General features: G+C 42.8%; 44 protein-coding genes, 1 pseudogene and 2 riboswitches. Of the genes and pseudogenes, 11 read left to right on the top strand and 34 right to left on the bottom strand.

The features are described from left to right. Together KPL72_RS18900 and KPL72_RS18905 are read right to left on the bottom strand one after the other, a co-directional pair. Window positions 1–257: pseudogene (locus KPL72_RS18900) on the bottom strand (3'-5' exonuclease); the annotation flags it as partial. A gap of 28 nt (window positions 258–285) precedes the next feature. Further along, complete coding sequence (locus KPL72_RS18905; RefSeq protein ID WP_219704057.1) at window positions 286–705, bottom strand: Rpn family recombination-promoting nuclease/putative transposase; 420 nt, start codon at window positions 703–705, stop codon at window positions 286–288. Between the two features lie 111 nt (window positions 706–816). Here KPL72_RS18905 and KPL72_RS18910 point away from each other — a divergent pair, with 111 nt between their 5' ends. Next, window positions 817–1221: an NUDIX hydrolase gene (locus tag KPL72_RS18910; RefSeq protein ID WP_219704058.1), complete on the top strand. Its 405-nt coding sequence runs from the start codon at window positions 817–819 to the stop codon at window positions 1219–1221. Window positions 1222–1274: 53 nt separating this feature from the next. Here the strand turns inward: KPL72_RS18910 and KPL72_RS18915 are convergent, their stop codons facing one another. Further along, window positions 1275–2471 (bottom strand): MFS transporter, encoded by a 1197-nt coding sequence (locus tag KPL72_RS18915; protein ID WP_219704059.1) that lies wholly within the window; start codon window positions 2469–2471, stop codon window positions 1275–1277. Window positions 2472–2585: 114 nt separating this feature from the next. Here KPL72_RS18915 and KPL72_RS18920 point away from each other — a divergent pair, with 114 nt between their 5' ends. After that, window positions 2586–3467, top strand: a complete 882-nt coding sequence (locus KPL72_RS18920; RefSeq protein ID WP_219704060.1) for a LysR family transcriptional regulator — start codon at window positions 2586–2588, stop codon at window positions 3465–3467. Between the two features lie 62 nt (window positions 3468–3529). Here KPL72_RS18920 and KPL72_RS18925 read toward each other — a convergent pair whose 3' ends face one another. Further along, window positions 3530–4201: an energy-coupling factor ABC transporter permease gene (locus tag KPL72_RS18925; protein ID WP_219704061.1), complete on the bottom strand. Its 672-nt coding sequence runs from the start codon at window positions 4199–4201 to the stop codon at window positions 3530–3532. A gap of 82 nt (window positions 4202–4283) precedes the next feature. After that, window positions 4284–4513: riboswitch (cobalamin riboswitch) on the bottom strand. A 150-nt stretch (window positions 4514–4663) separates the two neighbouring features. Continuing rightward, the gene (locus KPL72_RS18930) at window positions 4664–5731 is read right to left on the bottom strand and encodes an FUSC family protein (protein WP_219704062.1); all 1068 of its coding nucleotides are present in this window, start codon (window positions 5729–5731) and stop codon (window positions 4664–4666) included. Window positions 5732–6030: 299 nt separating this feature from the next. Here KPL72_RS18930 and KPL72_RS18935 point away from each other — a divergent pair, with 299 nt between their 5' ends. Continuing rightward, window positions 6031–7749, top strand: a complete 1719-nt coding sequence (locus KPL72_RS18935; RefSeq protein ID WP_219704063.1) for an OFA family MFS transporter — start codon at window positions 6031–6033, stop codon at window positions 7747–7749. A gap of 252 nt (window positions 7750–8001) precedes the next feature. Next, window positions 8002–10053 (top strand): methyl-accepting chemotaxis protein, encoded by a 2052-nt coding sequence (locus tag KPL72_RS18940; RefSeq protein ID WP_219704064.1) that lies wholly within the window; start codon window positions 8002–8004, stop codon window positions 10051–10053. A gap of 83 nt (window positions 10054–10136) precedes the next feature. Here the strand turns inward: KPL72_RS18940 and yegD are convergent, their stop codons facing one another. Then, entirely contained in the window at window positions 10137–11501 is a 1365-nt protein-coding gene (gene yegD / locus KPL72_RS18945; RefSeq protein WP_212918175.1) for a molecular chaperone, read from the bottom strand. Between the two features lie 194 nt (window positions 11502–11695). Between yegD and KPL72_RS18950 the strand changes: the two genes are divergently transcribed. Continuing rightward, window positions 11696–13606 carry a methyl-accepting chemotaxis protein gene (locus KPL72_RS18950; protein WP_219704065.1) on the top strand — a complete coding sequence of 637 codons (1911 nt, stop codon included), beginning with the start codon at window positions 11696–11698 and terminating at the stop codon, window positions 13604–13606. Between the two features lie 84 nt (window positions 13607–13690). On the opposite strand, the gene KPL72_RS18955 is transcribed toward KPL72_RS18950, so the two are convergent. Next, window positions 13691–14272 carry an NnrU family protein gene (locus KPL72_RS18955; protein WP_212918173.1) on the bottom strand — a complete coding sequence of 194 codons (582 nt, stop codon included), beginning with the start codon at window positions 14270–14272 and terminating at the stop codon, window positions 13691–13693. Between the two features lie 374 nt (window positions 14273–14646). On the opposite strand from KPL72_RS18955, the gene nspC reads away from it, so the two are divergent. The 3 genes from nspC to KPL72_RS18970 all read left to right on the top strand — a co-directional run bounded on the left by nspC (window position 14647) and on the right by KPL72_RS18970 (window position 18528). After that, entirely contained in the window at window positions 14647–15744 is a 1098-nt protein-coding gene (nspC, locus tag KPL72_RS18960) for a carboxynorspermidine decarboxylase (RefSeq protein WP_219704066.1), read from the top strand. 36 nt (window positions 15745–15780) lie between these two features. Beyond that, window positions 15781–17019 carry a saccharopine dehydrogenase family protein gene (locus KPL72_RS18965; RefSeq protein WP_212918171.1) on the top strand — a complete coding sequence of 413 codons (1239 nt, stop codon included), beginning with the start codon at window positions 15781–15783 and terminating at the stop codon, window positions 17017–17019. A gap of 204 nt (window positions 17020–17223) precedes the next feature. After that, window positions 17224–18528: a hypothetical protein gene (locus tag KPL72_RS18970; protein WP_219704067.1), complete on the top strand. Its 1305-nt coding sequence runs from the start codon at window positions 17224–17226 to the stop codon at window positions 18526–18528. Window positions 18529–18595: 67 nt separating this feature from the next. Here KPL72_RS18970 and KPL72_RS18975 read toward each other — a convergent pair whose 3' ends face one another. The 6 genes from KPL72_RS18975 to KPL72_RS21305 form a co-directional block, all read right to left on the bottom strand. Further along, window positions 18596–19858 carry a sirohydrochlorin chelatase gene (locus KPL72_RS18975; RefSeq protein ID WP_219704068.1) on the bottom strand — a complete coding sequence of 421 codons (1263 nt, stop codon included), beginning with the start codon at window positions 19856–19858 and terminating at the stop codon, window positions 18596–18598. An 83-nt stretch (window positions 19859–19941) separates the two neighbouring features. Next, window positions 19942–23817, bottom strand: a complete 3876-nt coding sequence (gene cobN / locus KPL72_RS18980) for a cobaltochelatase subunit CobN (protein WP_219704069.1) — start codon at window positions 23815–23817, stop codon at window positions 19942–19944. A 173-nt stretch (window positions 23818–23990) separates the two neighbouring features. Beyond that, complete coding sequence (gene cobW, locus KPL72_RS18985) at window positions 23991–25073, bottom strand: cobalamin biosynthesis protein CobW (RefSeq protein WP_212918167.1); 1083 nt, start codon at window positions 25071–25073, stop codon at window positions 23991–23993. Between the two features lie 38 nt (window positions 25074–25111). Further along, a complete protein-coding gene (cobM, locus tag KPL72_RS18990) occupies window positions 25112–25885 on the bottom strand; it encodes a precorrin-4 C(11)-methyltransferase (protein WP_219704070.1) in 774 nt (257 codons plus the stop codon). A gap of 26 nt (window positions 25886–25911) precedes the next feature. Then, on the bottom strand, window positions 25912–26688 hold the full coding sequence (gene cobJ, locus KPL72_RS18995; protein WP_219704071.1) for a precorrin-3B C(17)-methyltransferase: 777 nt from the start codon (window positions 26686–26688) through the stop codon (window positions 25912–25914). A 112-nt stretch (window positions 26689–26800) separates the two neighbouring features. Next, window positions 26801–27166, bottom strand: coding sequence for an MliC family protein (locus tag KPL72_RS21305; RefSeq protein WP_212918164.1), 366 nt, complete (start codon window positions 27164–27166; stop codon window positions 26801–26803). Between the two features lie 277 nt (window positions 27167–27443). Next, window positions 27444–27605: riboswitch (FMN riboswitch) on the top strand. Window positions 27606–27726: 121 nt separating this feature from the next. On the opposite strand from KPL72_RS21305, the gene KPL72_RS19005 reads away from it, so the two are divergent. Next, the gene (locus KPL72_RS19005; protein WP_212918163.1) at window positions 27727–28218 is read left to right on the top strand and encodes a 6,7-dimethyl-8-ribityllumazine synthase; all 492 of its coding nucleotides are present in this window, start codon (window positions 27727–27729) and stop codon (window positions 28216–28218) included. Window positions 28219–28310: 92 nt separating this feature from the next. Here the strand turns inward: KPL72_RS19005 and KPL72_RS19010 are convergent, their stop codons facing one another. From KPL72_RS19010 to KPL72_RS19025, 4 genes are all read right to left on the bottom strand, one after another. After that, the gene (locus tag KPL72_RS19010; RefSeq protein WP_212918162.1) at window positions 28311–29552 is read right to left on the bottom strand and encodes a leucine-rich repeat-containing protein kinase family protein; all 1242 of its coding nucleotides are present in this window, start codon (window positions 29550–29552) and stop codon (window positions 28311–28313) included. A gap of 42 nt (window positions 29553–29594) precedes the next feature. Next, a complete protein-coding gene (locus tag KPL72_RS19015) occupies window positions 29595–30128 on the bottom strand; it encodes a DinB family protein (RefSeq protein WP_212918161.1) in 534 nt (177 codons plus the stop codon). 25 nt (window positions 30129–30153) lie between these two features. Then, entirely contained in the window at window positions 30154–30513 is a 360-nt protein-coding gene (locus KPL72_RS19020) for a DUF1304 domain-containing protein (RefSeq protein ID WP_212918160.1), read from the bottom strand. A gap of 133 nt (window positions 30514–30646) precedes the next feature. Then, window positions 30647–30823: a DUF2496 domain-containing protein gene (locus KPL72_RS19025; protein WP_212918159.1), complete on the bottom strand. Its 177-nt coding sequence runs from the start codon at window positions 30821–30823 to the stop codon at window positions 30647–30649. Between the two features lie 172 nt (window positions 30824–30995). Here KPL72_RS19025 and tmpT point away from each other — a divergent pair, with 172 nt between their 5' ends. Further along, window positions 30996–31634 (top strand): thiopurine S-methyltransferase, encoded by a 639-nt coding sequence (tmpT, locus tag KPL72_RS19030; RefSeq protein ID WP_212918158.1) that lies wholly within the window; start codon window positions 30996–30998, stop codon window positions 31632–31634. A 149-nt stretch (window positions 31635–31783) separates the two neighbouring features. Beyond that, the gene (locus KPL72_RS19035; protein ID WP_219704072.1) at window positions 31784–34024 is read left to right on the top strand and encodes a YgiQ family radical SAM protein; all 2241 of its coding nucleotides are present in this window, start codon (window positions 31784–31786) and stop codon (window positions 34022–34024) included. A 90-nt stretch (window positions 34025–34114) separates the two neighbouring features. Here the strand turns inward: KPL72_RS19035 and KPL72_RS19040 are convergent, their stop codons facing one another. The 17 genes from KPL72_RS19040 to KPL72_RS19120 form a co-directional block, all read right to left on the bottom strand. Continuing rightward, the gene (locus KPL72_RS19040; protein WP_212918154.1) at window positions 34115–34732 is read right to left on the bottom strand and encodes a hypothetical protein; all 618 of its coding nucleotides are present in this window, start codon (window positions 34730–34732) and stop codon (window positions 34115–34117) included. A gap of 141 nt (window positions 34733–34873) precedes the next feature. Continuing rightward, complete coding sequence (locus KPL72_RS19045; protein ID WP_212918153.1) at window positions 34874–35923, bottom strand: succinylglutamate desuccinylase/aspartoacylase family protein; 1050 nt, start codon at window positions 35921–35923, stop codon at window positions 34874–34876. Continuing rightward, entirely contained in the window at window positions 35923–36828 is a 906-nt protein-coding gene (rimK, locus tag KPL72_RS19050) for a 30S ribosomal protein S6--L-glutamate ligase (RefSeq protein ID WP_212918152.1), read from the bottom strand. The genes KPL72_RS19045 and rimK overlap by 1 nt, the downstream gene beginning before the upstream one ends. A gap of 209 nt (window positions 36829–37037) precedes the next feature. Continuing rightward, complete coding sequence (der, locus tag KPL72_RS19055) at window positions 37038–38375, bottom strand: ribosome biogenesis GTPase Der (RefSeq protein ID WP_212918151.1); 1338 nt, start codon at window positions 38373–38375, stop codon at window positions 37038–37040. Between the two features lie 92 nt (window positions 38376–38467). Beyond that, the gene (bamB, locus tag KPL72_RS19060; protein ID WP_212918150.1) at window positions 38468–39601 is read right to left on the bottom strand and encodes an outer membrane protein assembly factor BamB; all 1134 of its coding nucleotides are present in this window, start codon (window positions 39599–39601) and stop codon (window positions 38468–38470) included. Window positions 39602–39603: 2 nt separating this feature from the next. Next, on the bottom strand, window positions 39604–40245 hold the full coding sequence (locus KPL72_RS19065) for a YfgM family protein (RefSeq protein WP_212918149.1): 642 nt from the start codon (window positions 40243–40245) through the stop codon (window positions 39604–39606). 62 nt (window positions 40246–40307) lie between these two features. Beyond that, window positions 40308–41582, bottom strand: a complete 1275-nt coding sequence (gene hisS / locus KPL72_RS19070; protein ID WP_219704073.1) for a histidine--tRNA ligase — start codon at window positions 41580–41582, stop codon at window positions 40308–40310. Between the two features lie 9 nt (window positions 41583–41591). Beyond that, complete coding sequence (gene ispG, locus KPL72_RS19075) at window positions 41592–42704, bottom strand: flavodoxin-dependent (E)-4-hydroxy-3-methylbut-2-enyl-diphosphate synthase (protein WP_212918147.1); 1113 nt, start codon at window positions 42702–42704, stop codon at window positions 41592–41594. An 8-nt stretch (window positions 42705–42712) separates the two neighbouring features. After that, window positions 42713–43723: a RodZ domain-containing protein gene (locus KPL72_RS19080; protein ID WP_249422347.1), complete on the bottom strand. Its 1011-nt coding sequence runs from the start codon at window positions 43721–43723 to the stop codon at window positions 42713–42715. Window position 43724: 1 nt separating this feature from the next. Then, entirely contained in the window at window positions 43725–44372 is a 648-nt protein-coding gene (locus tag KPL72_RS19085; RefSeq protein WP_249422348.1) for a hypothetical protein, read from the bottom strand. 113 nt (window positions 44373–44485) lie between these two features. Beyond that, window positions 44486–45601 (bottom strand): dual-specificity RNA methyltransferase RlmN, encoded by a 1116-nt coding sequence (gene rlmN / locus KPL72_RS19090; protein ID WP_212918144.1) that lies wholly within the window; start codon window positions 45599–45601, stop codon window positions 44486–44488. A gap of 145 nt (window positions 45602–45746) precedes the next feature. Then, entirely contained in the window at window positions 45747–46154 is a 408-nt protein-coding gene (ndk, locus tag KPL72_RS19095) for a nucleoside-diphosphate kinase (protein ID WP_114411601.1), read from the bottom strand. A gap of 156 nt (window positions 46155–46310) precedes the next feature. Next, window positions 46311–47465: an IscS subfamily cysteine desulfurase gene (locus KPL72_RS19100; RefSeq protein WP_219704076.1), complete on the bottom strand. Its 1155-nt coding sequence runs from the start codon at window positions 47463–47465 to the stop codon at window positions 46311–46313. A 52-nt stretch (window positions 47466–47517) separates the two neighbouring features. After that, a complete protein-coding gene (locus KPL72_RS19105; RefSeq protein WP_212918142.1) occupies window positions 47518–47943 on the bottom strand; it encodes a SufE family protein in 426 nt (141 codons plus the stop codon). Between the two features lie 117 nt (window positions 47944–48060). Beyond that, window positions 48061–48591 (bottom strand): putative Fe-S cluster assembly protein SufT, encoded by a 531-nt coding sequence (sufT, locus tag KPL72_RS19110; RefSeq protein ID WP_212918141.1) that lies wholly within the window; start codon window positions 48589–48591, stop codon window positions 48061–48063. 4 nt (window positions 48592–48595) lie between these two features. Further along, on the bottom strand, window positions 48596–48946 hold the full coding sequence (locus KPL72_RS19115) for a HesB/IscA family protein (protein ID WP_219704077.1): 351 nt from the start codon (window positions 48944–48946) through the stop codon (window positions 48596–48598). A 9-nt stretch (window positions 48947–48955) separates the two neighbouring features. Continuing rightward, window positions 48956–50152, bottom strand: a complete 1197-nt coding sequence (locus tag KPL72_RS19120) for an aminotransferase class V-fold PLP-dependent enzyme (RefSeq protein WP_346729533.1) — start codon at window positions 50150–50152, stop codon at window positions 48956–48958. Window position 50153: the final 1 nt, after the last annotated feature.

Below are 50153 nucleotides of genomic sequence, written 5' to 3' on the forward strand. Positions count from 1 at the left end.
ACAGCCGAAGGAAATCGAGTTGGGAATAGGAACGCTTTTGACTCTGTCGCCAGTTGGATGAGTGATGGGCCTGGGCTAACTTGGCCTTTCTGGAAAATCGGTTTGCTCTCGGTATCGAATCCGATAGAAGCCTCGTTTTCTAGCTCTTTTATGGCTTGTGCGGCATCAAGCTCGTTTTCAACGATGTAGATGTCGGAAAGACCAAGGCCAATATACAAAGGTAATTCGCTGATCTGTTCCTTAGTAGGACGTTCCATTCTTTGTCTCTTTTTTTCTCTTGTTTCTTTAAGCTTTTTTTAGATCAAATAGCACGTCATGAATTTCCGCTTTTAGCTCTTTATCGATGATTTTATTGCTGTGGATTTTAGCTTGTTCAAGATATTCGATGGCACTAGCGTTATCGCCAAGCTCTATTTTCAATTGAGCAGCTGCGAAGCCGATGGAAGATAGATAGTCTTTTGAGTTAATAGCAGCGGCTTTTTCTAAGGCTTTATCGTAGATAGCAATCGCTTGTTCTAAATCGTCGGTAAAGTCGCCAAGGGTTTCCCATTGAACTGGGTGATCTTTGTCTGTGTCGTCGTTGTCGTCACAGATGGCTTTCAATTCTGCATAATAAGCATCAAAGCCCGCTTGGTCTTTTTTGTTAGCGCAGGTCATGAGTTCTTTGGCTAAAAAAAGCACTTCTTTGTATATTTTAGTGTTCATATTTCACTCTGTTTTAAGCATTCGATTATGTAATAACGAGTATGGTAATTTTAATAGATGATTTATGACAGCTTTTCGCTGGGTTCTTAACAAATAATAGGAGTTATCTAAATGCAAGTTCATGAATGTGTCTCTTTTATATTGCTAAAAGACGATCAGGTGTTGTTAGAGAAACGCGCTAAAGACAAAGAATATGATCCAAGTCTGATTGCGATTCCTGGTGGTCATATGGAGCTAGGAGAAACACAAGAACAAGCCTTGTTACGAGAGCTAAAAGAAGAGCTAGATATCGTCCCGACGTCTTATGTCCACTTGTGTTCTCTGTATCATCCAACAGGTGAGCTTCAACTCATTCACTATTACGTCGTCAATAGTTGGGAAGGTAAGATATTGTCTCTAGAGGCAGACGAAGTGACTTGGTATTTTCTTGATTCTAATCCTCTAGAAGTTGAGGCTGATAAAGTGGCATTGGCTGAGTATCGTAGGCTTAAAAATGCAGGCGTTGACTTAGGTTAACAACGCCCTTTGTTGAGCTTATGTATAGCTCAAAAATTAGATCAACGACGCAATCAATAGCTCTGCACTTGCAGGGCTTTTTGCCCTCGAATCAAGCTCACTTCAGCCAAAACAACGATCCCCAATACCAACCAAGATCCCATGATGACGCCGCTCCAACCATCCGCTTGCCAGAAAGGGTCAAGATAAAACCCACCAAGACTGGCGCCTAGATAGTAAAATACCAAATACAAGGAAGAGGCACTGGCTTTGGCATGTTTGGCATTACGACTCACAAAGCTACTGGTAGTAGAATGACATAAGAAGAAGCCAAAGCTGTTTATCAATAAACCCGCGATAATCGACAATAAAGAGTCGCCCAATGTAACTAACGAGCCAAACATGAAGATGCAGGTACCTAATACCATAATGTTGGGTTGGCTCCAGCGTTTGGCAAGCTTGCCTGAAATCGCCGAACCCAAGGTGCCAGACAAGTAAGTTAAGAAAAGCAAACCAACGTATTTAGCCGTTAAGCTGTAAGGCGCGGCCTCCAAGACGAAAGTCACATAACTGTATTGATTGATAAAAATGAAGAAGCTAAAACCACCGATGAAATAACTGGTTAATAAGCGACGATTCTGCAGATGGCTTTTCATGTTCATCAGGATATGACCAACACGCAGTGGTTTTGCTTCAAAGTGCTGTGATTTTGGCAGTAGAAAGAAAAAGGCTAATAAACAAATTAAACTAATCACACTCATGACGCCAAAAGTTGCCGAGCGTCCTAGCCATTCACCAACAAAACCACCAATCAGACGGCCACCAATGCCACCTAACGTGTTACCACTGATGTACAAGCCAACCGCAACCATCAAGGCTTCTGGTGTATATTCGTCGCCCAAGTAAGCAACGGCAATAGCAGGCAACCCAGCTAGAAAGAAACCTTGCAGGGCACGCAATGCCAATAATGATTCGTAACTTTGTACTAGGGATAAACAGAAAGTAGTCAAAGTAATACCAACCATGGTCATCACCATAATCCCTTTGCGACCTAAGGCATCTGAAATTGGACCGTAGAAAAGCAAGGATATGCCCAACGTCAGAGTTGTAATAGTAAAGCTACCGCTGGCTTGTAATGGACTAATGGAAAATTCGTTGGCAATCATTGGTAGCAAAGGCTGCGTCACGTACACATTGGCAAAAATCATAAAAGAGCCAATGACTAGAGCCAAGGTTCCTCGCCAAAATACCGAACTACCTACTTCTATCACAGCAAAACTCCACAGACATCAAAAACAAATCAAACAAATATTATTGCGATACTATACGCCTCACCATTTTATCAATAAAATATATTCATTTTATCAAATCCATAAGAGTTATTGATGGACATTAAACCGCTACGTTATTTCATTGCGATTGCAAAAACAGAAAGCTTTACCAAAGCCGCTCAGCAGCTTGGCGTTGCGCAGCCAGCTGTCAGTATGGCAATCAAAAAATTAGAGACTGATTTAGGTTTAACCTTAATTCATCGAGCAGATAGAAATGTAGGGCTAACCGACGAAGGTAAAAAGCTGCTAACTCATGCTGAAAAAATCATCCAAGCCACCGACGATGCCCTGTTAGAGATGAGTGAGCTAAAAGGATTGAGCCAAGGCGAAGTGCGCGTTGGTATTCCGAGCATGCTCGGCTCTTATTACTTCCCGCCTATTCTGATGGCATTTCGCCATAAGTATCCAAGTATTGCCTTAAAAGTCATTGAGGGAGGAACTTGGCAGTTACAAAAGATGCTCGAAAATGGCGAATTAGATCTTAGTGTCATCGTCGCTGAAACACTTCCTGATAGTTTAGAAACTCAAGCGCTGATTCGAGAAGAAATGCTGGTAACCATTGCAACCGACCATCCTTTCAGCCAACTAGACAGAATCTCACCAGAAGCCTTTTTTGATGAAGAACTGGTGATGTTTAAAGAAGGCTACTTTCACCGCCGTATTGTGGACAAGCTGGCTAAAGCCTGTAAAAAAACGCCTAAAATTGGTTTTGAGACCAACTTGATTCCACTAATAAAATCCATTACCCAGCAAGGCTTTGGCATATCTACCCTACTCGCCATGGTTATCGAAGAAGACGATGACCTAATTACTCGCTCTTTTGATCCACCAATCTGGCTAGACCTAGGTATTGCTTGGCGCAAAGACAGTTACCTTTCAAAAGCCAATCGCGCTTTTTTAGAGTTTGTCAGTGAGCATGGACAATATAAACGCTGAACCAATAAAAATGCCTGCCCTACACAACAACAGGACAGGCACTTGGCATCATTAAAAGGTGTTTAGTGGAATAAGCGTGCTTCAAACAAAGAAGAGTTCTTGAAGCGATGCAAGCTTTTCGCACCGGCCAATACGGCAAGATCAAGTACTGGTTCTAACAATACAACGCTCATATACGCCATACCAAACGTTGCCACAGAGACTAAGTTTTCAGCGCCGAAACCTTGGCCATAAAACGCCCAAAAAGCCACCCAAGCAACAATGCCACCTTGGTAAGTTAAGGACAGTTGCAACGCTTGCTTGTAGCTAATATCAACGTAAGCGGTATTGACCGCGATCGTACGACGGGCAACCGCAGACATGGCAAACAGAGGCAACAACAAGGTCGTCACGTTCATGCCATATTGAGGCAGATCAAACTGAGCAAAGAAAACGCCTTGTGTTAACAAACCTAATATCAAACCAATAGAAGCAGCCGCAGGGCCAAAGATTAGAAAGAGTGTTGAGCCTAATATAAGATGAACTTCAGATACACCAACTGCGTGATGAGGCAAGAGTTCAAAAAAGGCAAAGACAAACAGAGTGGTTAACACACTACGACTGACTAAAGACAGCAGACCGTCTTTTTTTATCATATCGATAGAGGCTTTCGCAGAAAAGCCAAACGCTACCAACGCCGTAGCGTAACTTAAAACAATTTTTGCGCCGTCAACGACGCCTGGTTCAATATGCACTATGTGCCTCCAAAATATGCTTCATACTCACCCGTATGATTCAAATTAACGGATTTTTGCATGGCAATATTTGCCGATAGCAAAACCCTAATCAATGAAGGCCGGTCTCCGGACTGATAAGTGTTTGGCAGATCTGTATTTATTAAAGCCCCTCGTCCCTTCCCATTCAAAAAAATTTCTATCTATGAACAGTGGAAGCGAGAAAAATACACCACTTATTTACCGTTGCGGGGGCAGTACAGGGATTACTTAACAAAAAGCTCACCTGTTTCCCGTTTCACCCATAAGGGCACCTTCACAAGAACTGGTATTCATGATCTTAATGCAAGATTAATAACCGATTACCAGAGATTCGAAGCGTACGGTTTAACTTAAATTTTAGCAACTAAAGTAATGGAAATACTGAACGCTTAACGAACACCCTTCATACAAAGAAGAAAGGCATTCATAATTTGGAAAATTTTAAGAAGGTTTACGCCCAGATAAAGAGCTACGAGCATTCATACGCGACTCAATATTCTTCAGCAAGGAAGTTCTATGAAAGATAGTACCGCCAATAATCCCAATCGCACTACCAATAGAAATATCGATCAAACGATGTTCTAGTAAAACCACAGTCGTCATATTGACACTCGTAATTTCAGCCATAATAACCGTTAACGGTGTAATAAAAATCACAGCTGCACCATAGTTCTTTATGATCAGCAACTCCACGACAAATTGAAAGAAGATCATACTTAACGCTAAAACCCAATAATTTGGATGTAAAGAAAACAAGCACCAAGCGACTCCCATACCAATTGCCGTACCCACAATACGATGAACATTTCGGTGCCAGATCATACGATAAGTCGCACCTTGTAAAACAGCTGCACAAGAAATTGGTACCCAAAGTGCATTAGGTAATTCAAGTAAAACAGCAACGAGATAAGAGAGAGAGATAAAGAAAGCCACCAAAGCAGCCTCTAAAATAATCGCATTAACCTGAGTATCTGTTTCTACTTTTGTTATCGGCAGATCATTTGCACCAGTCATCAGACTATAAATAAACGCCAAACCACAAGATAACATTCCCCCTAAAGCGACCATACCGATATTTGATGACCACTTACTTAAATCAAAAGGTAAATAAATCGCCAAAGCAGAAACAAGAATAAAGAAAAAGCTACCGGGAGGAGATAGACAATAATATCGGGTAATAACAATCGCGCCGAAGGACAGTAGCCCAAGAGCAAAAACAGCAACGTAAGGGTTGAAACTAGAAAGAGAGCCTATTGTAAAACACACCATGAAACCAAAAGAGCACATGGCGAGAGTCACCATTCGATGTGCTGTACGAGTTTTAGGCAAATATAAAATAACCATTGCTCCTAAACTAGACAAGGTCGCTACTGCAAATTGATTTGTCGCGGCGCCAATCAAGGCAGGAATACCAACACAAACAGCAGCAAGTACTGCAAGGTGCCAAGGACGCTTAACGTCACTCCACGAAAAAAGCCCCTTTAATTGGGTTAATAAAACATTCAACAAGCATACACCCCACAAAATTGTTTAGTGGGTAAACATTATAACATCATTATCACGCTTCAATTCTGAAAAACTTCAAACATAAATTTCACAGTTCTGGTAAAACCAACATCCATATAGTTTAGATGAGAAAAACTAAACAATTATTTGAGTAAAACTGTTTAGAAAGATAAAAAATCATCTTATTGGTCAATGTTTTATAAATAGCTATATATTTATTCCATAAAAAAATTTTATAATCTTTTTTGTAAGTTTTTGTTCGTACCGCCTACTAAATAATGATTTCTGCAAGGACACAGATTATGAACCTGATCCGCACTCTCCTATCCTTTTTAATGAAGGATAAAATAATTGCCTCACCCAATTTTAACCGTTGGCTGGTACCACCAGCCTCAATAGCCATTCACCTATGTATTGGTTCTGTTTATGCTTGGAGTATTTTTAACCCAGCATTAACGAAAGAGTTTGGTGTTGTAACCAGCGCTGCACAAGACTGGAGTCTTAGCAGTGTTGTATGGATATTCTCTGTTGCTATTGTTTTTCTGGGTCTATCTGCTGCAATCGCAGGTAAATGGCTAGAAGAAGTTGGCCCTCGTTGTGTTGGTGTAACAGCAGCATTCCTTTGGGGCGGCGGCTTTATTATCGGCAGCGTGGGTATTTCAACTCATCAGTTGTGGTTGGTCTATCTAGGGTATGGCGTTTTAGGTGGCTGTGGTTTAGGGCTTGGTTACGTGTCCCCAGTTTCTACACTACTTCGCTGGTTCCCAGATAAGCGCGGTATGGCCACAGGTATGGCGATTATGGGATTCGGTGGCGGCGCAATGATTGGCGCACCGCTAAAAACCTTTTTATTAGAAAAATTCGCAGTAGCTCCAACGTATCTTGGACCTGAATCTGCGGTTAGTCTCATTACCGAAGGCGGTAGACGCTTTGCAGAAATGGCAAGTGGCAAAATAGAAGTGGTTGTTGCCAGCGCTTCTGAAGCGGCAAAACTACCTGTTCCAGGTGATGCCGGTGTTTACGTGGTTGGGACAGGCAATACCGGTGCTGCTAGTGTTTTCTTAACGCTTGGTATTGTGTATTTCATTATCATGATGATTGCTTCGTTTGCTTATCGCGTTCCGCCTAAAGATTGGAAACCTGAAGGTTGGACTCCACCAGCAAAAGATGTGGCCAACACTATGATCAGCCGTAATCATGTCCATATTGATCAAGCCCTAAAGACGCCTCAGTTTTGGCTGTTGTGGATTGTATTGTGCTTTAACGTGACTGCTGGTATCGGTGTAATCGGCATTGCTAAAACAATGATGACGGAAATCTTCGGATCAACCCTTCCGACTATCGCCACAGCAAGTTTTGCTGGCACTTATGTTTTGATGATTTCTGTTTTTAATATGTGTGGTCGATTCTTCTGGGCATCAACATCAGACTTCATTGGACGCAAAAACACCTACCACTGCTTTTTCGTACTCGGCACAATTCTGTACCTATCTATCCCTTACGCGGCGTCAGCTGTAAGTGCAGATCCATCCGTTACTTGGCTGGTTATGTTCTACGCAGCAACCATGATTATTTTCACTATGTACGGCGGTGGCTTTGCTACGATTCCAGCTTACTTAGCGGATATTTTTGGTACGCTACATGTTGGTGGTATACACGGTCGATTACTTACTGCATGGGCAACCGCTGGTGTACTAGGACCTTTTGTTATTACTTACTTAAGAAACCTATCGGTGGAAAACGCGATTAACGATTTAGTCAGTAAAATTGACCCTGCCGCATTTGAACAAAAATTCAATGCGTCCGTTTCTCAGCTAAATGAGCTAATCGCCGCAAAATCAGTGACCGTAGCTAAACTGATGGAAATTGCCCCTGCTGGCACAGTCGATCCAACATCGAGTCTTTATAATACAACAATGTATGTAATGGCAGGTTTGTTAATTGTCGGCTTCTTTGCCAATTTAATGGTGCGACCAGTTAATGAAAAACACCATGTGGAAAAAACACACCCTAACCTATAGTCGTTAACATAAACATACAATCGATCACAAAAATACCAAGCCAACAAGACAAATTCTGCCTTGTTGGCTTTTGCATAAAGTGTTTTGATGAAATAAAAAGCAATCAAGCTTCTCTTTAGGATTACTAAAAAGTTTACAAATTCATTCACAGCCATTATTTAGCAACAAAAATAAAGATCACTATAATAATAAAAGCTTTATCCAATGCGGTACTAATCTGATTAAAAGCATACTTCAAAAAGGAATTACTTCATGATTCAGCGAATAAAATCCATGCCCATTACGCGCCAATTGGCCGTTGTTGTATTTACGGTTTCAATTCTTTGTTTTAGCGCGCTAAGCTGGTTAGCTTCGAATAAATCCTATGATGGATTTATGACAAGTATCGATCACGAACTACAAACCAGCGCTAGTCAAGGAGACATGCTGCTTGATTTTTATTATGAAAGTCTAGAAAGCAGTACCAATAGACTAGCCGATATATTCTTCACACTGTTCCCTAATGGAATCACCGTAAGCGATTCAGAAACAGTGAAAATTGGCGAATATGACAGTCCTTTAGCCACTAACTCAGGCGAAACAATTAACCTGAATTTTAGTAAACCGGATCAATTTACCAGTATGACAGGTGGTACGGCGACAGTTTTCATTCGCTATGGCGATGATTTTCTTCGAGTTAGTACATCACTAAAAAAAGCCGATGGTGAACGCGCGTATGGAACATTATTAGGCAAAGGGCATCCTGGCTACCAAAAACTAATCAATGGTGAAACTTACTCAGGCCCTGCCGCATTATTTGGCCGTAACTACATGACTAAATACGTACCTTTTAAAGATGCAAAAGGGAAAGTGGTTGGCATTCTGTATATTGGTTTTGATTACACTGAAGGGTTAAAAAGCTTAGAAAAAGAAATTAATGGCCTATCCTATGGCAAAACAGGCAAAGCCACAGTTATTAACTTAAAAGAAGGCAAAGATTTCGGTCGAGTCGTTATTGATTCTCAAAATAAAGGTAAGTTATTCACTGAGCTTGGCTTAGCCAACGCAGAAAAACACTTACAACTAATGAAAAGCCAAGATACAGGCACATTCTTCACAGAACAAACCGTGAATGGCGTTACGCAAAAAAACATCATGGCATTTAGTCGAGCAGATCGTTGGAATTGGGCAATTCTAACTGGCGGACCAGTAAACGAGTTTACTCTTGTGGCTGACTCTGTTCGTAACAGCCTAATCATTATCTCCCTGATTTGTGCCGTTATTCTTGTGGTTCTCATCGCCTTTATTACTCAACGCATTCTTTCTCCTTTGAAACGTGTTGGCCAAGACCTACAAGAACTAGGTAATGGTAATCTTTCTACTCACCTTTTTGAAAATGGGCAAAACAATCAAACCCACAGCCGCAATGAAATCGCGACGCTTTTCGAACATGGTCGAAATACCATTAAGCAACTACGCTCCATGCAAATGGAAATAAGAAGCAGCATGGAGCTATTGGCTAGTTCAAGCAATAAAGTACAAGAAACCGCGACCTTAGCCTCTCAGGGCATGGCAAAACAACAAGTAGAAACAGACTTGGTAGCAACAGCTATGAACCAAATGGTGATTGCCGTTGAAAATGTGTCTCAAAATGTTACAGAAACAACCAATGAAACTCAAAAAGCGGATGAAGAAACCAGAGCTGGCACACAAGTAGTAAATGGTGTCGCAAACGATATGCAAAGCCTAGCAAGTGTCATTGGTCATGCTTCGTCAGTTATGCAGGAAGTTGAAAAAGAGAGCGTTAGTATTGGCTCAGTTTTAGATGTTATTCGTAGCATTGCAGAACAAACCAACTTACTAGCTCTCAATGCTGCCATTGAAGCAGCTCGAGCTGGTGAACAGGGCCGAGGCTTTGCCGTGGTTGCTGATGAAGTGAGAACACTAGCGACACGCACACAAACGGCTACCGCTGAAATTGAAGGCATGATTAGCCAGCTGCAAAAACTGTCTAAAACAGCGTCAATGGAAGTCATTAATGGACGCGATCAAGCAGCAGGGAATGCAGAAAAAGCACTGGAAGCAAGTAAAGGGCTGATGAAAGTAACCGAATCTGTTAGCTCAATAAACGCTATGTCTATCAATATTGCTAGCTCAATTACAGAACAATCTGCCGTTGCAGTCAGTGTGAATGAAAACATTGCCAACATACGCAATGTTTCGAACGAAACGGCTAACGGCGTTGAAGAAATGATGGCAACCACAAAAACACTTTCAGAAGTGTTAAACAAGTTGAAGTCATCAATAAATCGATTCACGTTATAAGCTCTAGAATGACTGAATTTGCCTAAAAAAAGCGAGTAGACAATGCCTACTCGCTTTTTTTATTTCTTCAAACTCGTATATTCTTATCTAAAAATACGTTCAGACCAGACGGTTAATCCTGCGGCAACGCTGCCAAAATGATCACCATCCAACACTGGAATATCGCCAATGCGTTTTTGAATAGCTTGACGAATCACTGGAGACTTGGCGGAGCCACCTGTCATATAAATCAAATCTGGCTTCTCGCCAGCCTGCTCTATCGCGGCCGTCATTAGATTTAACATTTTTTCTAGCGGAGAAGAGATAGATTTAGCCAACTCATCACGGGTAATCGTGGCTGCTAATTCGGCCTCAATATAATCCAGTGCAGCAAGATAACTCTGCGTATCTGATAGGGCAATTTTAGCTTCCTCCGCACTGCGAACAATATGATAGTTGTGTTTTTCTTCCCGCATGCGCAAGAAACGCTCAATCAATTTAGGCTGCGCAGCATCTAAACGCAGCTGCGCTATCTGGTTCTTGGTTTCCATACTATTGAAGGTCGCAATAGCTGATACATCGTTTGTCGTAATCGCGTTCCAATACATTTGTGTCGGCATTGGCAAACCTGTTTTTAACAATGAGTCCATGCCAAAAAGAGGCATTAAATGCTTACCCGCAATCTGTATGTCTAAATCATTACCGCCAATTCGTTCACCGGTATGAGCTAAAAAATCACCGCGACGGTCTTCTTTTTTCAGATAGTCAGGGCCCATACGAACCATAGCGCAATCTGTAGTACCACCACCGATATCCACAACCAATACGGTTTTATTCTCTGCCAGTTTCACTTCAAAATCTAAACCAGCCGCAATAGGTTCATAAAGAAATTCGATTTCTTTAAAACCAGCTCGCTTGCCTGCTGTCGTTAGGATCTCAAGAGCTTGACGGTTACTTACATCCGCATCAAGACCTTGAAAGTTAACTGGACGACCAATAACGGTGTGAGTAATGTCAGCACCCAAGCTTTTTTCTGCGCGCTGTTTGATATTCTGCATCATTACAGTCACAACATCTTCGAAAAAATGAATATGCTCTGAACGAAGTCCAGCACCACCTAAAAATGACTTAGGCGATTTTACAAAGTAGCCTTCTTCAGGCCATTGGAAATATTCATTGAATGCAGCGCGTCCAAAAAATAACGTTTGATCTTCATCAGCAATGTCTTCTTCATAACGCGCACGCTTAGCACGTGTTAATGCATTTTGTCGTAGTTCAGCAAACGCTTGTCTTGAATGAATATCTTGCAGGCCCCTTCCGACCGCTTCGGTAATTAAGTCTCGATCTAAGGCATACAATGTAGAAGGTAAAAAAGCATGTTCTCCTTCTAAAGCGACCAAACGCACAGCCGAATCTTGCACAATACCTAATGCACAATTCGATGTTCCGTAATCAAATCCACAAATCATCTAATATTTACCTGTTATCGCTAATAGAAAAGGGCCGCGGACGATAACAGAAAGATTCAAAAGTATCAAAACTATCGGGACACAACTTAAACATAGAAAGCTTACGCTTAATAACAGAAAATTGCAGGCCTGCAACATACTAAAAATACAATCTAAGCAATAATCCGCATTACGTAATACTCAGGAGATAAAGGATGCACCTTTCATTACAGGCTAAAATAACTTTTCAGTCCATTATTGTGGCTATAATTGTCGCTCTTGGCGTCGGTGGTGTATCTTTTTACGCTTTTAAATCCGACAGTGATACTCGCATAAAATCAGAAGCTAGCTCCCAAGCTAATGCCATTTCCACTTACATTAACAGCTGGTCTGATGATCGCATCGGTACTATGCAGGCCGTTAAACAAAAAATAGAAGCGTCCTTACGAGAAAACCCTGAGATAAACGAAAAAGATATTCTTAATATATTGCAACAAGCACAAACAAGCTTGCAGTTTGGCTTGACCTTTTTAGGCTTAGAAAATGGCGCAATGTATCGCCACGACCCATCGTTAAATAGCGCTGACTATGACCCTCGTAAGCGAAGCTGGTACATAGATGCAAAAGCAAAAAACAGCGCCTACGTTACAGCCCCTTACATCTCAGCTTCAACCAAACAACTTTCAATGACCTTTGTTGAACCTATTATGTTGAATGGCAAGTTTGTCGGCGCCATCGGTGGTCTAGTATTTTTAGACAGTGTTTTAGATAGCATTTTGGCCATGAAAGTAGCAGGAGACGGTTATAGCGTATTGTTTGATGGCGACGGAAAAATCATCGCACATCCAAATACCGATAAAATTTTAAAAGATGCCACCGATTTATCGCCAGTATTAACGGATGACTTTTTCAAAAGTGTTCGTAATGAGGCTAAGTTTACCGAGCTTAAAGTAGACGGCAAAAACACTGAAATGTACGCCAGCAACATAAAAGGCAACCCTTGGGTTTTAGGGTTAATGATGGATAAAAGCGTTTTAAACGCACCTCTTGTGAACTTAGGCACCAATATCCTTATTGCGGTGTTTGTTTTGCTTTCCATCGCAATATTAGTGGTTATTCAAGTAACCAAATTCTTGCTTAAAGATTTACGTCGCGTGTCTGATAGTATGGCGCAAATTGCACAAGGTGACGGAGATCTGACGCAACGATTAACCGCCAGTTCTAAAGATGAAATCGCAGTCTTGGTCGATAACTTTAATACCTTCGTCGCATTATTACATGGCACTGTGTCACACCTTAAAAAAATTGGATATGACTTAGCAGGTCAAGCCAGTGCGGCCCATGCATCTTCTAGGAACAGCTCTTTGAAACTAGAAGAACAGCAACACAATATTTCGATGGTAGCGACAGCGATTCACCAAATGGCACAAGCGACTCAAGAAATCGCCAGCAACGCGACAAATACCGCAATCAATGCCGATGAAACGGTAGCTGCAAGCAATGTTGGCCAATCGCAAGTACTAAAAAGCCAAGAGAGCATTCGAACACTCGCTGCCGATATCCAAGACGTTGCCACTGTTATTAACGATCTCAGTAAAAATGCGGATGGCATCAACACCATTTTAACAACAATTTCTGGAATAGCAGAGCAAACGAACTTACTCGCCTTAAACGCAGCTATTGAAGCCGCACGAGCAGGTGAGCAAGGACGAGGCTTTGCAGTGGTTGCGGATGAAGTACGGGTACTGTCACAGCGTACTTATAGCTCGATTGAAGAAATCCAAAAAATGATTGAGTCTTTGCAAAAAATAACGAAAGACGCAGTAGGTAAAATTCAACTCAGCCATACCAGAGCGAACAACAGCGTTGAAGATGTCAACCAAGCAAAAGAGAGCCTAGACAAGATTCAAATGTCAGTCACAACGATCAATGATCGTGCGGCACAAATTGCAACAGCAACAGAAGAGCAAACTAGTGTAACCGCAGAAGTAAATCAAAATACAGCTGACATACAGCAAGGCTCGACCGAATTGGTTACTCTCGCAGCAGAAAGTGCAGCTCGTGCTGAAGAACTTAAATCATTGGCTGATGACCTAACCAAAAACATCAATCACTTCAGAACATAACAAACTGATGCCAATAAAAAGGCTCTATCTGGTTTACCTGATAGAGCCTTTTTTGCTCTTGTATCTTTATCCTTTAGCGAGGCATTAAACCAGTGGTGATACACCAATAATTGCTTGGTGTAGGTAAAAAGCGATGGCAAACCAAGAAACCATAGCGAAAGTGAAGGCAGCTAAATCAAACTGAACACCAGATTCTTGATCACGTACCACACCTGCTTTGCGGTCACGACGACGATAAACGGCAAAACTCACAATAGACCAAACCAAGAAACTGCCAAAGATCATTACATCGGCCAAGGTTCCGTTGCTAATCAAATGAGCAAATGCCCAAATTTTTACAGCGATTAACATGGGATAACCCACTTTCTTTTTCATTGTCGTATTCGGTACTAAAGCAGAACCAACGAAGAAAAGCGCAACCAATACCAGTAAGCCAGCTAAATGTCGCGTCCACACAGGAGGAAACCACAACCACACTGGCTCAAGGCGAACTTGCATGTAGCCCAGCACAATAAAAGCGGCGGCAATTAACGTTACCATGCCAAAACGCATTTTCCAGCGCATCTCGCCATGACTTGCCATACTTTTCTCTCGCCATTGTGGCGCGACCAAACGAATGGAATGCAAAACAAAGAAAATGACTAAACCTACAACTAAAATCAACATACTAAGATGTTCCTCATACACTTTAAAAATCTTTCAACTATCACTGGGAAATGACTGTAACCCACTCTTAATAATGGCCAAGCTAAACAGTACCAACCAATCTAAAAAATTAGGTTTAATTTATAGCGCAGGATTATAGAGGGAAATAAGCAAGAGGCCTATTATTCATTACAAACTACTAACAAATCACGAATTGCTCTTAAATTGCTCTTCGTTTATCTCGTAAACTCAACTGCCAGAAGATGGACATCAAGCAAATCCTGATTAAAGTCGTCAAAATGTCATAAAAAGCCCTGTAAAATACCTTTATTAAGCTAGAAAAAGCCCCCTCCTTTGCACTAGAATACACCGTTTTGACTAACGGGCAGGTTGCCATGATCAAGACACCTTATTATCTTATCGACAAAGCAGCTCTATTAAAGAATTTAGAGAAAATCGCTTACGTGCGCCAACAGTCCGGAGCCAAGTCATTACTTGCGCTTAAATGCTTTGCAACTTGGTCTGTATTCGACCTGATGCAAGACTATATGGATGGCACTACATCCTCTTCCTTATACGAAGTAAAACTGGGAAAAACCAAGTTTCAAGGCGAAACTCACGCTTATAGCGTAGCCTATTCTGATGATGAAATTGCTGAAGTCCTAGACCACTCAGACAAAATCATTTTCAACTCCATTGGTCAATTCAATCGCTTTAAAGAAGCTAGTAAGGACAAAACCCGTGGTTTACGTGTAAACCCACAAGTCAGCACCTCTGAATTTTTGATTGCCGATCCAGCAAGACCTTTTAGCCGTCTTGGTGAATGGGATCCTGAAAAAATCGCAACCGTAATTAACGATATATCTGGCTTTATGTTCCACAATAACTGTGAGAACAATAGCTTTGAACGCTTCGACGAGATGCTAAACCTTATCGAAGAGCGCTTTGGTCATTTGATTCAACAAGTAAAATGGGTCAGCCTTGGTGGCGGCATCCACTTTACTGGTGAAGGTTACCCAATTGATAAATTTTGCCAACGCCTAAAAGAGTTTGCCGAAAAGTATGACATTCAGGTCTATCTAGAGCCAGGTGAAGCCAGTATTACAAAAAGCACCACACTAGAAGTCACCGTATTAGATACGCTATTTAATGGCAAAAATTTGGCTGTTGTCGATAGCTCTATTGAAGCTCACATGCTTGATCTACTGATCTACCGTGAGAACGCTAAAATGGCACCTTGCGATGGCGAACATGAATACATGATTTGTGGAAAGTCCTGTTTAGCAGGCGATATTTTCGGCGAATTTAAATTTGATAAAGCACTAAAAGTGGGTGACCGACTGTCTTTTCAAGACGCAGCTGGTTACACCATGGTGAAAAAGAACTGGTTTAACGGTGTTAAAATGCCGTCTATTGCCATACGCCAATTGGATGGCAGCATCGAACTTGTAAGGGAATTTGATTACAACGATTTTGAGCAGAATCTGTCTTAATTCTGCTTCAGTTAATATTTTGGAGTAAGCACTACCATGAAAAAAAATGTACTCATTATTGGTGGCGGAGGCGTGGCACGTGTTGTGGCACATAAATGCGCCCAACACAATGACACACTGGGCAATATCGCAATTGCTTCGCGCAGCGTTTCGAAATGCGACGATATTGTATCCAGTGTCCTCGACAAAGGCAGCATGAAGGTAGAGGGCCGCATTCAAGCATTCGCCCTAGACGCTCTTGACGTGCCAGCAACGATTAAATTGATTCAGGAAACCGAATCACAAATCGTCATTAACGTCGGTTCTGCCTTCGTTAATATGTCTGTACTTGAAGCTTGCATGGAAACTGGTGCTGCGTACTTAGACACTGCAATACATGAAGATCCAAGCAAAATTTGTGAAACACCACCTTGGTACGCCAACTACGAGTGGAAACGTCGCGATGCCTGTAAAGAAAAAGGCATCACCGCTATCCTAGGTGTGGGCTTTGACCCAGGTGTTGTGAACGCGTATGCAGCGCTTGCTTATAACGACTATTTAGACTCCGTTGACTCTATCGATATTATCGACGTGAACGCTGGTAGCCATGGCAAATACTTCGCCACTAACTTTGATCCTGAGATCAACTTCCGTGAATTCACCGGACGCGTTTACTCTTGGCAAGACAGTGCATGGCAAGAAAACAAAATGTTTGAAGTAAGTCGTACAGACGACCTTCCAGTGGTTGGTTCTCAAACGACTTATATGACAGGTCATGATGAAGTGCATTCACTGTCTCAGAATCTAAACGTGCCAAACGTACGTTTTTGGATGGGCTTTGGTGAGCATTACATTAATGTCTTCACTGTTCTTAAAAACCTAGGCTTACTATCTGAGCAACCAGTTAAAACAGCTGAAGGCCTAGAAGTTGTTCCTCTTAAAGTAGTAAAAGCAGTTCTTCCTGATCCATCCTCTCTTGCACCTGCTTATACAGGTAAGACTTGCATCGGTGATGTGGTCAAAGGCAAAAAAGATGGCAAAGACAAAGAAGTCTTCATCTACAACGTAGCTGACCATAAAGAAGCTTATAACGAAGTAGGTAGCCAAGGTATTTCTTATACAGCTGGTGTTCCACCTGTTGCTGCCGCCATCCTAGTTGCCAATGGCACTTGGGATGCGAAAGAAATGCGCAACGTAGAGCAACTTGACCCAAAACCTTTCCTAGGTTTGTTGAACGAGATGGGCTTGCCTACTCGCATTAAAGACGAAGACGGCGACCGCCCTTTTACGCTTTAATAGCTAATCAAGATTAGCGCTTAATCCCCCCAAAATAACCCCGTATTGACGGGGTTATTTTTTATCTAAGAAAGCCCATTCAATAAAAGCCCCCTGATTAAAATAAATACCAGCCCTCAAGACTTACACAATTAGAATAAAATCCTTACAATATCTTAACGTTTTTCGCTCCCCCTTTTTAGAATCTAGCCAAGGAACATCGTTATGAAAAAGGAACTAAAATTTGCAGTACTCACTGCTGTTATTACACTCACTCTTGCTGGTTGCGCATCCAATCCAGACTCTACCTCAAGCCTTGCTGCAGATATAAAACAAGCAGAAACCATTACTCAAATAAACAACCTCAAGCAAACTATTGATGCTGCCAACAAAAAAGTGACGCAAGGCATAGAAGAAGAACTAGATTGGTTCGCTACAAAAGAAGTCACCGATGCAAACGAAGCCTTAGCTGAAGCAAAAGAGTACTACGCAAAATTTGAATTCGACCCTTCAGAAGCAAATAGCAGTACAGGTTTTTTTAGCTCGACAACCAACATTACTGCCGCAGAAGAAGGTATCAGTAAATTCAATGAACATATGACAAAAGCCACTAATATCAAAGCTGCAGCGCTATCAGCGTTAGCAGAAGCATTTGACTATCGTGAACAGCTAAAAAAAATTGATGCTCAAAAATACTTCCCAAGCACAGTTAAAGAGCTAGAAGGTGATCTTAAAAAACTGGTAGATCAAGTTTCAAACGAGAGAGTTGAAGCAGCAATAAGTGCACAACCTGCCTTGCTAGCCAAGCAACGCGCTCTCGAAGTAAAAACAGTAACGGCCATCTATCTTACCGGCGCTAAGAAAGACCTAGATAGGCTTGTTAAAGCAGGCACAGCGCAACACGCACCAAAGTCCTTATCTCAAGCCTCTGCTTCACTAACAGCTGTCACCGCATTTATTGTCGCTGAGCCAAGATCCATCGACAAAATCAAAATGCAAGCGGAAGAAGCAATGTTTTTAATTAACAGAGCAGAACAAATAGCGCTAACAGTTAAAAATCTTAAAGCACTACAACAAAAAGATTACGAAGATTATGCCATCAGCTATGAAAAAATCCTGCTCGAAATAAGTAATGCGCTTAATGCAGAAGATCGTCGTGATTTAGCCTTCGAAGAACAAGGAAAAGCATTGATAGCCTTTATCGAAGCAAATCTGAAGGATCAAGAAGCATCTGTTCAAGCGCAGCAAAAACTACGCAAAGAACTGAAAAATCAAACATCTTATACCGAACTATTGGAAGAGAAAATTAGTACTCTTAACGCTAATTTAGCCAATGCCAAAAAATCGTTAGCGGACCTATTATCTGAAAAAGAAGCGACAGAGAAAGCGGCGATAGAAAAGGCTGCTAAAGCAAAACAAACGATAGCAGAGCAAGAAAAATTAAAAGTAGAAGAAGCGAAAGTAGAGGCAAAAGCTCCAGCTGAAATTAAAACAGAAACAGAACAAGCAGAAAGTACAACAGCTCAATAACGTGCTTTATAAAACATAAAAAAACCAGAACATGAGCTCTGGTTTTTTTTGATCTCAATAATATCTACTATCGATGAGCAAAAGCCGTCTTAGTACAATCCCCTTCGATTTTGTCTTTTTCTTCTTCCAAAATCTCATCAGTAAATTGTCCCATGAAACAACAGCAGATTCCCTCGCCAATCATGGTTCGCGGCCCCATTGGGTGACCAATGTGCTTGTACACACCATGACTGTGACCATGAGAGTGATCGTGTGAATGGCCATGACTATGAGAGTGTCCATGACTATGAGAGTGTCCATGACTGTGATCATGTGAGTGACCGTGGTCATGAGAGTGATCATGATGTTTCAATACCAATGAATGCCCATGATCAGCATGATCGAGCGCTTGAACTAGATTAGTAAAGTGTTTGGTATCAAATTCCGATAAGCCTTGCGTATCATCTTGTGGATCAACAAATTCGGCATGGTGATGATGAACATCCACTTCGCCTGCAGCAAGACGACGCTTGAAGGAATTCATTAGGGTTTCTTCACCCGTTTGTAATTCCCCCTGCATGATTTCTTCTACACGGTTCTGAAAAGCATCAATAACACGAGGGTGATCATTCAAGTAAGGCGTTTGAATAAACTCAATCGCTGGGTTCTCTTGAGCAACCTTATCAACATAGCCCTGAATACGCTTGATCAAACGACCAGTAAACAAGAAATATGGCGCCACAACGATACGTTTAAAGCCAAGCTTCATTAGCTTTTCAAGGCCCACGCCAACAGACGGGTAAGTCACACCAGAATAGACGGTATCAGCCCAACCAAAACCCATATTTTCGTTAACAATGCGTGTTAGCTTAGCCGCTTCAGCATTGGCAGAGGTATCGGACGTACCACGACCAACCACCACCAACATGGTGTCATAAAGGTTTTTAGGTGGATTATCAGGATCGAGACCAAGAGATTCGTAAATACGTGCTTGGAACGCTTCTACCATGTCATCTTGCAAACCTAATTCACGCCCATAAGTGACTTTTAAACCTGGGTGTTTTTCTTCGTAAGTCGTCAAAACAGAAGGAATGTCATTTTTTGCATGAGTAGCGGCGAACAACATACCCGGCACCGCGTAGATTTCCTCGACTCCTTGGCTCACCAAACTATCTAAGCCCATATGAATATTCGGTGCAGAAAACTCTAGAAAGCCGTACTCCACAGGAAGATCGGGATAACGCGCTTTGAGTCCTTTCGCTACTAGGCCAAATTCACGTTCAGCGTCTTTATCACGACTGCCGTGACCACAAATCATAATGCCCTTTTTGGCCTGTTCTTTATTGCTCATTATTTCTCTCTACTTTAAATCGTCTTAGCTGATAGTAAGTGTAACGACTAACAGCAAGGTTACCAGAGATCTTCTGCCCAAGATCACTGACATTGTTCTTGCTGCTGATCTAAATCAAGCAACAAGGATTGAATTTTTTCTCGGTGCGCATCGGCATTTTGCCACATGCCACGCTGTATGGCTTCTAATAAGCGCTCACCCATTTCTTCTAGCGCGTGAGGATTATTATCGCGCATAAAAGCTTGGTTGTCTGGATCAAGCAACAATCGATCGGTCACTTGCTCATATTGATAATCCGCCACAAGATCCGTCGTCGCATCGTAGGCGAATAAATAATCCACGGTAGCGGTCATTTCAAACGCACCTTTGTAGCCATGAGTTTGCATGGCTTCGATCCATTTCGGGTTTAATACTCGTGAGCGCACCACCCGATTAAGCTCTTCTTTTAAGGTACGAATTTTTGGCGAACTCGGGTTAGAGTGATCACTATGATAAACACTGGGCGCTTGACCACTAAACTCGGTGACAGCGTTGGTCATGCCTCCTTGGAATTGATAATAATCGTCTGAATCGAGAATATCGTGCTCGCGGTTATCTTGGTTTTGCACCACCGCATCCAGTTGAGACAAACGCTCAACAAAGGCGGACTTAGCCTCTACACCGTCTTGTTTGCCATTGTAATTATTACCGTCATACGCGTAACCGCCCCAGTTCACATAAGCTTCAGCCAAATCCGTTTTGGTATCCCAACAGCGCTCATCGATCAAACCTTGCAAACCCGCACCATAAGCACCAGGCTTGCTTCCAAAAACGCGATAAGTCGCTTGACGATTCGCCTCAACTTCACTCATACCTTGAGCAAGTAGTTTGCTTTTTCGCGCTTCCACATTGGCACGAATCACATTGCCTGTACCGGGTTCTTGGTAGCTTGCGATGGCTTGCACGGCCGCATCATAGAGTCGCATTACGTTGGCAAAAGCATCACGAAAGAAGCCGGAGACTCGCAAAGTCACATCCACTCGTGGACGGCCTAATTGCATACAAGACAAGATTTCAAAGTCCGTCACACGGTTTGATCCTGGCGCCCAAATCGGACGAATACCCATCAGCGCAAAAGCTTGAGCAATATCATCGCCGCCCGTTCGCATGGTAGCAGTTCCCCAAACGGACAAGCCTAGATCTGTCGGGTAATCACCATGTTCTTGTAAGTGTCGTTGAATCAGTGCTTCGGCCGACATCTGACCAATCGCCCAGGCCGCAGGCGACGGAATCGCCCGATTATCCACCGAGAAAAAATTACGCCCTGTTGGTAAGGTATCGAGTCTGCCTCGTGTCGGCGCGCCACTTGGGCCAGGGGGAATAAATCCACCCGCCAAACCGGTTATTAACGCTTGAATTTCATCATGAGCACTTTGCTGTAAAGCGACCAACAAGCGTTTTTTACTGTGGGCTAATAAAGCGGCTGTTTGAGGTAACTTTGCTGCCAACTTGTCTAAGGAGTGAGCACCGATTAGATGACTCAACACCAATTCTTTTGCAAATAATTCCAATCGCTCTTTAGTATCCGCATGGGTACGCCAAACAAGTTCACTAATGGATTGTAAAAGCTCAGGCTTATTCCCTAACCAAGGCGTTCGTTCACTTTTCATTGGATCGAAACCGTCTTGCTCCAATGAAAAATCATTGACTAACCCATGAAGTATCCCTTGGCTGGTTATCTCACTACCTCGCGGTAAACGTAACAAAGCCACCAGAGTGTCGGCGAGTTTATCGTCTTCGGGTAATTCTCCTAGACGATGCAAACCGTGACGAATTTGTGCCTCTTTTATCTCACATAAATACGTATCTAGTCCTTCCAGCACAGCATCATCATTACCGGATTCAACACAGGTAAGCTCTTCTAACAAATGGGACTCTTGAACTTTTTTAAGAATTTGCTCACGCAGCCAGGTTTCTCGACGTACGTCCATTCCCATGGCTTGATAATATTCGTCTACTAAGTTTTCTAGCTCGGCCATGTCGCCATAGGTTTCTGCACGGGTCATCGGCGGCATAAGATGATCGATAATCACAGCTTGCGTACGGCGCTTAGCTTGCGCCCCCTCACCCGGATCATTGACGATAAAAGGGTAGAAATGCGGCATCGGACCCAACGCAATATCTGGCCAGCAAGAGGCAGACAAGGCGGTTCCTTTGCCCGGCAACCATTCCAGATTACCGTGTTTGCCCACATGCACAAAAGCATCCACTTGATACACATGGCGCAACCAAAAATAAAACGCTAAATAACTATGAGGGGGAATCAAATCAGGATCATGATAATTCGCCGCGAGATCCAAATTAAAACCACGAGCTGGTTGAATGCCCACAAAGGTTTCCCCAAGCCGAATACCTGCGAGCATAATACGACGCTGGCCGTTTTGCTCACGGCATTTATGATCGTCTTCTGGTGGCCCCCAGCGATCCCAAACGGCGTTTTGACATTCCAACGGGAGCTGATAGAAATACTGCAAGTAATTTTCTAAGGCGAGGCTTTGCCAGCAACCGCGCTCATGCAAGGTGTTTGGATTATTGGTCACTGCGCCGAGCAATTCTTCGATCAAGGCATTACCATGATCGGGGATATTTTCGATGGGATAACCCGCGGTTTCTAAGGCTTTTAATAAATTCACCGCCGAGGCTGGTGTGTCTAAGCCTACTCCATTACCAATACGGCCATCTTTGGTTGGGTAATTGGCTAACACAAAAGCGATGCGTTTTTGATGGTTTGGTTTGCTGGCTAAATTAGCAAAGCGTTTGGCAAGTTGAGCGACAAAACGCGCACGCTCTTGGTGTAACTCATAACGTACTAAATCGACTTGGGCAATATCGTTGTAATGACTCAAGGCTTTAAAACTCACCGCACGAGTAATGATGCGTCCGTCCATTTCCGGCAAAACGATTTGCATGGCCACATCGCGGCTGCGCAAGCCTTGAGTTTGCGCTTGCCAATCGTCTTCTGTGCTACCAGAAAGGATCAACTGCAAAACCGGAATCGGCGAAGCAAACGCGGATTGAAAGTCCGTCGGCTCAGAGGCTAAATCTGGACTACCCACTCGATTCGCCGCAAAGCCGGTGGTGTTTAAAATCACCTTGGCTTGAGTGCGTTCCACTAACGATTCGATCAAACCCACCGATACATCGTCTTTTAGAGAACTCACCGCCACAGCCAACGGCACCAGACCCTCTTGCTCTAATATTCCAATCAAGCCATCAAACATGGCTGTGTTGCCGCTTTGCAGATGAGAACGATAAAACGCCAAGATGGCAACAGGACGACCTTCCACCAGCCAGTCAGCATAGTGGCTCTGCCACTGAGTAAAACCAGATGAATAACCTGCATGATAAATCAGCGCACTGGGTAAAGGTGTTGGCTCTTGCCAAGGACAAGGTTGATCAGAGTATCGGTCGGTGAGGAAATAAAATAATTGCTGTGAGTTTGTTTGACCGCTTTCACGCAGATAGCGCCACACTCGATGGCAGTCTTCTGGTTGTGCGGTAGATACCTTCATTAGCGATGGATCTTGCGAATCATCTCCTGGCACCACAATAAGTGTTCGGCCAGCTTTCGCTTTCGCCCATTCTTGCAGGCGCTGAAAACCATACGCCCAATAATGCTCGCCGCCAAGCAGTGAAACGACGACGACTTTAGCGTGATCGAGCACCTTGTGCTCGTATAAATCGTAAGCAGCAGGTTTGACCAACTGCATCCAATTGGCAAGGCGAACACTCGGTAATCGTAGACGCTCCAATCCATCATCGGAGCCATGGAAAGAAGCTATCTCGTCAAGCGCGCTACCAAGCGCACCAAGCACACTATCAGCAGCGGCCAAAATAACTAAGTCTGCTGGGGTTTGCCCAAGATCGACAATCCCCTCATCGTCAACAAAGCCACCCGGTTTGGCTGCTAATAAGTGCACGGTTTCTCCAGTTTGTTTCTTTTACCCACTCGTCATTCTCGTGAAAGCGGGAATCCATAGTTTTTCCATTACGAGCTTGGCATAGCCCTCTTAACCCCTCCCTAACCCTCCCCTTCGCAAGGGGAGGGAATGTCTAGCTCCTCCCCCTTTTCAAGGGGGAGGCTGGGAGAGGATTAAGCACTCAAAGCATCATGAAGCACATTCTCAATCTGCTCTTTACTGATACCTTTACCAATAAACACCAACTGAGTTTTACGCACTTCTTCTGGTAACCATAAACGATCAAAATAACGATCCAAACGCGTTCCCACCACTTGAAACACTTGGCGCATGGGCTTGCCATGCACTGCAGCAAAACCTTTGACACGGAAGATATTATGCTCTTCAACCAGTTGAGTAAGCGTCTCTTGCAAAAGGTCAGACTGAACTTCGCCCAATGTCACCACAAAAGAATCAAAATGATCATGGGCATGGTCATGATGTGCACCATGAGCATGATGATGATCGTGGTGGTTATGTACTTCATCAATTCGGCTTTCGGTTGCAGCGTCAATACCTAACAAGACATCCAATGCTGCTTCGCCATTTTCGATATAAACAGTTTTTACTGTACTTGGCACTTCGTGGGCAATAATTGCTTGCACGCGTGCACGCTCTTCATCGTTGAGTAAGTCGTTTTTACTGACCACAACTAGATCGGCAGCACTTAACTGATCATCCAGTAATTCTTGCAAGCTAGGGTCATGATCCAGACTTTCGTCCGCTTGGCGTTGTGCTTGAACTTTGTCTTCATCATGAGCAAAGCGGCCTGCAGCCACAGCAGCACCATCAACCACGGTAATCACCGCATCGACTGTGCAATGCTCTTTAATGCCAGGCCAGTTGAAGGCTTGCACCAAAGGCTTCGGTAACGCCAAGCCACTGGTTTCAATCAAGATATGATCAATATCACCACGACGAGCAACAAGCTGCTGCATCACTGGCAAAAACTCTTCTTCTACGGTGCAACAAATACAACCATTCGCCAGTTCGTAAAAACCGTCATCACTACGCTGGCTTCCCTCTTCCACACCTTCAGGGCAATCAAGAGGACAAGAGCGCAATAGATCTGAATCGATATCTAACTCGCCAAACTCATTGACGATCACGGCAATACGCTTACCAGCCGCTTGCTTTAACACATTAGATAATAAGGTTGTTTTACCACTGCCCAAAAAGCCAGTCACAATTGTTGTTGGAATTTTATTCAACTGCATGATTCATCCTTCTTACTTTAAGGGATAATATTTTAAAATTATGTTTTCTTAGACTTGTGTGTCTTACGAAAGATATGCGCTTGTCCCTTGTCGTATAAATAGGAGTCTGCAAAATCTTCTGTGTCTAATACCTTCCCGACCAATATCAAACTGGTACGAGTAAATTTTTTCTCTCTTACTTTGGCAACAATATCCGCTAAAGTTCCCACAACATAATCTTGATCCGGCCAACTGGTGCGATAACACACAGCAACTGGGCAATCTTCACCATAATGAGGAATGAGTTCTTCAACGATTTTATGGATACGAGTAATACCAAGATGAATCGCTAACGTCGCGCCACTTTGCGCCAAGGCTGGCAAACGCTCTCGTTCTGGAAAAGGCGTTTTACCTTCATAACGAGTCATAATAACGGTTTGTGAAACACCAGATAACGTCAGTTCTTTACGTAATAACGCAGCCGATGCCGCAACCGCACTAACACCTGGAATCACTTCGTAATCAATATCTAACGCTTCCAAACGACGAATTTGCTCACCAATCGCACCATATAAAGCAGGGTCACCAGACTGTAAACGGGCAACGTCTTTGCCCTCTTGCGCGGCTTTTTCGATAACGGCTGTGGTTTCATCCAGATTCATTTCCGCTGTATCGTAAATTGCTTCGGCAGAACCACGAACACTATCAATCACTTGGGGTGGAATCAAAGAACCAGCATAAAGAACAATCGGACAACGCTCCATGGTTTTGACCGCTTTTACCGTCATCAAGTCTGGATCGCCTGGGCCTGCGCCAATAAAGTAAACCTTCATTTATTTCCCTTATCTTTTATAAAGAACTAAAGCTTTTTGGAATAACCGCGAGGCGTGTAAATCCAGTGTTTCTGGCCGTTAACTATGTGTTTAGAGTCGGAATTGCCCACACTTACCATGGTAAACATATCCACGTCTTTGGCATCTAATTCGCCAAGCGTCGTAAAGGTAATCTCTTCTTCAGGGCGAGTTAATTGACGGCCAATCATAACTGGTGTACTAGCAGGGCGATATTGCAGCAAAACATCACGAGCGTGGTTAAGTTGCCAATCTCTTTTCTTTGAAACAGGATTATAAAAAGACACCACAAAGTCGCCCGCGCCACAAGCATGCAAGCGTTTATCGATGGTTTCCCAAGGGGTTAATAAATCAGAAAGAGAGATGGTACAGAAATCGTGCCCAAGCATGGCTCCAACTCGGCTAGCGCCGGCTTGCATGGCTGAAATGCCGGGGATAACTTCAATATCGACATTTAGCCATTCAGGGTGATTTTCTTTGCCTTGCAGTTGCATATCCAGCAATTCAAATACCAAAGTCGCCATGGCATATATGCCAATGTCACCACTGGAAATTAACGCAGTATTTTTTCCTTGAGCGGCCAAGTCGAGCGCCAAACGAGCACGACCAATTTCTTCACCTAGTGGCAGATTATGAAAGGTTTTTCCTTCGCTTAGCTCACCCAATAAATCTAAATAGTAGCCGTAAGCAACCCAATCACTGCAAACTGCCAATGCTTTAGTCGCATTTGGCGCCACTAAACCCAAATCACCAGGCCCCATGCCCATTACAAATAACTTGCTCATCTACTCTCTACAATATAATCAAGCGCCACAGGACGCGAATGATGCCATTGTACACGGATTGCAAATCTGACGGGATGAAAACACCACTATTTAGAATGAGAGATGTTCAGGTTTAGGATTCAATACGAACAAGACGACAATGATTTTTCTCTACACCATTAAACTCTAATTCAGCTTCATCACCATGAATCCAAAAAGATAAACCTTCGCCTAAATAAAATGCGCCAGACGCACTGATTGCATGAGTCAGTACATAGGTTTTTTCTTTCCAAGATAACTGGGCTTGCTCGGCATGAAAAAATATATTTAAAGGCATGCTATTGCAGAGATAATCAGCCTCATTCGTTTGAGCAACGTCTTCTATCTCATACATGTCATCATTTGAAGAAACGTTTTTATTAACAGAGCTGCAAGCAACTAGACCTAATAAAGAAGAAGCAAGCAAGACGCTTTGTAGAAGCAACTTTTTAATGTGCACTATGTGAGACTCCATTCTAGAACCACTTTTTCCGATACACCATTCTGACCAAGCGGTCATTATAGTGAGCAATTTAAATTTTAACAGCTCATATTATGTAGCGCTAGATAATAAGCTCTACTAAGCATGAATCTTATATTAATTACTTTTTGCGACAATTCGGCTGCTAATTATTATTAACGGCTAAATTGTCACAAAATCACCACAATTGATAAGAATAGACGCTTTGACAGCCACAGATAAAAACGAGTATATTCTGTTTGTCGGATTTATCCGACTTCGTTCTCGGGGCGGGGTGTAATTCCCCACCGGCGGTAAAGACTTTACATAAGCTAAACTCTAAGCCCGCGAGCGCCTTTAAGAAGCCTTTCTTTTAGGGTCAGCAGATCTGGTGTGATTCCAGAGCCGACGGTTATAGTCCGGATGATAGAGAGCGCGTCAGACAAGACCTATATTGGCATGGCATTTTTTGCTGCGCCCGATTTAAGGTATGCCATTTAAAAGTGGTGTATTTGCCTGCCCGTTCGCCCTGATTCACCTTAGATATTTAGGATTAAAAAATGAATCAGAGCTCAACGAATAATATTGATTTCACTCCTGCTACAAAGCGCATTGCCATTCTTCACGCCACTTGGCACGAAGATATTGTATTAAATTGCGTTGAAGGCTTTAAAAACGAACTAGTCTCTCGCGGCTACGACGCTTCTTTAATTGACGTCATCTCAGTACCTGGTGGCTACGAAATTCCATTACAAGCAAAACTACTCGCAAAAAGTGGACAATATTCCGCTATCGCTGGAACAGCACTGGTTGTCGATGGTGGTATTTACCGTCACGATTTTGTTGCTCAGGCAATTTGTAACGCCTTAATGCAAGTTCAATTGGAAACGGAAGTACCTGTTCTAACTGCGGTATTAACCCCTCATAACTTCCATGAGCACGACGAACATAAAGAATACTTCAGCCGTCATTTTGTTAAGAAAGGTATTGAGCTTGCTAATGCTTGCGATCAGACCATTCGCTTAACAGAAAAAGCCAAACAATTGCTTTAAACTTTTGTTTTAGCATTTAAAAGTACTAAGTTCGTAAAAATGCCCCGCACCATTGATGCGGGGCATTTTTGTATTCCGATTAGTCAAATGTTTTAACAAAATGCATGTGACTGAAGCGACTTATAAAGCTCGCTACTTCTGTCTGCCTCGATACACAACCCCAACATGTCATCGATAAAAAAGCCTAAAGCTCGTCGCTCTATCTGCTCAATCCCTTGCTGTTGCAGCACTGATAAGTTGGCATATTTTGATGCCGCTCCAAAGTCGCCAAACAAAACATGACCTTCTTTATTGATCAAAGTGTTGTGAGCGTAAAGGTCACCATGGCTGACTTTTTTATCACAAAAATGTGCTACCAGCTGCTCTACTTGCTCGATAATTCTGGCAATTTTATCAATTGAAAACAGCTGGTCTTGTGCAAAAGTATCTCGAGTGCAGGACTCTAAGCTGGGCGGTTTCCCTAGATTTGTATAATGCGCAGGAATTAGCTCCATCACGAGAGCAGAACAATCACTCTCTACCACCTTGGCAAGTGGTTGAACCAGGTTATTGTGACTACCAACAGCAAGACATGCATCCAGCTCGTCCTCAGGATAACCGTCACTGGTCACCTCACCTTTGAATACTTTTACCGCTACCGAGTCTGAAAAATTAAAGACATTCTCTCGCCAAGTCGCGAGAGAAATAACGCCTGATGCCCCTTGCCCCAATACTTGATGTAATTCCAAATCACAAAACTGCACCGTTTTAAATTCATTATGCGGATCACGTTCTGCACAAAATGGATTGCCAGAGAACGCCAACCAAGCCAAGCGAGGCAACTCTAATAATGCATCAGGGAAAGCCATCAGTTGATTAGCCGAAAGGCGAACCAATTCCAAGTTGCGACAATTAACAATAGAACCCGGCAGTGACGTTAAACGATTTCCTGCTAAAGCTAGCTTCTGCAGGCGAATTAGTCTTCCAAAATCCTCTGGAAGAGAACCAATTTTGTTATCGGTAAGGATTAACCAACGGGTCTGTGTAGGCAACGAATCAGAAGACACGGTAGTAATTTGATTACTTTTAAAGCCAATCATCTCCAAGTGTTTGCATTGCCCTAGAACCTCAGGCAAATGCGTGAAGTGATTATTCGAGCAAAAAAGTATACGGAGCTTTTTTAAGCGTGATAAATCTGCTGGCAGCTCGCTTAAATTGTTATTAGATAAATCTAAAATTTCTAGGCTTTCAGCTAGATCAAAAACAGCCTCAGGAAAAGTCGTTAAATTCTCAGACAGCTGCAGGCGAACAACGCCTTTCAACTCTCCACTGTTAAGTTGGTCAAGTGTGTGCAAAATAGAACTCTTTCTAAACAAGATTTACGCTTATTATAACAATTACATGCGTGGAATGGTGGTTATCAAGTCTGTTACGCCGACATCAATACCCAGTTGAGAAAGTAAAGTGGTTATCTGGCCTCTATGATGAGTCTGATGATTAAAAAAGTGCTGTAGAGTAAAACCAAACCTTTGCGAATGATCAACACCCTTCATATTTATATACTCAAGCGCAGATGCTAGCATCTCGTCAGTTACTTCATCCATCATCGCAATAATTAGCAGATCTAATTCAAAGCGCTGGCTTTGTAATAATAGCAAATCATCAAACAACCGAGTATTAAGTGCTGCAGGTCGCTCTAGCACACGAACACGATCTAGACTAGAAAGCTCAGTGAAATGAGCTGCAAAGCGCTTCAGCCAAATAATGTCCGCCGCAAGGTTATGATTAAGCGTGCCTAGCACAGAGCCAAAAAATGCACCTTTATCTTCAACCAAATTAGCATAACTCAACTCACCAGCCGCTTTATAGATCGCCTGATTCATCCATTGATTATACGACGCCATCAGCTGCATATTTTCTTTTACCGACATAATTATCGCCCTCTTAAGGTATTTATTAAGCTGCTAGTAAAACAGCAATAAGAGCAATTAAACCCGGTAATCCTTGTACAAACAAAATCTTCTTGCTCGAGGTAATCGCGCCATAAATACCAGCAACAACCACACAGAGTAAAAAGAAAATCATTACCTGTGAGCCTGCCGCACCAAGCCACGCTCCCCACAACAAACCTGCTGCCAAAAAACCGTTATAAAGCCCTTGGTTGGCAGCCATCACCTTACTCGCTTTAGCAAAATCAGGTTTTAAGCCAAATATCTTCATACCCTTAGGCTTGTCCCAAAGAAACATCTCAATGTACATAATGTAAAGATGTAACAGGGCGACAAGAACGGTGGCAACAATTGCGATTAATTCCATAGATATACCTCTTCTTATTTTTATTCCGTTAACCAAAAAACTCAAAACCTAACACAATGCTTTTCAATTAAGGAACTGAGAAACTATTTTGCTATTCCTTGGTCTACTACATCAAGTTCGTTTTGCTCGTTACCTATTTTTCAAGCGTCACTTGCGCTTTATCATTCATTCTTTCAAGCTTCCCTTGAAAGTCTCTCAAAGCAATGGTCAAAGCGCCTACTGCGACACTTGGCTCTATGTCATTGCTTTCAAGCAGCTCAATAAGGTCAACAGCCAGCTTAATGTGATCTGGCGCGAGGTCTAAAGGCATAAAAACTCCATACGTGAGATTGCAACAATCTATATGTAAAATGCACAAAATAGGCAATTAAAAAACGTTTTTGCCGTCTATAATGGCTTTTGGCATTACGAGTTGTTCAACATAAAATAAGACAAATATAATACACATCGAACATAAACAAGCCTAATTTAACGAGGTTATCGTGATTACAAATGAATTTTGGTTGGATCGATGGAAAACTGGACGTATTGGTTTTCATCAAGAAGGCGTCAATCCGAAGCTGATAGAGTTCTGGCCTGCCTTACCCAAAGGCAGCAGAGTTCTTGTGCCTTTATGTGGTAAATCCAATGACATGATTTGGTTAGCTGAACAAGGCTATGAAGTCACAGGTGTTGAACTCTCTTCTCTGGCAGTCATTCAATTTCTAGGTGATAACGATTTAGCCTTTGAAACACATCAAGAAAGCGACCTAAAAGTTCATACCGTTGATGGTTTACCTTTACGAATTGTCGAAGGTGACTATTTCCAATTCAACGAAACTGAATTTGATGCCTGTTATGATCGCGCCGCTATGATAGCGATGCCAGATTCAAAACGTGCAGAGTACGTTGCCCACACCCTTGATCGTTTATCCTCATCTGCTTGCGTACTATTAGTGTCATTACAATATGATGGCGACAAGCAAGGGCCACCATTTTCAGTCGATGAAGATAGTGTGATATCGCTGTGGGGGAGTCAGATTCAGAAAATCGCCTCTGAAAATCTAGCACTAACTAATCCTCAATATAAAGAGGAAGGGCACAGTGTATTTGAGGAAAGCGTGTGGCGTATTCAACCCTAGATAATATAAGGCTGAATAGACCTAGATTAGACTGTATACCCTAGGTTTTTTCTGGGATAATACGGCACAATTTTTCACCGATAATCCATGTATCCTCGTAATGATTAAAAATGCGAACTCACCATTACGCCAGATACCAAGAGTAAATAATGATCAAACGACATAAAACCGCCAAAGAACTCTTTTCTTACCCATTGTATTGGGCTGAGTGTTATGGCGTTTCGCCCTTCCTACCAACAACCAGAGAAGAAATGGACGCTCTTGGCTGGGACAGCTGCGATGTGATCATAGTGTCAGGTGATGCTTATGTGGATCACCCTAGTTTTGGTATGGCGGTTTTAGGTCGCTTATTAGAAGCACAAGGTTATCGCGTTGGCATCATCGATCAACCTGATTGGCGTAACACTAAAGATTTCATGCGCCTTGGTCGCCCTAACCTATATTTTGGCGTTACCGCTGGCAATATGGACTCCTTGATCAATCGCTACACCGCCGATTTAAAAGTGCGTAATGACGACGCTTATACGCCTTACGGTGTTGGTGGAAAACGCCCTGATCGCGCAGTTATTGTTTACTCTCAGCGCTGTAAAGAAGCATTCCACGATGTTCCTGTCATGATTGGCGGTATTGAAGCCAGCCTTCGTCGCATTGCCCAATACGACTATTGGAGCGATGAGGTACGTCGTTCGGTACTGATCGATTCAACTGCCGATATTTTACTTTACGGTAATGCTGAACGCGCCATGATTGAAGTAACCCATCAGATGGCTATGGGCAAAACGCTTGATGAGTTAACCGACATTCGCGGTACGACTATTGTTCGAAACACCCCACCTGGCGGCTATACTGAAATCGATTCGACTCGTGTGGATTGGCCTGGCAAAGTAGATCAAATTTATAGCCCTTACGAATATATTCCAGAAGGAAAATGTCAGACTAAAGATGAAGAAGAGTCCGATATCATGCCTATTCGCGTGATTCCAGCACCACTTCGTCGCGGCGAAAAACTTGATCCTGAAAAAACTTATATTCGCTTACCTTCTTTTGAAAAAGTTTCTAAAGATCCTGTTTTATACGCGCACACATCACGTATTTTGCACCTTGAATCAAACCCACATAACGCACGCGCACTAATCCAAAAGCATGGCAAGAAAGAGATATGGGTTAACCCACCACCGATTCCATTGGAAACACCAGAAATGGATGGCGTGTTTGATTTACCTTATGCGCGTGTGCCGCACCCGAAATACAAAAAAGCCCGCATTCCTGCTTATGACATGATAAAAACATCGATCAATATCATGCGCGGTTGTTTTGGTGGTTGTACTTTTTGTTCGATTACCGAGCATGAAGGACGAGTGATTCAGTCTCGTTCACACGAATCTATTTTAAAGGAAATTGAAGATATCAAGGACAAGGTGCCAGGTTTCACAGGGCATATCTCTGACCTTGGCGGACCAACTTCCAACATGTACACACTGAACTGTAACGACGACGAAGTGCAAGCGTCCTGCCGTAAACTGTCTTGTGTTTATCCAACTATTTGCTCTAACTTGAATACCGACCATAGCCCTACGACGCAACTGTATCGCAAAACTCGTGCGGTTGAAGGCATTCATACCGTATCTATTGCCTCAGGTTTACGTTATGACCTTGCTGTAGAAGATCCTGAGTACGTTCGTGAACTTGTCACTCATCACGTTGGCGGCTTACTGAAAATTGCCCCTGAGCACTCAGAGCAAGGCACTTTGTCAAAAATGATGAAGCCAGGCATGGGAACTTATGATCGCTTCAAACGCATGTTTGATAAGTACTCCAAAGAAGCGGGCAAGAAGCAGCATTTAATCCCTTACTTTATCGCCGCGCATCCTGGTAGCTCTGATGAAGACATGCTTAACCTAGCTGTGTGGCTGAAAACCAATGACTTCAAACCAGACCAAGTACAAACCTTTTACCCTTCGCCAATGTCATTAGCTACAGCTATGTATCACTCTGGTAAAAACCCGCTAAAACCGGTTACTTATAAGAGTGAAGACGTTTATACCCCTAAAGACGCCAAGCAACGTACGGTACAAAAAGGTTTCTTGCGCTATCACGATCCGAGCAACTGGCAGGATCTACGTAACACTTTAATCAAAATGGGCCGTCCTGAACTTATTGGTCATGGTGATAACAAATTGGTGCCAGCGGAAGAGAAAGATAAACAAGTACGTCGTCGTCCTCAAAAAGCCAAACCTGGCCAAGCGACAGGCGCTTCCCATACATCAAACAGACCGACCATGGAAAAGAACGCTGCAGCAGAAAGAGCTCGTCGTAAAAATAACAACGGCGGCGTTGCAGCCACCCCAACAAAACGCCGTAAGACAAAAGTAAAGTCTCGCCAACAGTAACCTTATACCAGAATTAGGTGTACAGAGAGACAGGCATAAAAAAACGCGCCATGCTTATTTAACATGGCGCGTTTTTTATTAAATTAGAAATTAGTTATGCTTGGCCTTTGCCAGTTTATTGCGTTTGCGACAAGCAATCACCAACTCGACCGCAGAAATTAAGATTAAGGTATAACCTAACGTCTCAATCCCCTCCTCGACGATATTCTTAACAATACGCATATAGGAATCTCCCATAACCGCCTGCCAAAATGAACTACGCCCCATCAATCTAGAAAACGCCAATATTGTAACGAATCCAGCTAAAAAAGTGCCAAAACTAGATTGCAGAGAATACTCTTTTAAAGAAGCGTAAATAGAAGTAAATCGCCCCCATAAAAAAACTAAAACACAAATAAAGATCATACCAACAATTGTTTGCCACGCCCCATCAAATACATAAGTATCCAATACTGCATCCGACTCACGGACAAACATCATTGCTAGCAAAGCCCCAAGCAACGTGGCCGCTATGTTTAATTTAGCATCCACACGTGCCGCATATAGGAATAACATGCAGCTAAAGAAAGACATAAAATCTTGCATATGCTCAGTGAGGGTTTGTTCACTGTATTCAGCGGCCGTTAACGACTGATACCCTTCCAATGAAACAAGCTGCGCAACACCGGCAACAGCAAAAAGATAAACAAAACCGCGAAGAATAAACATGAAAAAAACCTCAACTTTTGAAGTCGAGATTTTAGTGAAAAAAAAATGAAAAAACGATACAGCACATGAAGATGACACTATCATTACTTGTTTTATGCTTAAGTCATGACATTTATAATAAAAATGGAATTATCTATCAATTCATGAAGACTTATAGTCTATCAGTCTCAAAGACGCTTCACTGTCCATCAACTCATCTTGCATACTTTCGACATGCCCCGCCACCTCATCTGGAGATGAAAAATGGGCAATGTGATACATGGCATCACCTTCTTGAACTAATGGAATATTTTGCTTACCAATAATAATCCCACCATTTTTACATAGAACTTTATCCAAAATATCACCATAAGGATCTTTAATCTCAGCCAGCACATCGCCCGCCTCAACAAGATCACCTAGCTCTTTTATATGCGTTGTAAAACCGCTGTCTGTGGCTCTTATCCAACTACTGCTACGTGCAATCCTAGGCTCAGACAGAGACTTTTTACTACGAGACTTGGGCAACATACCCAGATGCCTCATAACCCCAACAATACCTTTCACACCTGCCCTTATGGATAGCTCATCAAAGCGTAGCGCTTCACCCGCTTCATACAGAATAACCTTAGCACCGACATCATTCGCACATTCGCGCAATGAGCCATCGCGAAGGTTAGAATTCATCAACACGGGAACACCAAAAGCTCTAGCAATAGCCAGCGTTTCGGGATCATCAAGATTCGCTCGCACTTGCGGCAAGTTGGTGCGGTGCAAACTTCCGGTATGAAGGTCAATACCATAATCTGCCTTAGAAACAATTTCACTCAAAAAACGATCTGCAACACGACCCGCTAATGAGCCACGCTGAGAACCGGGAAAAGAACGATTTAAGTCGCGTCTATCAGGTAAATAACGGCTTTGGCTCAACACACCATAACCGTTAACAATTGGCACTGCGATCAAGGTGCCTTTTAAGCTCTCAAGATATTTACTTTGAATGATTCGACTAATAATCTCAATACCATTCAACTCATCACCATGAATTGCAGCACTAATAAACAAGGTAGGACCAGCACGCTTGCCACGCTTTACAAACACTGGCATAGACATATTCGTGTCCGTATACAACTTTACCATTGGCAGCTTTATACGAGCAGTACCACCTAACGGAATCTCTACACCGCCAATTGTTAAAGTTGCTTTCCCCATTAACCTTTTCCTTTTGTTTTTGTGCTACTCAAAAATGCTGTTTTTTCAATGTGCTTAATAATCATAGAAGCAACATCTTTACCCGTTGCAGATTCAATACCTTCCAATCCTGGCGAAGAGTTTACTTCCATGATAAGAGGGCCATTGTTGGATCGTAGAATATCCACACCACACATATTCAAGCCCATTACTTTTGCAGCTTCAACCGCGGTGCGTCTTTCTTCAGGTGACAATTTAACCAAAGATGCGGTTCCACCACGGTGAAGATTAGAGCGGAACTCACCTTCTGCGCCTTGTCTTTTCATCGCAGCGATTACTTTACCACCAACTACTAAACAGCGAATATCAGCACCACCGGCCTCTTTGATGTACTCTTGCACCAAGATATTAGCTTTTAATCCCATAAAAGCTTCGATGATAGACTCAGCAGTCTTATTCGACTCAGCTAAAACAACACCGATACCTTGAGTCCCTTCTAACAACTTAATAACCACAGGGGCGCCACCGACATTTTTCAACAAGTCGCCTATCTTATCAGGGTGATGCGCAAAGCCAGTTTTAGGCAATCCTAGACCTTTTCGAGACATAAGCTGCAAAGATCTTAACTTATCACGTGAACGGCTGATCGCTACGGATTCGTTAATACTGTAAGTCCCCATCATCTCGAACTGCCTAACAACAGCTGTACCATAAAAAGTAACCGAAGCCCCAATCCTTGGAATGACCGCATCATATTTAGGCAATGGCTTACCGTCGTAACGGACGGAAGGGTTGCTACTTGTAATGTCCATATAACAATGCATCGTATCAATTACATCTACCTCATGCCCAAGTTGTTCACCTGCCTCAACCAATCGACGAGTAGAATAGAGTCGAGGATTACGAGAAAGAATTGCGATTTTCATAGATGTCCTTTGAACAAAATAAGAAAGCAAACGTACAGACGATGCTTATAAAAAAGTGCTTATATAAAAATTAATGCTATTGGCGCGAGAATAGTGAATAACCTTATATTTAGAAAGAGATTTCATACATTTTACATAAAAAAATCTCCAAGTCCCCTTGTCAAACAAAGGTACTCAGAGATTCTTGAGTGGTCTTCTAGAAATAACGATTATTTCTTAGGAGCAAACGGGTTTTCAGCCGATTTGAATTCAAAAATAATCGGTGTACCAGTAATGTTTAGTACAGTTCTAAACTTATTTTCAAGATAGCGCTTATAGCTTCCTGGCAAAGCATCAGTTTGATTACCATGAACAACAATACGTGGTGGGTTTGATCCCCCCTGGTGCGCGTATCGAAGCTTAATTCGACGGCTATTTACCATTGGAGGTTGATGCTCTGCAATGGAATCCTCAAGAATTCGTGTCAAACGGTTTGTTGTCCATTTGGCATAACAAGACTCGTAAGTGCTTTCGATTGTATCGTATAAATCACCAACACCAGTACCATGCAAAGCAGAGATGTAGTGCACTTTAGCGTAAGGAACAAAGCCCAAACGTCGCTCAACTTCACTCTTAATATGCTCACGATCATCCTTTTTAAGGCCATCCCATTTATTGATCGCAATAATTACTCCGCGGCCAGCATCCAATACATAACCAATCATATGTAGATCTTGCTCAACCAAATCTTCATGGGAGTCAATTACCACAATAACGACGTTAGCATCTTGAATAGCCTGCAAAGCCTTAACAATAGAAAACTTCTCAACCGCTTCTTTAACATGTTTACGGCGACGAATACCTGCAGTATCGATAAGCGTATATTCTTTCTCATTACGCACGTAAGGAATATAAACACTGTCACGCGTAGTACCTGGCATGTCATAGACCACAACACGATCTTCGCCTAGCATACGGTTGACCAATGTAGATTTACCCACATTTGGACGCCCCACCACACCAATACGAATACCACGAGATTCTATGCTAATTTGATTTTTGGCTTCTTCTACACGCTCTGCAAATGGCAACATGACCTTATCAATTAGAACGTGCACCCCCTTGCCATGAGAAGCAGCAATAGGATGTAGTTCACCAAAACCTAATGAATAAAAATCCGCCAATGCGATATCTTCATTAATACCGTCAGTCTTATTTACCACAAGAGAGATTGGCTTATTGGAACGACGCAAATGATTAGCAATCATCTCGTCCGAAGGGTTCAAGCCATGGCGACCATCGACAAGAAACAAAACCGCATCTGCCTCTTCTATCGCCAACAAAGACTGGCGTGCCATTTTTTCATCTATACCCTGCTCATCACCACTGATACCACCAGTGTCAATGACGATAAATTCATGTTCACCAAGCTTACCGTCACCGTATTTACGGTCTCGGGTTAAACCTGGATAATCGGCAACCAAAGCATCACGGGATCTCGTCAATTGATTGAAGAGAGTTGACTTGCCAACATTGGGTCTACCTACCAATGCAATAACTGGAATCATTTTTTTACCTATAAAAATACAAAGCGGCCACCACCCCCAATAAAGGGATGGCAGCCTCTTTAAAAATCGCTAAAAAGAAATCAAAACTGATTTCAATAGCTCAATGCCGTCACGTTAGAGTTCGGCGTAAGAATAAACAATTGCTTGTCATTTGCCACCATGCGGCTACCTGGTGGAACGTCATTGTCAGCTACCTTATGCGCAGCCACTTCGCCTGTTGTAAGATCAAGCAAATGCACATAACCACCACGATCCATCACAGCAACATAATCACGGAAGAATTCTGGCGTAATCAAATCACGCTCTACAAGATCTGTATTTTCCCAAACTTCAGTGCCATTTTTAGCGTTCAATGCAATGACTTTACTTGTCATATCAACAGCAACTAATAGCTCGCCCCTTACAGCAACACCTACTGAACTAGGAATACTACGCTGCCATAGTGGTCGACCATTTTCAATTGAAAGTGCGGCAAGCGTACCATTGTAGGCAACAGCATAAACAACACCATTTTCTACCACTAAACGGCCATCGATATCGCTTAATCGCTCTATCTCATAACGCCCTTCTGGCTTACCAACTTCATAGGACCAAAGTAAATTGCCATCTTGTAGCGAATAAGCTTTCAACTTACCACTGGCAAAACCAGCAATAACTTTTCCGTCAGCAATAACTGGAGCGCTTGTACCACGAACAGTCAAAGATGGCAAATCCTCTTTCGCACGCCATTGAGTATCGCCCGTCTCAGCATCCAGTACACTTAACCAGCCATCAGAAGTTTGTATGACCAATTTACCTGCTGCATAAGAACCTTCAGACAAGACTTCAGAACTTAATGTTTTTTCCCACAAGATAGATTTACTTGTCAAAGAAACAGCAATAAGTTGAGCATCATAGGTACCAAAGTATACAACGTCACCATGGCGCGCTACGCCTGCACTCGCCCTATACTCAGTTGAGACAGTATTTTTCTTCTTTCCATTTTCTTGTGCAAGTTCGTAAACGGTTCCCTTCTCAGTAACAAAAAACAATGAGCCGTTTTCTGCTACAAGATTAAAACGTTCACTAGACTCACCAAAATTACCATCCACACCAGTCCGCCATGACGTTTTTAAATTAACCTTACTCTCTATAGAAGGAGGGCTTGGCAAATCTGGACGAGAGTTAGAGCAACCTTGAGTGATCAAAGCAGCAAACAATACGACGAAAAAAAGAGACTTTCTCATAGTTAACCTTTCACCAAATCCTTAAGTTTAATATCAAGCAATGGATGATTCACACCCACGCCCAATGCTTCACTTGCCTTCTGATAAGCAATACGCGCATCATCACGCTTACCTTGTGAAACTAGAATATCACCAATCAATTCTTGCTGCTGTGCAGCAAATTCTTCTTCAGTTACTTTTTCAACTCGAGCCATAGCGCCAGCATAGTCTTCTTTTTGAAGCATCAAGCGCGCCACTCGCAGATTCGCAATTGCTACAAAAGAAACATCTTTTGTTTTTGCAATGGCATCATCCAATGCCTTAATTGCCTCGTCATACTTGCCATTTTCAGCATCGACACGTGCCAAGAATAATTGACCAAACATGGCATAACCCGTATCCCCATAATCATCAGCAAGTTGCTTAGCAATAAAGGTAACGGTTTTTTGATTGTTTTCATCGCTTAGATCGGAAGAGGCCTGGACCAAGTTTTGATAAAGTGCAGATGCTTCACTGGTGTAGTTAGCTTGGCTCGTTTTCCAAGCCTGCCAACCGAAATAACCACCAACAGCAACAGCTATAGCAACGACCAACATAATGCCGTTCTTTTTCCACCAAGATTTAAACGCTTCTATTTGTTCTTCTTCAGTCTTTAATTCAGACACTTTTTCTTCCTCATGTAAGGCACCGCCAAATAACCTAAATGACGGCACTCCATTAAATCAAATTACAGCTTGGCACCAATATAGGCAGCAACATCAGCAAGTGGATGAGATTGTTGATCACCCGTTGACATATCTTTTACCTGACAAATTCCATTATCAACTTCATCTTGCCCTAGAATAATCGTGAAACGAGCCTCTGAACGATCGGCTTTTTTCATTTGATTCTTAAAGCTACCACCGCCACAGTGGCGCAAAACGATAAGGTTTGAATTTTCTTCACGCAAGGACTCAGCTAAAACAAAAGAAGCAAGCTCTGCATCATCTCCCATACTAATAACAAACACATCAGTAGAGAATTTTGCAGCATCAGGAATCAAGTTTAACGTTTCAAGTAAAAGCACCAAGCGCTCGATACCCATTGCAAAACCAACAGCAGGTGTTGATTTCCCACCCAACTGCTCAACCAAACCATCATAACGACCACCCGCACAAACCGTTGCCTGAGAACCAAGATGCGACGTAACCCACTCGAAAACCGTTTTACCGTAATAATCCAAACCACGCACTAGACGACGGTTGATAACATAAGAGATACCATTGGCTTTCAAGATAGCCTGCAATAATTCGAAGTGAGCCTGTGACTCTTCGCCAATAAAATCTTCCAGGTTTGGCGCGTCTTTCAGCACTGCTTGAGTCGATTCGTCTTTAGAATCTAATATTCTTAATGGGTTCGTTCCTAGACGACGCTGACTATCCTCATCTAACTGATCTTTAAACTCAGTCAAATAATCAACCAAAGCCGCTTTATAAGTCTCACGCTCGGATGCTAAGCCAATGGTGTTCAACTGCAGCTCAACATGTTCTAACAAACCAAGTTTTTTCCACAGACGAGCGGATAAAATTATTAACTCTGCATCGATGTCAGCGGAACCCATACCAAAAGATTCCACACCAATTTGATGGAATTGGCGGTAGCGACCTTTTTGAGGGCGCTCATAACGAAACATTGGCCCTGTGTACCACAAACGCTGAGTTTGATTAAACAACAAACCAGCCTGATCCGCCGCACGAACACAACTAGCTGTACCTTCTGGGCGCAAAGTCAAAGACTCACCGTTACGATCATCAAAGGTATACATTTCTTTTTCTACGATATCCGTTGTTTCACCGACACCGCGTTTAAACAAATCCGTATTTTCAACAATAGGAAAACGAATTTGCTGATATCCATAAGACTTAACAACATCAGCCACTGTTTTTTCTAGATATAACCAAACAGAGGATTGATCAGGCAAAATGTCGTTCATTCCCCTAATCGCTTGAATTTTACGAGCCACAATGGATCCTTAATTTTTTACAATGATATTGGCTAATTCGCGTTCTTTAAGGAGAGCCTTTTTACGAATCATTTTTTCTAAATCATCAACAAGCGTTTCATTTTTCGTTTTGCTGTTCGGTTTACCATCTTGATAAATCAAGTTATTCGGAGAACCACCAGCAAGACCAATGTCCGCTTCTTTTGCCTCACCCGGACCATTCACCACACAACCAATAACAGCAACGTCCATTGGGATAGTAATGTCATCAAGTCGCTCTTCTAACTCATTCATTGTTTTAATAACATCAAAATTTTGACGAGAGCAGCTTGGGCAAGCAATAAAGTTAATACCACGATTACGCAATTTCAAACTACGCAACATATCCCAACCGACCTTGATCTCCTGAACAGGATCAGCCGCCAAAGAAACACGTAGCGTATCACCAATACCATCCATTAAAAGCAAGCCAAGCCCGATTGAAGACTTAACCGTTCCTGAGCGCAAACCACCCGCTTCAGTAATACCCAAATGCAATGGGTTATCTATTTGGCTGGCAATTTTGCGATAAGCTTCAACTGTCATGAAAATATCTGATGCTTTTAGGCTCAACTTATACTCATGAAAATCCAGCTCATCAAAATATTGGATTTGACGAAAAGCGGATTCAACTAGCGCATCAGGAGTTGGTTCACCGTATTTTTTTTGCAGATCTTTTTCTAAAGATCCGGCATTAACACCAATACGAATGGGGATATTTTTGTCTCGAGCACAATCCACAACGGCACGAATACGGTCTTTGTTACCAATATTACCCGGGTTAATCCGAAGACAGTCAACACCGTACTCTGCGACTTTCAAGGCAATTTTATAATCGAAGTGAATATCAGCGACCAATGGAATAGAAACAGCTTCACGTATTTTTTTGAACGCTTCAGCCGCATCCATAGATGGGATAGAAACACGAACAATATCAGCACCAGCATCGGCAATAGCGCGAATCTGAGCGACAGTCGCATCAACATCACAAGTTTCTGTGTTCGTCATACTCTGAACACTGATTGGCGCACCACCGCCAACCGGTACATTCCCAACCATGATCTGACGAGAATGACGGCGTTTTATAGGTGATTCAAAATGCATAAGAGTCTCTACTTGAGCTCAAATCGAGCCAAATCTTTATGTGTAAAAGAAGAAAAATCGAATACTTCACCTTTGTATTTCAAAGATGACACGCCTTTCGCGTAACCCAATACGACGCGGTAAGGTGCCTTACCTGTTAGCGATAGCTTAGTGCCCGCAGATTTCACCCCAGAGAACAAAATCTTTCCTGAAGCATCACGAACCTCTGTCCAACAATCTGCACCAAAAGCAATCTCAACTTCATCAGTGTAAGAAGGCATCTTCGGCGCTGCTGCAAGCTCTGCAGGTACTTCAGCGGTCGCTCTCACTACATCTTCTGGCCTTACGCCAGCTTCTTCCAAAATTGCCATTGTTTCAGCAGACAACCCAGTCACAACACCGCCATTATTAGCTGTTTTTTCAACCTGATCACTATTGGCTGAGCCTTCAGAATCACTATCTGAAGCTGCATCCACATCTGCACTAGCGTTAGAGCTAGAGACATTAGAAATATCATCAGCGTCACTTGATTCATTAGAAGGCTCTTCCGTAGCATCTAAATCTGGAGCTGTGGCAGTCTCGCTTACTTCATTCTTTATTTCATTAGGGGATACTATTTTGCTTGGCTGAGAGGGCCACCAAAAAACCAAAAAGACGAGAACAGCAACAATAATAACCGAAATAAAGATGACAATCGGGTCACCAAAGTTCGTCTGTTTGTTTACCTTATCTACAGGCTTAATCGTCGGTTCTGCATCTTCTAGTTCACTATCAAAGGCACGCAGCATCTCAGAAGGTTCAATACCTAAAAGACGGCAATAGCTTTTTAGAAAACCTCGGGCAAAGGTCACAGATCGGAAGTATTTAAAATTATTCGCCTCAAGCGCTCGCACTTGATCGATAGGAATTTTCAGCGCAGTTGCGACATGCCTTTCATCAAACTCTAGCTCTAGTCTTTTTGCTTTTAACCTATTACCAATATTAATGGTGTCCATATTCGTTTTACTTACAGAAGCATCCGTTTGAAATTCAGTTGTCATGTCAATACCTTGAGCCATTCAGGCATGTAAAATTACTCGCAGATGAATACAGTGTAGGGTCAGTCTCGCGTGCAATTAGGTGCCGCGACAGACAGTTGTACTCATCAAAATGCACCGATCCTCGGGCAGTTTCTTTATCAGCCTGGATATTATTAAAAATTAAGCGAGCTTTGTCATTACTACCCTGTATTAAAACAAGATTGAGCTCTGTCATCAAACCAATCAGAGGCAAATCAGCAATTTCTTTTGCCTGTTTTAGATAGATTTCGGCTAAATTTACTTGATTCTGACGTATAGCACACCTAGAAAGATTTATTTGCACTGATTGGCGCTTTAAAGAGCCTTTTTCGCCAGCTTTTTCAAAAGCAGCACAAGCCTCACCCCAACGATTTCTCAGCCCCAAAAGCACACCGTAGTTATTCCAAATGAAGTCATCATCAGGGTATCTCTGCAGGGCATCTTCATGCACTAAAAGTGCTTCGCTATAGTCCTCAATACTCAGCCAGTACAGGCTTAATAACCGCCAATAATCAAGCCCTTGATATGAGACCTCAACCTGATCTAACTTCTTTTTTGCTAATCCCCACTGCCCCAGCAAAAGATGTGCTTGAACAATTGGTAGTTTTTTAGATTCAGAAATAGGCTGCAAAGGAGAAACAACTTGGTAGGCGCAAGACGCACAAAGCAAGCAACACAATAAAAATGGCCATAACCATAAACGCATACTGACATCCTTGTCATATACAAAATAAACTCTTAGGGCTAATTTTTTACTTCACGCAACTCTATATACTTCTGGCTACGGCGAGTTTTGTCTTGGAAGTCACCAACCAACTGACCACAAGCCGCATCAATATCATCGCCACGAGTTGTTCGAACTGTCACGGTATAACCAGCATCAGCTAGAATTTTTTGGAAACGACGAGTGCGGTTGTTAGACGGCTTTTCATAACCCGAATGAGGGAATGGATTAAATGGAATTAAGTTAATTTTACATTCCAATACTTTAAGAAGCTCAGCCAATTCATGTGCTTGTTCTTCGTTGTCATTCACACCTGACATCAAGGTATATTCGATCGTAATATGACGTTTATCTGGTAAATTCGCCAAATAGAACTGACAAGCTTCAAGAAGCTCAGCAATCGGATATTTTTTATTTATCGGCACAAGTTCATTACGCAAAGCGTCATTTGGCGCATGCAATGAAATAGCTAAAGACACATCAGTACGTTTTACCAACTCATAAATCTTAGGCACAACACCCGAAGTACTCAAGGTGACACGACGCTTAGACAAACCGTACGCATGGTCATGCATCATCAGGATCATCGAATCAACAACAGGCTCGAAGTTCATTAAAGGCTCGCCCATGCCCATCATCACAACGTTAGTAACACGACGAGGTCCATTCGGATCCATCGGACCAAACGATTTAATCGCAATCCAAACCTGACCAATAATTTCTGCTGGCGTTAAATTACGGTTAAAACCTTGCTTGCCCGTTGAACAAAAACTGCAATCCAAAGAGCAACCAACTTGCGAAGAGACGCATAAAGTCGCTCTATCACCATCAGGAATCAAAACCGTTTCAACGCAATCGTTTTTACCGCCATCAGTACGAATAATCCATTTACGCGTACCATCAGCAGAGATATTTTGCGAAACCACTTCGGGACCACGAATCTCACAAATTTGCTCTAACTTCGCACGCAACGCCTTACTGACATCGGTCATTTCTTCGAAGCTTTCTGCTCCCTTTTGATGAATCCATTTGATCACCTGAGTAGCACGAAATTTCTTCTCGCCAATGGATTCAAAGAATTCAATCAGTTTGTCGGGGGATAAACCCAAAAGGTTCACTTTTTTGATGTCAGTCATAATTCAATGTCGCTTGCTGTAGGTAGCATTAAGTGTAAACGAAAAAAGCCTCTGAAAAGAAAAGTCTTTTCAGAAGCCTCTGTAAAAAAGCGGGCTAGCGCCCGCTTTTACAAAACAGATCGGACATAAAGGTCCTAGCTGTCAATTACTTACCGAAGAAGTAAGCAATTTCACGAGCTGCAGATTCAACAGAATCAGAACCGTGAACAGCGTTTGCATCGATAGAAGTTGCATAATCTGCACGCAAAGTACCAGCAGTCGCTTCTTTAGGGTTAGTTGCACCCATAAGTTCACGGTGACGAAGAACAGCGCCTTCACCTTCAAGAACAGAAACAACAACAGGACCAGAAGTCATGAAAGCAACCAAATCTTTGTAGAAAGGACGCTCTTTGTGCTCAGCGTAGAAACCACCAGCCAATTCGTCGTCTAGTTGAATCATTTTAGCTTCAACAATTTTGAAACCAGCACGTTCAAAACGAGTGTAGATTTCGCCAATTACGTTTTTCGCAACAGCATCAGGCTTGATGATAGATAGAGTGCGTTCTAACGCCATGATATAACTCCAAATTAAATTGAAAGGGGCAATGCCTTTTGCATGGCCCAGGACTTAAAAGTTCAGCGCGCGTATTATACGCACCAATTCATTAAAATTGTATGATCAAACGAACATTATTTATTCAAACAAGAATAAAAGTACTAATTCTTATACTTAAGCCACAGATCGGAGACGGCTCACTGCATTTTTAATGGTCTCAGCTGCAAAATCCACCTCTTCCTTGGTCGTAAAGCGCCCCACGGAAAGACGCAAGGAGCTGTGCGCCAAATCATCAGCCAAGCCAATCGTACGCAATACATAAGACGGCTCCAAGCTTGCTGAAGTACAAGCTGAACCAGAAGAGACCGCGATATCGCTCAAAGACATCAACAAGACTTCACCATCAACACCAGAGAACCCCACATTCAAAACACCGGCAACGCGGTTATCTGAGTCACCATTAAGGTGCACGCCAGATAACTCAGTCAAAGACGACCACAAACGTTCGCGCAAAGCTTTGATACGAGCACAATCCTGCTCCATTTCCTCACCCGCTAAACGAAATGCCTCCCCCATGCCAACGATCTGATGAGTCGCCAATGTGCCAGAGCGCATACCACGCTCATGACCACCACCATGAATTTGCGCTTCCAACTTCACTTTCGGAGAACGGCGCACAAACAAAGCACCAATCCCTTTTGGACCATAGGTTTTATGAGCAGTCAGAGACATTAAATCCACTTTCATGGCATTCACATCTATCTCAATTTTGCCTGTTGTCTGAGCGGCGTCAACATGTAAAAAAACACCACGCGAACGAGTTAATTCACCAATCGCAGCAACATCCGTCAGCACACCAAGTTCATTATTACCATGCATCAAAGACACTAAAATTGTATCTTCACGAAGTGCTTCTGCAACCTGATTTGGTGAAATCACCCCATGGGAATCTGGTTGCAAATAAGTCACTTCAAAGCCTTCTTTTTCAAGCTGTTTACAAGGGTCCAAAACCGCCTTGTGCTCAATCATCGACGTAATAATATGGCGGCCTTTTTGACGATAAGCATGAGCAACACCTTTCAACGCCAAGTTGTTTGCTTCTGTCGCACCGGATGTCCAAACAATCTCACGAGAGTCTGCTTTAATTAAACTTGCCACCTGCAATCTAGCCTCTTCTACCGCTTCTTCCGCACGCCAGCCAAAAAGATGCGAACGCGAAGCCGGGTTTCCAAAGTTTCCGTCCTGCGTTAAACACGCCATCATTTTTTCAGCCACTCTTGGGTCAACTGGCGTGGTAGCAGAATTATCTAGGTAAACCGGGGTGTTCATTTAACGCTCTCCAATAAAAATTAAACGACTGCTTTTTTACAATTAAAAAAAGTTAAGCGGCAGCCTGTGCAATGCCTTTTATGCGACCCACAATAGAACGCAGACCATTACCACGAGTCGGACTCAAGTGCCTCTCAAGATCCAGCTCTTCGAAATACTCCGTGATATCGAAATCTAAAATTTCCTGTGGTGTTTTATGATCCAATGCGGCTAACACCAAGCCAAGTAAACCACGAACAATGATGGCATCACTGTCTACCGCAAAAGTCAGCACTTCGCCTTTTATTGCATCTTGCTCACTGCCCGGCTGAATCCAAACACTGCTCTGGCAGCCTTTCACCAAACGCTCAGGCGTGCGCCACGCATCATCAAATGCAGGCAAAGATTTACCCAAATCAATGATGTACTTGTACTTATCTTCCCAATCGTCAAAAAACGACAGATCGTCTACGATGTCTTCCGTACTAGGTAAAGCCATGACTACCCTCTTTTTGCACTGTGCCTATTAAAACAAAAACGGCATTGGCTAAGCACCAAGGCCGTTTCATATTGTATTCGATTTTAATGAATGACCGAAGCTATCAAAAGAAAGCGGCTAAAAGAAAAGACCCGCTTCCAATTGAGCTTCTTCACTCATCATTTCTCGCGACCAAGGTGGATCAAATACCAAATCGACTTTCACTGAGTCAACATTTGGCACTTTCGCCACTCGATACTTAACATCACCAACCAAAACAGGCCCCATTCCACAACCTGGTGCAGTCAACGTCATATCAATCAAAACAGACTTAGCCTCTTGGTCAAGCGTCACTTTATATACCAAACCTAAGGACACCAAGCTAATAGGAATCTCCGGATCGTAGATGGTATCCAATGCCTGCCAAACCTGATCCTTACTGATTTCCCCGGTACCGAGATCCTCAAAATCTAAAACCTCGGGTTGCTGACCAATCGCTTCAGCATCGGTTCCATCTATGCGCAGCATATTACCTTGCCACGTAACGGTATAATTGCCACCTAAGCTCTGATTAATCGTAATAAACTGACCTTCAGGAATACTAACTGGTTCACCGCTTGGCACTCGTCGAGCTGGACAAGGGCGTTGTGTTACTACCATTTTTTGCATGAAGTTAACTCACACTAAAGCTTTCGCCACAGCCACATTCGGCTACAACGTTAGGGTTTTTAAACTTCACAACTTCGTTAACGCCTTCGCGTACCAAGTCAATCTCAGTGCCTTTCAGCATGGAAATGGATTGCGAGTCGACGGCCAAAACCACATTGCCAAATTCTAAAACTGTATCATTTTCCAAAGCGCTATCAACAATATCCAGCACGTATGAGAAACCGGTACAACCGCTCTCTTTGGTACTTAATCGAATAAGCTTGCCTGGCTGCTTTGTCAATTTAGAGGCAAAATATTTCTGCGCGGAAGCGGTTAAAGACACGCTAGAGACAGGATCAAACGTTGTTACTGTCATTGAAACCTCCTAAGCCAGCATTGTTCGCACTTTTTTCAGTGCCACAAACAAAGCGTCAACTTCTTCTAATGTATTATAAATCGCGAACGATGCTCGCGCAGTACCAGGAACATTAAAGCGCGCCATCAAAGGCTGCGCGCAATGATCACCAGTACGAACAGCAATCCCCTGACGGTCTAACAAAAAACCGATATCAGCAGGATGACCCTGATCCATTACAAAGCTCAGCACACCAATTTTTTCTTTGGCAGTACCAATAATGGTTAAGCCTTCGAATTGCTCCGCAAGCTCTGTTGCATGATCCAACAAAGCTTTTTCGTGTGCAGCAACAGCATCTTGATCCAAGGCGCTAAACCAACGAATCGCCTCTCCCATCGCAATAGCATCACCCACATTTGGCGTGCCCGCTTCAAAGCGATAAGGCAATACGTTCCAAGTAGCATCCTGCAAAGTTACGGTGGAAATCATCTCGCCGCCAGTGCGCCAGACAGGCCAAGTCGATAACACAGACTCTTTACCCCATAAGACACCAACCCCCATTGGCCCATAAATTTTATGACCTGAAAAGGCATAAAAATCACAACCAATATCTTGCACATCAGCATAGCCATGAGCAGCACCTTGAGCACCATCTACCAGTACCCAAGCTCCGACTTTTTTTGCTTTCGCCGTCATTTCTTTAATTGGGTTCACAGTACCCAATGCATTAGAAACATGCGGAAAAGCGACAAACTTAGTATGTTCATTTAGCATGGCATCATAAGCCGCTTGATCTAATTCACCAGCATCCGTCACTGGAATGGTTCTTAGAGTCGCACCAGACACTTTACATGCTTGTTGCCAGGTCACAAGATTGGCATGGTGATCCATTCCTGTAGCAATAACTTCATCACCCGGTGACAGCAAAGAACCCAAACCATTGGCAACAATATTAATCGCCTCGGTGGTGCCTGTTGTCCAAATGACTTCTTCGCGTTTTGGCGCATTAATAAAGTCTTTTACGATGTCGCGTGCGTCTTCAAAACGGCGCGTTGCTTCATCCGCAAGACGATGGGCTCCACGATGTACATTGGAATTGCATGTCGTGTAGTAATCCACCAAAGCATCAATCACACACTGTGGTTTTTGCGTTGTCGCTGCATTATCGAGATAAATAAGCGGATTACCGTCAATTACGCGTTTTAAAATCGGAAATTGCTCGCGGATA

The organism is Marinomonas lutimaris, from assembly GCF_019426345.1.
GTDB classification, from domain to species: Bacteria; Pseudomonadota; Gammaproteobacteria; order Pseudomonadales; family Marinomonadaceae; genus Marinomonas; species Marinomonas lutimaris.

Bases quoted from the DNA above. Each gene is read 5' to 3' on its own strand.
- KPL72_RS19020 (WP_212918160.1), bottom strand. From the start codon at position 30,513: ATGGAATTAATCGCAATTGTTGCCACCGTTCTTGTCGCCCTGTTACAT.
- KPL72_RS18920 (WP_219704060.1), top strand. From the start codon at position 2,586: ATGGACATTAAACCGCTACGTTATTTCATTGCGATTGCAAAAACAGAA.
- KPL72_RS18905 (WP_219704057.1), bottom strand. From the start codon at position 705: ATGAACACTAAAATATACAAAGAAGTGCTTTTTTTAGCCAAAGAACTC.
- der (WP_212918151.1), bottom strand. From the start codon at position 38,375: ATGATTCCAGTTATTGCATTGGTAGGTAGACCCAATGTTGGCAAGTCA.
- KPL72_RS18965 (WP_212918171.1), top strand. From the start codon at position 15,781: ATGAAAAAAAATGTACTCATTATTGGTGGCGGAGGCGTGGCACGTGTT.
- KPL72_RS19005 (WP_212918163.1), top strand. From the start codon at position 27,727: ATGAATCAGAGCTCAACGAATAATATTGATTTCACTCCTGCTACAAAG.
- KPL72_RS18910 (WP_219704058.1), top strand. From the start codon at position 817: ATGCAAGTTCATGAATGTGTCTCTTTTATATTGCTAAAAGACGATCAG.
- KPL72_RS18975 (WP_219704068.1), bottom strand. From the start codon at position 19,858: ATGAGCAATAAAGAACAGGCCAAAAAGGGCATTATGATTTGTGGTCAC.
- KPL72_RS19115 (WP_219704077.1), bottom strand. From the start codon at position 48,946: ATGACAGTAACAACGTTTGATCCTGTCTCTAGCGTGTCTTTAACCGCT.
- KPL72_RS19025 (WP_212918159.1), bottom strand. From the start codon at position 30,823: ATGCCTTTAGACCTCGCGCCAGATCACATTAAGCTGGCTGTTGACCTT.
- KPL72_RS18935 (WP_219704063.1), top strand. From the start codon at position 6,031: ATGAACCTGATCCGCACTCTCCTATCCTTTTTAATGAAGGATAAAATA.
- KPL72_RS18940 (WP_219704064.1), top strand. From the start codon at position 8,002: ATGATTCAGCGAATAAAATCCATGCCCATTACGCGCCAATTGGCCGTT.
- KPL72_RS19080 (WP_249422347.1), bottom strand. From the start codon at position 43,723: ATGACAACTGAATTTCAAACGGATGCTTCTGTAAGTAAAACGAATATG.
- KPL72_RS19035 (WP_219704072.1), top strand. From the start codon at position 31,784: ATGATCAAACGACATAAAACCGCCAAAGAACTCTTTTCTTACCCATTG.
- cobM (WP_219704070.1), bottom strand. From the start codon at position 25,885: ATGAAGGTTTACTTTATTGGCGCAGGCCCAGGCGATCCAGACTTGATG.
- ispG (WP_212918147.1), bottom strand. From the start codon at position 42,704: ATGCATTTTGAATCACCTATAAAACGCCGTCATTCTCGTCAGATCATG.
- KPL72_RS18955 (WP_212918173.1), bottom strand. From the start codon at position 14,272: ATGTTGATTTTAGTTGTAGGTTTAGTCATTTTCTTTGTTTTGCATTCC.
- KPL72_RS18970 (WP_219704067.1), top strand. From the start codon at position 17,224: ATGAAAAAGGAACTAAAATTTGCAGTACTCACTGCTGTTATTACACTC.
- cobJ (WP_219704071.1), bottom strand. From the start codon at position 26,688: ATGAGCAAGTTATTTGTAATGGGCATGGGGCCTGGTGATTTGGGTTTA.
- yegD (WP_212918175.1), bottom strand. From the start codon at position 11,501: ATGATTTGTGGATTTGATTACGGAACATCGAATTGTGCATTAGGTATT.
- cobW (WP_212918167.1), bottom strand. From the start codon at position 25,073: ATGCAGTTGAATAAAATTCCAACAACAATTGTGACTGGCTTTTTGGGC.
- KPL72_RS19015 (WP_212918161.1), bottom strand. From the start codon at position 30,128: ATGTCGGTAAAAGAAAATATGCAGCTGATGGCGTCGTATAATCAATGG.
- bamB (WP_212918150.1), bottom strand. From the start codon at position 39,601: ATGAGAAAGTCTCTTTTTTTCGTCGTATTGTTTGCTGCTTTGATCACT.
- KPL72_RS19045 (WP_212918153.1), bottom strand. From the start codon at position 35,923: ATGGGGAAAGCAACTTTAACAATTGGCGGTGTAGAGATTCCGTTAGGT.
- nspC (WP_219704066.1), top strand. From the start codon at position 14,647: ATGATCAAGACACCTTATTATCTTATCGACAAAGCAGCTCTATTAAAG.
- rimK (WP_212918152.1), bottom strand. From the start codon at position 36,828: ATGAAAATCGCAATTCTTTCTCGTAATCCTCGACTCTATTCTACTCGT.
- sufT (WP_212918141.1), bottom strand. From the start codon at position 48,591: ATGCAAAAAATGGTAGTAACACAACGCCCTTGTCCAGCTCGACGAGTG.
- KPL72_RS19105 (WP_212918142.1), bottom strand. From the start codon at position 47,943: ATGGCTTTACCTAGTACGGAAGACATCGTAGACGATCTGTCGTTTTTT.
- KPL72_RS18950 (WP_219704065.1), top strand. From the start codon at position 11,696: ATGCACCTTTCATTACAGGCTAAAATAACTTTTCAGTCCATTATTGTG.
- KPL72_RS19100 (WP_219704076.1), bottom strand. From the start codon at position 47,465: ATGAACACCCCGGTTTACCTAGATAATTCTGCTACCACGCCAGTTGAC.
- ndk (WP_114411601.1), bottom strand. From the start codon at position 46,154: ATGGCGTTAGAACGCACTCTATCTATCATCAAGCCTGATGCTGTTGCG.
- KPL72_RS19040 (WP_212918154.1), bottom strand. From the start codon at position 34,732: ATGTTTATTCTTCGCGGTTTTGTTTATCTTTTTGCTGTTGCCGGTGTT.
- rlmN (WP_212918144.1), bottom strand. From the start codon at position 45,601: ATGACTGACATCAAAAAAGTGAACCTTTTGGGTTTATCCCCCGACAAA.